The following is a 55552-nucleotide window of genomic DNA, read 5'->3' as shown; positions in this document are numbered from 1 at the left end:
CTGATCTGTGGCGCGGTGGTGCTGGGCCTGTGGTATCTGGGCGGGCTGGCCGCGCCCATGGCCATTGCCCCCGCTGCTCCGGTCGGCGCGGCGATTGCCGGCGCGCTGATCGCCGCCGCGGCTAATCTGCTGAAGTTCCGCCGCGCATGACCGACGAACCGAAAGCTGCAGGGTCCAAGTCGCATGGCGCGACGGCGATTGGCACGAAGTCGCATGGCCGCCTGTCGATCCGCGCCAGCCTGCAACCGCGCGAGCTGATGGCCGAGCCGCAGGTGCTTGGTGCGTGGACCGCCCAGATCGTGACCCTGTTCCCCGAGGCATTTCCGGGCATCCTTGGCCTGTCCCTGACCGGCAAGGCGCTGGCCGAAGGCTTGTGGAACCTGCGGACCACCGACCTGCGCCCCTTCGGCATCGGCAAGCATCGCAATGTCGACGACACGCCCGCAGGCGGCGGGGCGGGCATGGTGATCCGCGCCGATGTCATGGATGCGGCGCTGCGCGAGGCTGGGTCGGACCTGCCGGTGATCTATCTGTCGCCGCGCGGCAAGCCCTTTACCCAGGCCCGCGCCCGCGAATTGGCGAACGGTCCCGGCATGACCCTGATCTGCGGCCGCTTCGAGGGCGTCGACCAGCGCGTGCTGGATGCCCATAATGTTGAGGAAATCAGCATTGGCGACTATGTCCTGACCGGCGGAGAACTTGCCGCACAGGTCTTGATCGACGCGACGGTTCGCCTTATACCGCGCGTGCTGGGGAATCAGGAATCGCTGGCCGAGGAATCCTTTTCCGACGGTCTGCTTGAGCACCCTCAGTACACGAAGCCCGCCCTTTGGGAAGGCCGCGCGATCCCGGAAGTCCTGCTCTCGGGAAATCACGCGGCTATTGCCAATTGGCGGAGCGATATGGCCGAAAGGCTGACCAAGGAACGCCGCCCCGACCTGTGGCGGGCATATGAGGCAACTCATATGGACCCGGCAAAGGACCGACAGCTCTCGGGCGCATCAGACCAATCGCGGAGCTACCGCGAGCAACCAGAGGATCCCAAGCGATGAACCTGATCGCCCAACTCGAAGCCGAGCAGATCGCTGCGCTCGGCAAAGAAATTCCGGACTTCAAGGCTGGCGACACCATCCGCGTCGGCTACAAAGTCACCGAAGGCACGCGTTCGCGCGTCCAGATGTATGAAGGCGTTGTGATCTCGCGCAAGGGCGGCGGCATCAGCGCGTCCTTCACCGTGCGCAAGATTTCGTTCGGCGAGGGTGTCGAGCGCGTCTTCCCGCTGTACTCGACCAACGTCGACTCGATCACCGTTGTCCGCCGTGGCCGCGTTCGTCGCGCCAAGCTGTACTACCTGCGTGATCGTCGCGGTAAATCGGCACGTATCGCCGAGGTCACCAACTACAAGCCCAAAGCTGACGCCAAGGCCTGAGGAAACGCGCCATGAAAAAAGAAATTCACCCCGACTACCACGTCATCGACGTCAAGATGACCGACGGGACCGTCTATCAGGTCCGTTCGACCTGGGGCAAAGAAGGCGACGTGATGTCGCTGGACATCGACCCGACCGTTCACCCGGCATGGACCGGCGGTTCGGCCAAGCTGCTGGATGCTGGCGGCCGCGTGTCGAAGTTCAAGAACAAATACGCCGGCCTGGGCTTCTGAGCCTTACGCCAGTGCTGAATACGGAAACGCCGCCCCTTGGGGCGGCGTTTCTTATTCCGGGCTGCGTCGCGGCGGTGGGCGGGCCGCGATGAGAGGGAAGGCGCCCGGATATTCCAAGACCCCTGGGTGATCCGCGTCACATGCCAAGAAACAGCGGCGACCAGATCGGAGACACTGCCCGTCCCGCGCCCAGGGGCCTGCCGGTCAGCGCTCCGCGACCGGTATCGATGACCACGCGGCCGTCGCGATAGGTGCGCAGAACCGGGCCTTGCGCACTTTGGTATTTCGACAGCGCGATGGTGGCGAATGCTGGCGGCGCTTCGGGCAGGATGGTCGGAAGGCTGAAACGGATCATTGGAAGGCTCCCTTGCTGTCCATGCGCTCAATAAAGGTGTCCCAGCGCGAGGGGTCGCGGTTGCGCATCAGGTCAACCGAGGTCTCACGCGGGGTTGTGGTCAAAAGCACCAGCGGCACGCCGGAAATCATATGCGGCCTGCCCGAATTGCGGTCGATCAACGACACCGCATAGCGGGGCGAATGGGGCACCGTGGCCCGGATCGCGCGATCGGCAAAAGCCGACAGGTGGTTCAGCATCGACATGTCTGGCTCCTCTGGCGCTGCCTCGTGGCGTTTTCGACAGGTTTATTACGACATGTCTTGTCGTCTTTTGCAAGATAAATATCTACTAGACTTATCGTGTTAAATATTGCGGCCAGATCATCGCGTTAACCGGATGTGCCTGCCTGTCGGGGGTTGTTCCAGATATGCCGCAGTCGCGCCGATTCGTCCGTGCGGCACGCTTTCCAACGCGCACGGCGCTGCCTATTGTCCAAAGCGGAACGCCGTTTCTTGGGGGATGCATGGCGCATATCATCGTCGTCGGGAACGAGAAGGGTGGCTCGGGCAAATCCACCACCTCGATGCATGTGGCGACGGCATTGGCGCGGCTGGGCCATCGGGTAGGCGCGCTGGATCTGGACGTGCGCCAGCGCAGTTTTGGCCGCTATCTGGAAAACCGCAGCCACTTCACCCAAAGCGAGGGGCTGGATCTGCCGACCCCGCGACTGGGCCATCTTGAACCGGAAAGCGACGGGATCGACCCGCTGTCCCGCGCGATCGAGACGCTTGAGCCCGACTGCGATTTCATCCTGCTGGACTGCCCCGGCTCTCATACCAAGCTGAGCCAGATGGCGCATACGCTGGCCGATACGCTGATCACGCCGATGAACGACAGCTTCATCGATTTCGACCTGCTGGCGCGGCTGTCGCCCGATGGGCGCATCCTTGGCCCCTCGATCTATGCCGAGATGGTCTGGAGCGCGCGGCAGTTGCGGGGCCAAGCCGGGGCGGGGCCGATCGACTGGCTGGTGCTGAGGAACCGCCTTGGCACGCAGCAGATGCACAACAAGCGCAAGGTCGGCGGCGCGCTGGACACGCTGTCCAAGCGCATCGGATTTCGCGTCGCCCCCGGCTTTTCCGAACGGGTGATCTTCCGTGAGCTGTTTCCACGCGGTCTGACGCTGCTGGATCTCAAGGACATCGGCACCGAACAGCTGAGCATGTCCAATATCGCCGCCCGGCAGGAGTTGCGCGACCTGATCGCGGAATTGCGCCTGCCCGGAGTTTCCGTCACGTTCTAGGACGCGGGCGAGAGAACCCTATATAGAAGCAGGCGCGTCGATCCCCACCAGGCGCAAGAAGCTGGAGGACAGGCAAGATGACAGGGATTGGCCGGCAGATTGCCGCCATGATGATAGGTATTGGCCTTAGCCACATGCCGCTGCCTCTGGCTGCCGAGGCCAATGAGGCAGACGCCGCCGTGGTCAGCAAGGAAATCCCGGTGGTGACAGCCGCCAAGGCCAAACGTGAGACAATCGAGGCCCGCGTTCCCGTCACTGGATCGCTGGTGGCGCGTGAGCCGGTGCAGATCCATGCCAGCGTCTCGGGCTACGAAATCCGCGAGATCCATGCCGAGATCGGCGACCGGGTGAAGGCCGGCGATGTGCTGGTGGTGCTGGACGACGAATCCCTGACCGCACAGGTGGCGCAGGCCACCGCCGAATTCGAACGCGCGACCGCCAGTGTCAGTCAGGCCGAAAGCCAGATCGCCAGCAGCAAGGCGACGCTGGTGCAGGCCCAGTCGCAGCTTGAGCGGACCGTCGCCCTGCGCAAAAGCGGCAATACCGCGCAATCGGTGCTGGATGAGGTGATCGCGACCGAGGCCTCGGCGCGGGCCTCGGCGCAATCGTCGCTGGACGGGCTGGCGGTGGCCAAGGCGCAGCTGGCCCAATCCGCCGCCGCCCGCCGCATTGCCGAGCTGAACCTGCGCCATACCCGCATCCTTGCCCCGGTCGATGGCGTCATTGCCACCCGCAATGCGGAAATCGGCGCGCTGTCCGGTCAGGGCGGCGATCCCATGTTCATCATGATTGCGCGCGGAGAGGTCGAGCTGGCCGCCGACGTGATCGAAACCGCTCTGGTCCAGATCGAGCCCGGCGATGAGGTCGAGGTGCAACTGACCGGGCAGGGCATGATCAAGGGCAAGGTGCGGTTGGTTCCCGCAGTGATCGACCCGGTGACGCGGCTGGGTCGGGCGCGCATCTCATTGCCATCCGATCCGCGGCTGCGCATCGGGCTGTTCGCCAGCGGCTGGGTCATCACCGACCGGCGCGACGCGGTGACGGTTCCCGCGGGCGCGGTTCTGGCCGACGATCAGGGCGAACGCGTCCAGATCGTCAAGGATGGCGTGGTGCAGACGCGGGCGATCCGCGCCGGTCTGGTCTGGCAGGGCAAGCGCGAGATCCTCGAAGGGCTTCAGCCCGGCGATGAGGTGATCGCGCGGGCCGGGGCATTCTTCCGTGACGGCGACCCGGTTCGGGTCCTGCCCGCGAAGGACGCAGCGGAATGAACTTCTCGACCTGGTCCATCCGCCAGCCGGTCCCGTCGATCGCCGCCTTTCTGGTGCTCGTGCTGATCGGGCTTTACAGCTTCAGCCGCCTGCCGGTCACGGCCATGCCGAATATCGACCTGCCGGTGGTCAGTGTGTCCGTGGCGCAGCCCGGTGCCGCGCCCTCGGAACTGACGCGACAGGTGATCCAGCCGATCGAGGATTCCATCGCCTCGATCACCGGGGTGCGGCATATCTACTCGACCGCGACGGACAGTTCGGCCTCGATCACCGTCGAGTTTGAACTTGAGACCGACACCGACCGGGCGATGAACGACGTCAAGGACGCGGTGGCCAAGGTCCGTTCGGACTTGCCGGAATCGATTGTCGAGCCGGTGATCCAGCGCATCGATATCGCGGGCATGGCGATCCTGACCTATGCCGTCAGCGACCCGACCAAGACCATGGAGGCGCTGTCGGATTTCGTCGATGACGTGGTGGCGCGCGATCTGTCGACCGTGGCGGGCGTCGCCAGCATCACCCGGATCGGCGGGGCGGATCGCCAGATCAATGTCGAACTGGACGCGGGCCGGATGCAGGCATTCGGGCTGACCGCCGCCGAAATCTCGGACCAGTTGCGGGCCAAGAATATCGACATGGGCGGCGGTCGCGGTGATCTGGCCGGGACCGAATTCGCCATTCGCACGCTGGGTTCTGCCTCGGATGTGGGGCGGTTGGCGGCGACGCCGATCCTGATCGGGCAGGGGCGCACGATCCGTCTGGACCAGATCGGCACGGTCAGCGAAGGCCCCAGCGAGACGCGCAGCTTTGCCCTGTTGGAGGGGCAGCCCGTGGTCGCATTCGGGATCTTCCGCGCCAAGGGTGCGTCAGATCTGGTCGCGGGCGATGGGACCAAGGCGCGGGTCGCGCAGATCATGGAACGCAATCCCGGCGTCAGCATCGATCTGATCGACGATGCCACCACCCATACCGAGGCGAATTATCATTCGACCATGGACACGCTGTATGAGGGCGCGGCCCTTGCGGTGATCGTGGTCTTTCTGTTCCTGCGCAACTGGCGCGCCACGCTGATCGCGGCGGTGGCACTGCCGCTTTCGGTCATCCCGACCTTCTTTGTGATGCAGCAACTGGGCTTCACGCTGAACGGCATCAGCCTGCTGGCGATCACGCTGGTCACGGGCATCCTTGTCGACGATGCCATCGTCGAAATCGAAAACATCGTGCGCCATATCAACATGGGCATGCCCGCCTATGAGGCCAGCATGGAGGCCGCGAATGAAATCGGTCTGACCGTCATCGCGATCAGCTTCTCGATCGTCGCGGTCTTTGCCCCGGTCAGCTTCATGGGCGGCATTCCGGGTCAGTATTTCAAGCAGTTCGGGCTGACGGTGGCGGTCTCGGTGCTGTTCTCGCTGCTGGTCGCGCGGCTGATCACGCCGATGCTGGCTGCCTATTTCCTGCGCGATGTCGCCCATGTCGAAGAGGCCAAGGACGGCATCTTGATGCGGCTTCTGATGGGTATCCTGCGCTGGACGCTGCGCCACCGCTTCCTGACCCTGCTGATGGGGATCGGGGTCTTTGCCGCGTCGATCTTTTCGGCGACGCTTCTGCCCACCGAATTCGTTCCGGCGCAGGATGTCGGACGCAGCCAGATCTCGATCGAATTGCCGCCCGGCGCGACGGTCGAGGAAACCATCGACGCGGCGCGCACCATCTCGACCCGGATCGCCGAAGAGCCCGAGGTGCGTTCGGTCTTTGTCAGCGGTGGCGATCCGAACGTCTCGGATGCCAAGATCATGGTCAATTACGGCTCGAAGACCGAGCGCGAACGGTCGAGCTTCCAAATCGAGGAGGCGCTGAAGCACGATCTGGCGCAGATCCCCGACCTGCGGATGAACTTCCTGAACGAGAACGGCGCCAGCGATTTCGAGATCTCGGTTCTGGGCGATACCGAGGACGCGACCGCTGAGGCTGCCGAGCGCCTGATGGCCGCGATGAAGACCCTGCCCAGCCTTGAGGGGGTGACCTCATCGGCGGCATTGCAGCGCCCCGAATTGCAGATCCATCCGCGCGATGCGGTGGCGGCCGAGCTGGGCGTGACCGCCAGCGCCCTGGCCACCACCCTGCGGGTGGCGACTTTGGGCGACACGGAATCGAATCTGGCCAAGTTCAACACCGGTGATGAGCAGATCCCGATTGTGGTGCGCCTGGACGACAGCGCGCGGCGCGACCTGATGACGGTGCGCAATCTGCGCGTGCCAAGTTCGGCTGGACAGGTGCCGCTAGAGGCGGTGGCCGATGTCTCGATTTCCGCTGGGGCGACCGAGATCGGGCGCTATGACCGGCGCTACCGCACCGCTGTCACCGCCAATCTGGCCGAAGGCGCGCTGCTGGGTCCGGTGACCACGCAGGTCACCGATCTGCAAGCCAAGGTCGAATTGCCGCCCGGAACCGCGATCCAGCCCGCAGGCGATGCCGAGATCATGGGCGAGGTGTTTCAGGCCTTTGCCGTGGCGATGATCTCGGGCGTGATGCTGACCTATGTCGTGCTGGTGCTGCTGTTCCATAACTTCGTGACGCCGGTCTCCATCCTGATGTCGCTGCCGCTGGCGATTGGCGGAGCGATCCTTGCGCTGTTCCTGACCGGCAATTCGATCAGCATGGCGGTGGTCATCGGCTTCCTGATGCTGATGGGCATCGTGACCAAGAACGCCATCATGCTGGTCGAATTCGCGCTGTCCTCGATGGATCGGGGCACGGAAAAGCGGGTGGCGATCTTGGACGCGGTGCATAAACGCGCCCGTCCCATCGTGATGACCACGATCGCGATGACCGCGGGGATGGTTCCGTCCGCGTTGGGCACGGGCGAGGGCGCCGAGTTCAGCGCGCCGATGGCGATTGCGGTGATCGGAGGGCTGCTGCTGTCGACCCTGCTGTCGCTACTGTTCGTGCCTTCGCTTTTCTCGGTCATCCATGGCGGGCAGATCGGCGCAGGCGGTCTGCTCAGGCGCTGGATCGGGGTGAACAGCCCCGCAGCCAGCCCCGAAGTGCGTAAGCACTGAGATGAAAAAGGGGGCCTCGATGGCCCCCTTTTGCATTCCTTGGCTGATCTGGATCAGGCCAGCATGCCCATCGGGTTTTCCAGATGGCCGACGATCTTTGCCAGAAGCTGTGCACCCAGTGCGCCGTCGATGACACGGTGGTCGACCGACAGCGTCATCGACATGACGTTGCGGATGACCACTTCGCCATTTTCGACGACCGGGGTCTGGATGCCCGCGCCCACGGCCAAGATCGCGCCATGCGGCGGGTTGATGACCGCGTCGAAATTCTCGATCCCGAACATGCCAAGGTTCGAAATCGCGAAGCTGCCGCCCTGATATTCATGGGGTGCAAGCTTCTTCGACTTGGCGCGCGTGGCCAGATCCTTCATCTCGGCCGACAGGGCGGACAGCGTCTTTTGCTGCGCGTCCTTCAGGACCGGGGTGAAAAGCCCGCCTTCGATTGCGACGGCAACCGCCACATCCGAGGGCTTCAGCTTCAGGATGCGGTCGCCCGCCCAGACGGCATTGGCGTCCGGCACTTCCTGCAGCGCCAAAGCGCAGGCCTTGATGATGAAGTCGTTGACCGAAAGCTTCACGCCGCGGCTGTCCAGCTGCTTGTTCAGCATGGCGCGGAATTCCATCAGCGCATCCAGCTTGGCCGAGCGGCGCAGATAGAAATGCGGGATGGTCTGCTTGGCCTCGGTCAGGCGCGCTGCGATGGTGCGGCGCATCCCGTCCAGCGCGACCTCGATGGTCTCGCGGTCGGCATACATCTTGAGGATGGTTTCCGTCGAGGGACCAGCCGCAGCAACCGCTGCCGGGGCAGGGGCGGCTTTCGGGGCCTCGGCGGCGACGGCGGGTTTGGCCGCGCCGGGTTTCGCGCCTTCGACATCCGCCTTGACGATGCGACCGTAAGGGCCGGAACCCGTCACGCCAGCCAGATCGATGCCCTTGTCAGCCGCGATGCGGCGCGCCAGCGGCGAGGCAAAGATGCGGTTGCCGTCGGCGGCCTTGGGCGCTGCCGAGGCGGGGGCGCTGGCGGCTGCCGGGGCGGGCGCTGCCGCCTCGGCTTTCGGGGCGGCTGCGGCCTTTGCAGCGGGTGCCGCGCTGATCGCATCGGCGCTTTCGCCTTCTTCCAGCAGGACGGCGATGGCGGTGTTCACTTTCACCCCGGCCGTGCCCTCGGCGATCAGGATCTTGCCGATCTTGCCTTCGTCCACGGCCTCGAATTCCATCGTGGCCTTGTCGGTCTCGATCTCGGCGATGACATCGCCGGATTTGACCTCGTCGCCTTCCTTCACCAGCCATTTGGCCAGCGTGCCTTCCTCCATCGTGGGGGAGAGCGCGGGCATCAGGATTTCTGTCGGCATCTCGCGTTCCCCTTACTTGTAGGTGACTTTTTTCACCGCCGCGACGACCTCGTCCGAGGTGATCAGGGCGAGCTTTTCAAGGTTCGCGGCATAGGGCATGGGCACGTCCTTTCCGGTGCAGTTGATCACCGGCGCGTCGAGATAATCGAACGCGTTTTCCATGACATAGGCCGAGATATGGTTGCCGATCGAAGCGACCGGGAAACCTTCCTCGACGGTGACGAGGCGGTTGGTCTTCTGCACCGAGGCGATGATGCTGTCATAATCCAGCGGACGCAGGGTGCGCAGGTCGATGACCTCGGCGTCGATGCCTTCGGCGGCCAGTTTCTCGGCGGCGTCCAGCGCGTGACTCATGCCGATGCCGAAGCTGACAAGGGTCACGTCCTTGCCCTCGCGGGCGATGCGGGCCTTGCCGAAGGGGATGGTGAAGTCTTCAAGGTCCGGGACCTCGAAGCTGCGGCCATACATGATCTCGTTCTCAAGGAAGATGACCGGGTTCGGGTCGCGGATCGCCTGTTTCATCAGGCCTTTCGCATCCGCCGCCGAATAGGGCATCACCACCTTCAGGCCGGGGATCTGGGCATACCATGCCGCATAGTCCTGGCTGTGCTGCGCGCCGACGCGGGCAGCGGCACCGTTCGGGCCGCGGAACACAATCGAGCAGCCCATCTGGCCGCCGGACATGTAAAGCGTCTTCGCGGCCGAGTTGATGATGTGGTCCACCGCCTGCATGGCGAAGTTGAAGGTCATGAACTCGACGATCGGACGCAGGCCGGCCATGGCCGCACCCGTGCCGATACCGGCAAAGCCGATTTCGCTGATCGGGGTGTCGACGACGCGGCGCGGGCCGAACTTGTCCAGAAGCCCCTGCGAAATCTTGTAGGCGCCCTGATACTCGCCGACTTCCTCGCCCATGAGGAAGACGGTCTCGTCGCGGGTCATTTCCTCTTCCATGGCCTCGCGCAGGGCTTCCCGCACGGTCATGGTCTTCATCTTGGTGCCTTCCGGCCAGTCGGGCGAACGGTCAGCCTTGGCGGCGACCGGTGCGGCAGCAGCGGGGGCTTCGGCCTGTGCGGCGACGGGGGCTGCCGCCGGGGCGGCTGCGGGTTTCACGTCATCGACGCTTTCGCCCTCTTCGACGAGGATGGCGATGGGGGTGTTCACCTTCACGCCCTGCGCGCCTTCGGCGATCAGGATCTTGCCAAGGATGCCCTCATCCACGGCCTCGAATTCCATCGTGGCCTTGTCGGTCTCGATCTCGGCGATGACATCGCCCGACTTGACCGCATCGCCTTCCTTTTTCAGCCATTTCGCCAGCGTGCCTTCCTCCATGGTCGGCGACAGGGCGGGCATCAGAATCTCGGTTGCCATCTGTTTGTGTCCCCCGTCAGGCGTTCTTGGCGACTGCGGCTTGCGGCAGCTCGTCGGCATAAATATCGGTCCACAGCTCGGACAGCGCCGGTTCCGGGCTTTCCTTGGCGAACTCGGCGGATTCGTTCACGATGTCCTTGATTTCCTTGTCGATGGCCTTGAGGTCATCTTCGGTCGCGTGGTTGCCGGTCAGCAGCAGCTCGCGGACGTTCTCGATCGGATCGCGTTCGTCGCGCATCTTCTGCACTTCCTCGCGCGAGCGGTATTTCGCCGGGTCCGACATTGAGTGACCGCGATAGCGATAGGTCATCACTTCAAGAATGTAGGGGCCCTTGCCCGCGCGGCAGTGGGCCACGGCCTTTTCGCCGGCAGCCTTGACCGCCAGCACGTCCATGCCGTCGACCTGCTCGCCCTGGATGCCAAAGGCGGTGCCGCGGCCAAACAGCGTCGTCGATTTGGTCGAGCGCTTGACCGAGGTGCCCATGGCGTATTGGTTGTTCTCGATCACGAAGACGACCGGCAGGGACCACAGTTCGGCCATGTTGTAGGTCTCATAGACCTGGCCCTGGTTCGCCGCGCCGTCACCGAAATAGGTGAAGGTGACGTTGTCATTGCCCAGATACTTGTCGGCGAATGCCAGACCCGCGCCCAGCGGAACCTGCGCCGCGACGATGCCATGGCCACCGTAGAAATGCTTTTCGCGCGAGAACATGTGCATCGAGCCGCCCTTGCCGCGGGAGTAGCCCCCTTCGCGACCGGTCAGCTCGGCCATGACGCCGTTCGCGCTCATGCCGCAGGCCAGCATGTGCCCGTGGTCGCGATACGAGGTGATGCGCTTGTCGCCTTCCTTGGTCACGGATTCGAGGCCGACGACGACAGCTTCCTGCCCGATATACAGGTGGCAGAAGCCACCGATCAGGCCCATGCCATAAAGCTGGCCGGCCTTTTCCTCGAATCGGCGGATCAGCAGCATGTCGCGGTAATGTTTGAGAAGCTCGTCCTTGGAAACGTTGGACGGGACTTCCTTGGCTGCGGGCTTTCTGACCATAAAGGGTCCTCCTCCTGAGCGCAGGATAGTTCAGCGTTAAACTACTTCTAGAATGGACTTCCTGGAAAAGTAAACCTGCGATATGCGACGCCTGCGTAAAATGGCCGCAGCCATGCAGGGCCTGCCTGAAACCGGATCAGCGGATGATGATTTCGTCGGGGCGCAGAAAGCCAAGGACATCGCGGGCGCGTTCGTCCAGCAGGTCCAGATCCAGATAATCGTCCGACAAGCGACGCGTCAGGTTCTTCATCCGGTTGACCTCGGCCTGCAGCTTGTCGCGCTGTGCGACCAATTCGCGCGTATCGGCCTTAAGCTGTTCGCGCCGCAACACGCCCGATGGTCCCTGCACGGCGGCAAAGGCGAAATAGACAGCCAGAAGGGCCATGATGGCAAAGAAGACCAGGGCGCTGATCGACAGGCGTTCGGACATCGGGCGATTTTCCTTGGTTTTTGGGGATCATGCCACAGCATTTGCGATGGGGGAATCCCGAATGCAGGTCATTGACAGTTGGCGCGCCAACCCCTTCCATGGCGGCATGAGCCATCCCCAGTCCCTACGGGAAAGAACCTGACGATGTTGGCCTTGTTGCGGTTGATCGGGCTGGTGCTGGCGGTCGAGCTGATTTTCTATTTCCTGCTGACGGTCTATATCCGCAGCACGCGGCGCGAGGCGCTGGAAAAGGAATGGGACCGGCGTCACCCCGAAAAGGCGGGCAACTCGCCGGAACGACGCGAGTTCATAAGGCGTTCGATGATCGGCTTCAGCAAAAGCCTGCGGGCGCGGCTGGTCGCTTTGGTGCTGGTCCTGCCGGTGGTCGCCATCGTCGTGATCATCGTATTGGTGAATTACAACTGAGAGGGCGCCGATGCGCTGGTTCCTGACTGTCCTGGGTGTGCTGTTCGGCATCACCGTCTTTCTGTTTCTGGATTACGCCTTGCCCTCGCGGCAGACGGTCCGGATCACGAACACCTACAATCGTCTGACCGATATCGGGGCGAATGCGATTTTCTATGCCTCGGCCGATGCTGGCACGGTGCAGAACGCGGCGGGCCAGCGCGATGTGCGCTTTATCGACACGGTGCGTCCGAATGGCCGCCCCTATGTCTATCGCAATGAGGACACCGGCTGGATCTGGCCGCCTTACTTCAAATACGACAGCTCGAACCTGCATGCGCAGGCCACCGATCGTAAATCGACCTCGGCCAATCCGGAATGGGTCAGCGTCACGTCCTATGGCTGGCGGGTGTCGTGGCTGTCGATCTATCCCAATGCAATCTCGATCCGGTCGGTGGCGGGGCCGGATGTGCGGCCGTTCAACTGGCCGGCGGTGCTGATCCTGCTGGTGCTGGGCGTGCTGCTGTTCATGCTGTGGCGGATGTGGAACCAGTTCCATGAACGCAGCATCGAGCCCGCGATCCGCTCTGCCGATGAGGCCTGGGACCGCATCGACGCGCAGGCGGATGCGGCGCGTGACCGTGCCCGTGGCCGGGTCAGCCGCTGGTGGGATTGGGTCAGAGGACGCTGAGCATGGAAAACGGCAAACCTGTTGCCAGCCATACCCGCCGCAATCCGGGCGTGCCGCTGCGCATGGAGTGGTTCGACGGCATTCGCATCAATACCCCGGCCAGCGAAAGGCGGGCGGCCAGCTTGCCTGCGCGGCGCAGCCTGAAAAAGGATTGGCAGGCGGCGTGGCTGCTGAACGCGGTGCGTTGCATCGACCTGACCACCCTGTCCGGGGACGACACCCCAGACCGCGTGGCCCGGCTTTGCGCCAAGGCGCGCGCGCCGATCGAGGCGGGGCAGCTTGCCGCCCTTGGGGTCGAGGGGCTGACCACCGGCGCGGTCTGCGTCTATCCCACCATGGTGGCGGCGGCCAAACGCGCGCTTGAGGGCTCGGGCGTGCCGGTGGCCTCGGTCGCGACGGGCTTTCCGGCAGGCCTGATGCCCCTTGACCTGCGACTGGCCGAGATCCGCTATGCGCTGGATCAGGGCGCCGACGAGATCGATATCGTCATCAGCCGCGCCCATGTCCTGCAAGGAAACTGGTCCGCGCTTTACGATGAGCTTTGCGCCATGCGCGAGGCTTGCGGAGCTGCGTTGATGAAGTCGATCCTTGCCACGGGTGAGCTGAAGACGCTGGAAAACGTCGCCAAGGCCAGCCATGTCGCCATGCAGGCGGGTTCGGATTTCATCAAGACCTCGACCGGCAAGGAGCCGGTCAACGCGACCCTGCCGGTCAGCCTGACCATGCTGCGCACCATCCGCGACTATCGCGACCAGACCGGTTTTGCCGTGGGTTTCAAGCCCGCGGGCGGCTTGCGCACGGCCAAGGATGCGCTGAACTGGCAGGTGCTGATGCTTGAGGAACTGGGCCGCGACTGGCTGCGCCCCGATCTGTTCCGCATTGGCGCAAGTTCGCTGCTTGGCGATATCGAGCGGCAGATTTCCCATCATGTGACGGGGCGCTATGCCGCCGCGCACCGATTGGCAGCAGGATAAGATGACGATGCCAAGTGTAGGCGAGATCATGGAAAGCATGGAATACGGGCCCGCGACCGAGGATGCCTCGGCGGTGCGCGACTGGCTGGCAAGCCGTGGCAGCTTTGGGCATTTCATCGCGGGGCGGTTCACCAAACCGGGCGAGACCTTCGCCACCCGCGACCCCTCGACCGGCGCGGAACTGGCGCAGATCAGCCAAGGCACTGATCGCGACGTGGCCAAGGCCGTGCGCGCCGCGCGCCGGGCCGCGCGGGGCTGGGCCGCAATGGCGGGCCATGACCGGGCGCGCTTCCTTTACGCGATTGCCCGCACCATCCAGAAGCGCGAGCGCTTCCTGTCGGTGCTGGAAACCTTGGATAACGGCAAGCCGATCCGCGAAAGCCGCGACATCGACGTGCCTTTGGTGGTTCGGCATTTCTATCATCACGCGGGCTGGGCGGAACTTGCCGCCAGCGAATTCCCCGGCCATACCCCCTTGGGTGTCTGCGGCCAGATCATCCCGTGGAACTTCCCATTGCTGATGCTGGCGTGGAAGGTCGCGCCCGCCTTGGCCGCCGGGAATACGGTCGTGCTGAAGCCCGCCGAATATACGCCGTTGACCGCCTTGGCCTTTGCCGAGATCTGCGCCCATGTCGGTCTGCCCGCAGGCGTGGTGAACATCGTCACCGGCGACGGTGAAACCGGGGCCGCGCTGGTCGGCTCACCCGTGGACAAGATCGCCTTCACCGGCTCGACCGAGGTTGGGCGCGGTATCGCCCGCGCGCTGGCCGGAACCGGGCGCAAGCTGACGCTGGAACTGGGCGGCAAGTCGCCCTTTATCGTCATGCCCGACGCCGATCTGGACGCGGCGGTCGAAGGCGTTGTCGATTCCATCTGGTTCAATCAGGGGCAGGTCTGCTGCGCCGGGTCGCGCATTCTGGTCGCGGAATCTGTGGCGGAACGCTTCGAAACCCTGCTCCATCGCAGGATGGAAAGGCTGCGCGTCGGACCGCCCTTGGACAAGTCGACCGATATCGGCGCCATCGTCGATCCGGTGCAAAAGGAGCGCATCATGTCGATCCTTGGCGAGGCGACCCGCGAAGGCGCAGTGCTGGTCGGCGGGCAGCCTCAGCAGGGTTGCTTCATCGCACCGGGTTATCTGAAGAACATCGCCCCGGCCAATCCCGGCATGCGGCAGGAAATCTTTGGCCCCATCGCCACGCTTTCCACCTTCCGCACCCCGGATGAGGCCGTCGATCTGGCCAATAACACCGCTTACGGTCTGGCGGCCTCGGTCTGGTCGGAAAGCGCTACCGTGGCGACCGATCTGGCATCCAAGATCAAGGCGGGCGTGGTCTGGGTGAATTGCGCCAATATCTTTGACGCGGGCGCACCCTTTGGCGGGGTGCGCGATAGCGGCTATGGCCGCGAGGGCGGGCGCGAGGGGATGCTGGATTATCTGGCCGCTCCGGCCACCACCGTGGTCCGTGATCCCGCGCCCGGCGCGATCTCGGCCATGCCTAATGGCGCGGCTGGCGACGGCGAGGGCATCGACCGCACGGTGAAGCTGTATATCGGCGGCGCGCAGAAACGCCCCGATGGCGGGGCAAGCTATAGTGCGCAGGACGAACTGATCCCGCTGGGCGGTCGCAAGGATATCCGCAACGCCGTCGAGGCCGCGCAAGGCGCGCTTGGCAAATGGCAGGGGCTGGGCGGGCACGGCCGCGCGCAGGTCCTGTATTTCCTGGCCGAGAATCTGGGCCTGCGGCGTTCGGAATTCGCGGGTTTTGCCAGCGCCGATGAGGTCGAGGCGACGATCCGCCGCTGCTTCTTTTATGCCGCGCATGCCGACAAGTTCGACGGCGCGACGGTATCGGCCAAGCCGGGCCACCTGACCCATGTCCAGCCCGAGCCGCAGGGGGTGATGGGCATCATCGCTCCGAATGGCGCGCCGCTGGCCGGGCTGATGTCGCTGGTTCTGCCCGCCATCGCCATGGGCAATGCGGTCGTGGCGATCCCCTCGCAGGATCAGCCGATGGCGGCGCTGACACTGGCGCAGGTGCTGGCCTGTTCGGATGTGCCGGGGGGCGTGGTCAATATCGTCACCGGCCCGCGCGAGGAACTGGGCCGGGCCTTGGCCAGCCATGACGGCGTGAACGCGATCTGGCAGGTCGGGGATGGCGCTGGTCGCACCGCGATCGAACAGGCCGCTGCCCAGACGCTGATCCCGGTCTGGTCGCCCGATCATCGCGACTGGTCTGATGCCAACGCGCAGGGACGGGCCTTCCTGCGGGCGGCCAGCCGGACCAAGACGATCTGGCTGCCCTATGGCGCGTTGCCTGCGGGAACTGGCAGCTCGGCCTATTAGGCCGAGCGCAGCCAGTCTATTCCGGCGCTGGTCGAGGTGCTGGGCAGGTATTCCGCGCCGATCCAGCCGTCGTAATTGCTGGCCTCCAACGCGCGCAGGAAGCCGGTGAAATCGAAGCTGCCCGAGCTTGGCTCATGCCGGCCGGGGCAGCCGGCGATCTGCACATGACGGGCCAGCGGCGCCAGTTGCTCCCACAGGGGCATGACATGCCCGTGGATCATCTGGGCCTGATAGGCGTCGAATTGCAGGCCCAGATTGGGGGCGCCGACTTCGGCCACGATCTCGGCGGCAAGCTCGAAACTGTCGAGGTAGTAGCCCGGATTGTCGCGGGTGTTGATCGGCTCGATGGTCAGGCTTTGCTGGGGCGCACGGGCGGCGGCCCATTTCAGGTTCTCGATCAGGGTCTGACGCGCGGCCGGACCCTTGGCGCGCCCGGCCATCACATGCAGATGGCGCACCTTCATCACATTGGCAAAGCGCATGGCGCGGTCGAAGTCGCTGCGAAAGCGCGCCTCGCCGCCGGGCTTGGCGGCAAAGCCGCGCGGACCGCCCGCCCAGTTCGGCGGCGGCGTGTTCATCAGCACGAATTCCATGCCCTCGGTCTGTGCCGCCTTGACCAGGTCCTTGGAGGCAAGGTCATAGGGAAACAGGATCTCGACCCCGTCGAAACCGGCACGGCGTGCCGCCGCGAATCGCTGCAGCATGGGCAGTTCGGTGAACAGATAGGTCAGGTTGGCCGCCATGCGTGCCATGTCAGGGCTCCAGCGAGAATGTCATTCCGGCCGATTTCAGGCTCGCTTGCCCGTTCTGATCCGGCTCGGCGGCAAGGGCAAGTCGATAGAAGGTCTTGCGGTCGATCAGCGCATAAAGGCCGCTGCGCACATGCAGATAGGGGCGGGGGGCATCTGCGGTGCCGCGCATTTCGACAGCATGACCGGGACCGGCCACAATAGTCTCGCCCATATTGGTGGTGAAGGTGACATCCTGCCCGATCTCGGCATCGACGGCGATGAAGGGCGCGTCCTGCACGCGGATGCCCACCTTTTCTGCCGGGGTGACAAGGTAGTAGCTGTCGCCCTCGCGCTTCAGGATCGAGGCGAAGAGCCGCACCAGTTCCGGCCTGCCGATGGGCGTGCCAAGATAGAACCAACTGCCATCGGCACGGATCTCGATATCAAGATCGCCGCAAAAGGGTGGGTTCCACAGGTGCACCGGGGCCGGGCCTGTTTTTGAGGCAAGCCGCGCCGAGGCCACCAGCCCGGCCACATCCTTCACGGGATTGTCAGTCTTTCCACCCATTACCAGTGGAGCCTCGCCATTCCTCATCCTATGCTGTCCTAGATCAGAAAAGAGGCATTGTCATGACCGAGGATGAACAACTTGTCTCCGATGTCCAGACGCTGACCGCAAGGCTGCTTGAGGCCCGCCGCAGCGTCGAGCAGCGTTTCGTCGGCCAGCACGCCGTGGTTGAGCAGGTTCTGGCCGCGATCTTGTCGGGCGGACATGCGCTTCTGGTCGGTCAGCCCGGTCTGGGCAAGACCATGCTGGTCGATACGCTGTCGACCGTTCTGGGTCTGGGCAGTGCGCGGGTGCAGTTCACCCCCGACCTGATGCCCGCCGACATTCTTGGCTCGGAAGTGCTGGATATCCGCGCCGATGGCAGCCGGGCGTTTCGCTTCATCGAGGGGCCGGTTTTCACCCAGCTGTTGATGGCGGATGAGATCAACCGCGCCAGCCCCCGCACCCAATCCGCGCTATTGCAGGCCATGCAGGAAGGCGAGGTCACCATCGGCGGCGAGCATCGCCCGCTGGGCCGTCCGTTCCATGTCCTCGCCACTCAGAACCCAATCGAACAGGAAGGAACCTATCCGCTGCCCGAGGCGCAGCTGGACCGTTTCCTGCTGCAGATCGACGTGGACTACCCCGACCGCGAGACCGAGCGCGCGATCCTGCTGGCGACCACCGGGGTCGAGCAGGGTGCGGCGCATCCGGTTTTTGACGCGCAGGGGTTGATCGCGGCGCAGGCCCTGATCCGCCGGATGCCGGTGGGTGAAAGCGTGCTGAACGCCATCCTCGATCTGGTCCGCGCCGCCCGGCCCGGTGCGCCCGAGGCGCCCGGCTGGATGGGCGAAACGCTGGTCTGGGGGCCGGGGCCGCGTGCCGCGCAGGCGCTGACTTTGGTGACCCGCGCCCGCGCCGCGCTGAACGGTCGCTTCGCGCCGACGCTGGAAGATGTCGAGGAAATGGCCGCGCCGGTCCTGCGTCACCGCATGGCGCTTAGCTTTGCCGCCCGCGCCCGTGGCGAGACCGTCGAGGGCGTCATCGCGCGTCTGCTTGGCGACCGGATGCAGGAAGCGGCGTGACCGCGTCCCCCGCCGATCTGCGCGCAAGGGCCGAGGCTGCCTCGGCCGGGCTTCCGGCCCTGATGCTGTCGGCGGAGCGGCTGGCCGCCAGTCTGACCGCAGGCCTGCATGGCAAGCGCCGCGCCGGGATGGGCGAGGATTTCTGGCAATACCGTCCCGCTGCGCCCGGCGATACGGCGCGCAGCATCGACTGGCGGCGCTCGGCCCGCTCGGATGGGCAATTCGTGCGCGACCGCGAGGCCGAGATGGCGCAATCGGCGGTGATCTGGGTGTCCTCGGCGGCGGGGATGGAGTTCTCGGGCGGGCCGGACCGGCCCAGCAAGCGTGCGCGGGCCGATCTGCTGGCTTTGGCGCTGGGCATGGCGCTGCTGGAGGGGGGCGAACGTGTCGCCTTGGCCGGGCAGCCACCGCGTCCGGGCCGTTTGCAGGCTGAACGCATCGCCGATGCGCTGGTGCGGCGCGAAATACTGACCCGCGATGACGACGCTCCGGCGAGCGACATTCTGCGTCCCGGTCAGCGGCTGATCATGATCGACGATTTTCTGGGCGATCCCGCCCCGATGCTGGATTTTCTGGGCCGGGCGGCGGCTGCCGGGGTGCAGGGCGCGGCGCTGCAGGTGCTGGACCCCGACGAGGAAGGCTTTCCCTATGGCGGGGCGGTGCTGTTCCGGTCGGCCAGCGGCGCGCTGAGCCATGACACCCGCGATGCCAGCGGCCTGCGCGAGGCCTATCTGGCGCGGCTTGCGGATCGGCGCGCCAGCCTGTCCCGCGCCGCGTTGAATGCGGGTTGGCATTTCGGCACGCATGACACCGGCGCGCCGCCGGCGCAGGCGCTGCTCTGGCTGTGGTCCGTGCTGGAGGGGTGATGCTGGTCCTTGGTCCGCTTGGCTTCCTGACCCCTTGGCTGCTGGCCGCGTTGGCAGCGTTGCCGGTGATCTGGCTGATCCTGCGGGTCATGCCGCCTTCGCCCAAGGTGCTGCGCTTTCCCGGCACGCGGCTGCTGATCGGGTTGAAGGACCCGCAGCCGGTCGCGCGCCATACGCCGTGGTGGCTGCTGCTGTTGCGGGTGCTGGCAATTGCGGCGCTGATCCTTGGCTTTGCTGGCCCGATCTGGAAGCCCGCGCCGGAACAGGGCGGGCAGGGGCCGTTGCTGATCGTCATGGATGCGGGCTGGGCTGCGGCCCCGGACTGGCCGCAGCGTCAGGCCCGCGCGCTGCGGGCGCTGGACCGCACTTCGGCCAGCGGTCAGCCTGCGGCGCTGCTGCTGGCGGACGGACATTCCGAAGGCGCGCTGCCCTTTGCCCCCGCGACCGAGCTTGCCGCCCAGTTGCGCGCCTTCCAGCCCGCCGCATGGGAGACGACGTATCCCGAGGATCTGGACCGGCTGTTCGGCCAGACCCCACAATCGGGATTGCAGATCCTGTGGCTGAGCGACGGATTGGACCATCCCGGCCGCACCGCGCTGCTGACGGACCTGCGCGGACGCGGCACGGTGACAGTCGTGCCGCCTGAGGGTCCGCGGCAATCGCTGCAACTGGTGGCCGGGGATCAGCCGTCCCTGCGCCTGCGTTCGACCGCCAGCGGGGCTGCGCCGGACGTGCTGGCCATCGGCACCGATCCGCAGGGGGCCGCGCGCGAGTTGGCGCGCCTGACCGCTGAGGACGCGCAGATCGAAAACGGCATCTCGACCCGCGCCGTTGCGATCGACCTGCCCAGCGAATTGCGCAACCGCATCACCCGCTTTCAGCTGGACGGGCAGGACAGTGCCGGGGCGGTGGTGCTGGCCGATGACAGCGTGCGCCGCCGCAAGGTTGCCTTGGTCGGTGATGACCGCGCGAGCGAGGGGCAGAGCCTGCTTTCCCCGCTGCATTATCTGCGCCGGGCGCTGGCTCCGCGCACCGATCTGATCGAGGGAGGCTTGTCCGATGTGTTGCAAGCCGCGCCCGACGTGATCGTGCTGGCCGATCTGGTCGGGCTTCCCGAAAGCGATGCGCTGGCGGAATGGGTGGATCAGGGTGGGCTGCTGATCCGTTTCGCCGGTCCGCGCATGGCCGCATCCGAATTCCTGACCGAGGAGCCGTTGCTGCCGGTGCGGCTGCGTAGTGGCGGGCGCGATATCGGCGGCGCGCTCAGCTGGGGCGATCCGCGCACCATCGCGCCTTTCCCCGTCGATGGGCCGTTCGGTGGGCTGGCGATCCCCGCTGACGCCATGATCCGCGCCCAGCTTCTGGCCGAGCCCTCGCCGGAACTGGCGCAGCGGACACTGGCTCAGCTGAGCGACGGCACACCGCTGGTCACGCGCGAGGATCTGGGCGAAGGGCAGGTGGTCCTGTTCCATTCCTCGGCCAATGCGGAATGGTCGAACCTCGCGATTTCGGGGCTGTTCGTGCAAATGCTGGACCGGCTGGTCCAGACCGCCCGCGCCAGCGCTGCCCCGCCCGAGACCGAGGCCGAGGGCGATATCTTCTGGACGCCGGTCGAGGTGCTGGACGGGTTCGGCCGCCTGTCCACGTCGCAAGATCCGGTTCCGGTTCCGGCCGCCGAATTTGCCAAGGGCCCCGCTCCGGGCGCGCCTGCCGGGCTATACCGCTCGGGCGAAAGGGCGATTGCGCTGAATGCGGGCGGCCCAATGCGCGAGGCGACATGGCCCGGCGTCACCGTCGAGGCCGCGCGCCGCGCCCCCGGCATCGATCTGCGTGGCTGGCTGATCGGGCTGGCGGCGTTGCTGTTCGCGCTGGACGCGCTGGGCAGCGCTTGGCTGGCTGGCGGGCCCATCCGCCGTGGAAAGGTGGCGGCATGATCTGGTTCCTGCTGGCCCCCTTCCTGCTGATCGCATCGCTTGCGCAGGCGCAGGACCCCGATCCGCGCCTGATCCGCGCCGCGGATGAGGTCGCGCTGGCCTATGTCGTCACCGGCGATTCCGAGGTGGATGCGGCATCCGAGGCCGGATTGCGCGGGTTGTCGCAGGTCCTGACCGACCGCACCACGGTCGAGCCGGGCGAACCGATCGGCATCAATCTGGATCAGGACGACCTGTCGCTGCTGACATTCCTGTATTGGCCGGTCACCGAGGATCAGCCGCAGCCCTCGCCCTTGGCCTATGTCCGGATGAACCATTTCCTGCGCTCGGGCGGGATGATCCTGTTCGACACCCGCGACGGTGATATTGCCGGGCTGGGCGGTCCCGAGGGGGCGGGGGCGCTGCGCCGTCTGGCCGCGCCATTGGACATTCCGGCGCTGGCCCCGATTCCGGGCGATCACGTGCTGACCCGCAGCTTTTATCTGCTGCAGGATTTCCCCGGCCGCTACTATGGCCGCGATGTCTGGGCCGAGGCGCCACCCGCCGGAGCCGAGGCCAGCGAAGGCGTGCCCTTTCGCATTCTCAACGACGGGGTGTCGCCGGTCATCATCGGTGGCAATTCATGGGCCGAGGCTTGGGCCATCGGCGAAAACGGCCTGCCGCTGTTCACCGTGGGCTCGGGCCTTGATGGCGAGCGTCAGCGCGAGATGGCTTACCGCTTTGGCGTGAACCTGATCATGTATGTGCTGACAGGGAACTACAAATCCGATCAGGTCCATGTTCCGGCGTTGCTGGAACGCCTGCGCAGCGAAGAGGTGATGCAGTGACCGGTCTCAGCTTCGATCCGCTGCTGGGCTGGCCGCTGGTTGCGGCAATCGCCGGGCTGGCGGTGCTGGTCACCATTTGGTCGCTGTGGCGGGGATTGCGCGGCTGGGCGCTGCGCGGGCTGGCCGGGCTGGCGGTGGCTGCCGCACTGGCCGGGCCGGCGCTGGAATCGGGCATCCGCAACAAGCTGTCCGATATCGTGATCCTGCTGGACGACCGCAGCGCCAGCCAGTCCCTGCCGGGCCGGACCGAGCAGACCGACGCCGCGCTGGCCGGGTTGGAGCGCCAGCTTGCCACGCTGCCCGATACCGAGATCCGCCGCGTCACCGTCTCGGATGCCGAGGATGGCACGCTGATAGGCGCGGCCCTGACCCGTGCCTTGGCCGCCGAACCTCAGACCCGCGTCGCCGGGGTGATTGCGGTGACCGATGGCCAGTCCCATGACCCGGCCATGTTGCCAAAGACCGCCCCCGCGCCGGTTCATGTCCTGCTGACCGGTGCGCCGGGCGACTGGGACCGGCGGCTGGTCGTCGAGGAGTCCCCTGCCTATGGCTTGATCGACCAGCCCGTTACCATCCGGGTGCGGATCGAGGATCAGGGCGCGGTTCCCGCCGCCATTGCCGCATCGCCCGCAAGGCTGCGGGTGCTGATCGACGGCGAACAAAGCCGCAGCCTTGACCTGCCGCCCGGCATCCCGCTGGACCTGCCGGTGGTGCCGCAGCATGCCGGACAGAACGTGGTCTCGATCGGCTTCGATGCGCCGGTGGCCGATACTCCCGAACTGACCGACCGCAACAACTCGGCCGCGATCCAGATTCAGGGCGTGCGCGACCGGCTGCGGGTGCTCCTGATCTCGGGCGAGCCGCATGCAGGTGAACGCACATGGCGCAACCTGTTGAAGTCGGACACTAATGTCGACCTGATCCATTTCACCATCCTGCGCCCGCCGGATAAGATGGACGCGGTTCCCGTCGATGAAATGTCGCTGATCGCCTTTCCGACGCAGGAGCTGTTCCTTGAGCGCATCCGCGATTTCGACCTGATCATCTTTGACCGCTACAAGGTGCGCGGCATCCTGATGCCGCAATATTACGACAATATCCGCCGCTATGTCGAAGAGGGGGGGGCGGTTCTGGTTTCCGCCGGGCCGGAAATGTCGTCTGTCGAAAGCCTGAACCTGTCGCCCCTTGGGGCGATCCTGCCGGGGCGGCCGACGGGCCGGATATATGACCAGCCCTTCCTGCCCCGCCTGACCGAGGACGGCCAGCGCCACCCGGTCACGGCGGGCCTGCCGGGCGCGCCTCGCGAGGGGTCTGACAGCCATTGGGGTCGCTGGCTGCGCATGTCGCAGGTGATCCCCGATCCCCGCGCGCAGGTGGTGATGACCGGGGCCGAGGATCAGCCGCTGCTGATCATGAACCGGGTCGGCAAGGGCCGCGTCGCCATGCTGAACTCGGATCAAGTCTGGCTGTGGGGGCGCGGTTTCGAAGGCGGTGGGCCGCAATTGGAACTGCTGCGCCGCATCGCCCATTGGTCGATGAAGGAACCCGAGCTTGAGGAAGAAGCCCTGCTGGCCGATGTCTCGGGCGATCTATCGGTCACGATCACGCGACGGACCATGGCCGAGATCGCCAAGCCCGTCCGCATCACCCGTCCCGACGGCCAGACGGTGACGGTCGAGCTTGCGCCGACCGGGCCGGGTCGTTTCACCGCGCGCTGGACCGCGCCGGGGCCGGGCCTGTACCGGATGACCGACGGCGACATCACCCGCGTCATGGCGCTTGGCCCGGCCGCGCCCCGCGAATTTGAGGAAACCGTCGCCTCGGGCGAGAAACTGGGTTCACTGCCTGAGGTTACGCAAGGCGCGGTACTGCACCTGTCCGACGGCATCCCCAGCCTGCGCACCGTGCGCGAGGGGCGGCCCGCGCACGGGCAGGGCGTCTCGGGGGACTGGATCGCGATCACCCCGCGGGGGGCCAGTTCGACCACCGGCATCACCCATCGGCCCTTGCTCCCGGGCTGGGCGTGGCTGGCGATCATCTCGGGTCTGGCTCTGGCCGGTTGGCTGGCCGAGGGCAGGGGTTGGCGCCTGCGTCGGACCTGACGTGAATCGGCGCCAAACTTGCCAATTCGGCCGCTCATTGCTAGGCAAACCAAAACAGTTCAAGAGGAACGCCGCGATGGCCGCCGACGAGACCACCTACATCCCGCCGACCGAAGTCGATCTGGCCACGATCAAGCGCATCCTGCCGCATCGTTATCCCTTCCTGCTGGTCGACAAGGTTCGCGACATCGTCCCGAGCGAAAGCTGCGTCGGGATCAAGAACGTGACCTCGAATGAGCCGCATTTCGAGGGCCACTTCCCGCAAGAGCCGGTGATGCCGGGCGTGCTGATCATCGAGGCGATGGCGCAGGCCGCCGCCGTGCTGGTCGGCGTCAGCCTTGATCTGGCCGACAAGGGCATGGGCACCTACTTCATGTCGATCGACAAATGCCGCTTCCGCGCCAAGGTCGTGCCCGGCGACGTGCTGGAACTGCACATGAAGACCCTGCGCGGTGGCGGCAAGGTCTGGAAATTCGAGGGCCGCGCCATCGTCAACGGCGTTCTTGCCGCCGAGGCCGAGGTGATGGCGATGCTGAACCGTGGCGACAATGGCTGAGGCGCTGATCCACCCCTCGGCCGTCATCGACCCCGCCGCGAAGATCGGCGAGGACTGCGAGATCGGCCCCTTCTGCGTCGTCGGCCCCGAGGTCACACTAGGCCGGGGCGTGGTGCTGAAGTCCCATGTCGTCGTCACCGGCAACACGGAAATCGGGGATGAGACGCAGATCTTTTCCTTCGCCTCGATCGGGGAAGTGCCGCAGGACCGCAAGTTCAAGGGTGAAAGCACCCGGCTGGTCATCGGCGCCCGCAACCGTATCCGCGAACACGTCACGATGAACCCCGGCACCGAGGGCGGCGGTGGCATCACCCGCGTCGGCGATGACGGGCTGTTCCTTGCCGGCAGCCATGTCGCCCATGACTGTCAGGTCGGCAATCGCGTCACCATCGTGAACCATGCCGCGCTTGCGGGGCATTGCGTGGTCGAGGATGACGTGACCATCGGCGGCCTTGCCGGCGTCCATCAATTCGTCCGCATCGGTCGCGGCGCGATGATCGGCGCACTGACCATGGTGACGGCGGATGTCATTCCCTTCGGCCTCGTGCAGGGGCCGCGCGGCCAGCTGGACGGGCTGAATTTCGTCGGCCTCAAGCGCCGCGGCGCCTCGCGCGAGGAACTGCACGCGCTGCGGAACATGCTGTCGCGTCTGGGCGAGGGCAGCTTTCGCGATACCGCCCGCCAGATGGCCGACGAGGAAACCGGGCCGATGGTGCGCGAAGTGCTTGATTTCATCCTTGGTCCGTCGGACCGCAGCTTCCTGGCCCCCCATTCATGAGCCGCATTGCCTTGATCGCAGGCGAGGGGCATCTGGCCTCTGCCGTCGCCGCCGCGCTGGACGAGCCGCTTGTCTATGCGCTGGAGCATCTGACCCCGGAAGTCGCCGCCAAGCCGTTCCGGCTGGAACGCCTGATCCCCTTCCTTGACGAATTGACCGAACTCGGGGTGACGCAGGCCGTCTTTGCAGGTGCAATCCGCCGTCCCCGGATCGAACCCGGCTTGTTCGACCCGCGCACCATGGCCATCGTGCCGCGTATCCTGATGGGCATGCAATCGGGCGACGATGCTGCCCTGCGCGCCGTCCTTGATCTGTTCGAAGAGGCCGGGATCCATATCGTCTCGGTCGATGAGGTCCTGCCCGAACTGGTCCCCGGTGAGGGCGTCCTGACCGGCGAACCCAGTCCCCGCGACCAGAAGGATGCCGCCCGTGCGTCCGAGATCGTCCATGGCCTTGGGCCGCTGGATGTTGGCCAAGGCGCGGTCGTGGCGCAGGGTCTGTGCCTTGCGGTCGAGGCGCTGCCCGGCACGCAGGCCATGCTGGAATTTGCGCGTCTCCATGCCGGGCTGAAGCCCGACCCGAAAGGGGCCAAGGGTGTGTTGTACAAGGCCCCCAAGCCGGGCCAGGACCGTCGCATCGACCTGCCGACCATCGGTCCCGATACTGTCAGGCAGGCCGCAGATGCGGGACTGGGCGGCATTGTCTGGGAAGCGGGCAGCGTCATCCTGCTGGACCGGGAAGAATCGGTGCGCCTGGCCCATGACGCCGGTCTGTTCCTGTGGGCGCGGGCGTGAATTGGGTATTTAAGAAACGAAGAAAGCCCTTGGCGATTTCTTCGTTTCACAAATACCCAAACCGGGGCGGCGCAACCGGAGCAAGCTTATGAAATTCTTCCTGATCGCTGGCGAGCCTTCGGGCGATAATCTGGGCGGGCCGTTGATGGCCGGTCTGAAAAGCCTCGATCAGGATGCGGAATTCGTTGGCGTGGGTGGGCCGTCGATGGCCGCGCAGGGATTGGACAGCCTGTTCCCGATGGAAGAGCTGTCGGTCATGGGCATCGTCGAGGTGCTGCCGAAATACCGCCAGCTCAAGGCGCGGATCGCCCAGACGGCGCGGGCCGTGGCCGAGGCGCGTCCCGATGTGCTGATCACCATCGACAGCCCGGATTTCTGCCTGCGCGTGGCGCGGCAGGCGCGTGCACTGGTTCCCGACCTGAAGACCATCCATTATGTCGCCCCCTCGGTCTGGGCCTGGAGGTCCGGGCGCGCGACGAAAATGGCCAAGGTCATCGACCACGTGTTGGCGATCCTGCCCTTTGAGCCGCCCTATATGCAGGCCGCCGGCATGAGCTGCGATTTCGTCGGCCATCCGATCGCGGCGGAACCCGTCGCCACCCGCGAGCAGGGTGCGGCCTTTCGTGCCGCCCATGACATCGCGCCAGATGCCCCGCTGATCCTGTGCCTGCCCGGTTCGCGCCGTGGCGAGGTCGCCCGCCTTGGTCCCCGCTTTGACGAAGCCCTGATGCAGTTGCGCGACCGCGTTCCCGAGATCCGGGTCGTGATCCCGACGGTACGGGGCGTCGCCGGACTGGTGCGCGACATGACCAAACGCTGGCCGACCGCGCCGATCGTGGTCGACACTGACGATGAGAGGAAAGCGGCCTTTGCCGCGGCCGATCTGGCGCTGGCGGCCTCGGGGACGGTCAGTCTGGATCTGGCGGCGAATGACGTGCCGATGGTGATCGGCTATGACGTGGCCCCGCTTAGCCGGATGCTGATCGGGCTGCTGCTCAAGACCGATACGGTGACCTTGGTAAATCTGGTCAGCGAGACACGGGTCGTGCCCGAATTTCTAGGCCGCAAATGCCAGCCCGGCCCGATGTCCAAGGCGCTTTACGATCTGATCGAGGACCCGCAGGCGCAAGCCGCGCAGCATGAGGCCATGGCGCTGACCATGCAGCGGTTGGGGCGCGGCGGCGAGGCTCCGGGCCTGCGCGCCGCGCGTTCCGTCATGGATGCGCTTAGTTCTGCGCGGCAACCACGATGATCTCGACCTTGTAGTCGGGGGTAGCCAGTGCCGATTCGCCGGTGGCGCGGGCAGGGGCGTTGCCAGCCGGGACCCAGGCGTCCCAGACAGCGTTCATCTCGGCGAAGTTCGCCATGTCGGCCAGCCAGATCTGCGCGGTCAGGATACGGGTCTTGTCCGAACCGCATTCTGCCAGCAGACGGTCGATCTGGGCCAGAACTTCCTTGGTCTGGTCCGTGACGCTTTCGCCGGGCTTGCCGACCTGGCCTGCCAGATAGACGATGCCGTTATGGACGACGGCCTGGCTCATGCGGGCGCCGGTCTCGATGCGTTTGATGTCGGACATTGTAGTTCCTTTCGGTTTGGGCTGGCGTCAGAGAAGCCGCCAGAAGAACAGCGCCGTCATGCCAAAGCCGACGGCCGCAATCAATGCCCGCAGCAAGGGCATCGGGATGCGACGTGCCAAAGGCGGCCCCATATAGCCGCCAAGGATGGTGCCCACGCTCATCACCGCAGCGGGGGCCCAGGCGACCTGACCGCCGACGGCAAAGATACCCAGCGCAATCACCGACAGCGCAAAGGACAGCCAGGTCTTCAGCCCGTTCATGCGGTTCAGGTCGGTCATCCCCCACAGCGCGAACAGCGCCAGCAGGATGATGCCCAGCCCGCCGTTGAAATAGCCGCCATAGACCGCCACGGGAATCATCGTCCCGGCACTGAAGGGGGCGACGGCATTGCGATGTGCGCCGGCCCATTGCCGGACCTTGCCGCCCCACAGGAAGCTTAGCGTCGCCGCCAGCAGCAGGAACGGCACCAGGAATGCAAAGGCCGTATTCGACGATACCAGCAGCAGCGCCGAGCCGACGATCCCGCCCAGCAGCGTCTGCAGGGTCAGCCGCAGCACCAGTCTGCGGTCGATTTGCGCGATCTCGTGGCGAAAACCGATCGCCGAGGACAGATAGCCGGGCAATGCGGCAACGGTGCTGGTCGCATTGGCCATGACCACCGGCACGCCGCTGGCGACCAGGGCGGGAAATGTGATGAACGTGCCGCCTCCGGCGACGGCATTCAGCATGCCGCCCAGAAACCCGGCGGCAAGAATAAGCAAGCTGTCGGTCATGTCCTCCCCGGAGCATTCCTGAAAATCGGGAAGCGCCCGAACCTTCTCCTCCAGTCGGTCGGCGCAGTCGCATGCTTAGCCCCCCGATCCCGATAGGTCCAGTGCAGCGGACGGAAAACGCCCGGCAGGGGGACTGCCGGGCGCGACTTACGTTTGGGGGTCTACGGGTCCGGAGAATGCCTGCCGGATACAACAGGATCATGACGGCCAAAGGCGATATCGCGACGGGATCGGTCGAAACCTCGCGCGGGTCATCCGGAGGTGCGTGGGAAATGCGGTTCGGAGCGACGCAAGGCGCGGCACGTCTGAAAACCATTCAAAATCAAAGGGATTTTTCTGGTGCTGCGAGAGAGGATTGAACTCTCGACCTCTCCCTTACCAAGGGAGTGCTCTACCACTGAGCTACCGCAGCGCCGTTGGAGGGGCGTTTAGACCGAGCGTTCGGGGGGCGCAAGAGGGGAAAATCAAAAATTTGGAATTTTCGTCAAATCACCCGAATCCGCCGTGCTGGACGCAAGCCCGCGCAAAGGGTAACAGGGGCGCATGACCAAGGGACCCCGACCACCGCAAGCCGCCGACCCCCGCGAGGCACGGCTGAAAGCCGCCCTCCGGGCCAATCTGGCCCGCCGCAAGGCGCAAAGCCGGGCGCGCGCGTCGCATGAGGATCTCCCCGAGGATGACCAACGGGTGCAGGACGCGGCTCCGGCCGCCAAATCGTCCGAGAACGAGGAATAGATGGATCAGATCATCGTAAGGGGGAACGGGCCGCTCAAGGGCGAGATCCCGATCACAGGTGCCAAGAATGCCTGCCTGACGCTTATGCCGGCGACGCTGCTGACCGATCAGCCGTTGACGCTGACCAACGCGCCGCGGCTGTCCGACATCCGCACGATGACGGCGCTGCTGCAATCGCTGGGGGCCGAGGTCGCCAGCCTGCAGGAAGGTCAGGTGCTGACGCTGTCCAGCCATGACCTGAACAACCACACCGCCGATTACGAGATCGTGCGCAAGATGCGGGCCTCGATCTTGGTTCTGGGGCCGATGCTGGCCCGCGACGGCCATGCGATCGTGTCGCTGCCCGGCGGCTGCGCCATCGGTGCGCGTCCCGTCGACCTGCACCTGAAGGCCTTCGAGGCCATGGGCGCCCAGCTTGACCTGCGCGACGGTTACGTCCACGCGAAGGCCCCCGCAGGCGGGCTGAAGGGCGCGGTCATCGACTTCCCGATCGTCTCGGTCGGGGCCACGGAAAATGCGCTGCTGGCCGCCACGCTGGCCCGCGGCACCACCGTGATCAAGAATGCCGCGCGCGAACCCGAGATCGTCGATCTGGCGCAGTGCCTGCGTCGCATGGGCGCGCATATCGACGGCGAGGGCACCTCGACCATCAGCATCGAAGGCGTGCAGACGCTGGGCGGCGCGACGCATCCGGTCGTGACCGACCGGATCGAGCTGGGCACCTACATGCTGGCCCCGGCCATCTGCGGCGGCGAGGTGGAATGCCTTGGTGGTCGCATCGATCTGGTCGCCGCCTTCTGCGAAAAGCTGGACGAGGCCGGAATCGACGTCACCGAAACCGATCGCGGCCTGAAGGTCTCGCGCAAGAATGGCCGCGTGAGGGCTGTCGATGTCGTGACCGAGCCCTTCCCCGGCTTCCCGACCGACCTGCAAGCGCAGATGATGGCGCTGCTTTGCACCGCCGAGGGGACCTCGGTGCTTGAGGAAAAGATCTTCGAGAACCGCTTTATGCATGCCCCGGAACTGATCCGCATGGGTGCGCGCATCGACGTTCATGGCGGCCACGCCACCGTCCACGGCACCAGCAAGCTGCGCGGCGCCCGCGTGATGGCGACGGACCTGCGCGCCTCGGTCAGTCTGATCCTTGCCGGTCTGGCCGCCGAAGGTGAAACCGTGGTCAGTCGCGTCTATCACCTTGATCGCGGCTATGAAAAAGTCGTGCGCAAGCTGCGCGGCGTCGGAGCCGACATCGAACGCATCAAGGGGGTCACCGCTGATGAGTGATGCACGCTTCACCGATGCCGATCCCGCGCCGCTTGCATTGGCTGCAGCGGATACGGACGACCTGACGGTGATTTCGGCGCTGGTGCAGGATTCGATCCTGCCGGTGACCGAAATTTCCTATGACATGCGCCAGCGCCAGCTGGCCTTGCTGCTGAACCGCTTCCGCTGGGAGGATGCCGAACAGGCCAAGCGCGAGGATCGCCCGTATGAGCGGGTCCGCGCCGTCCTGCTGATCTCGGACGTGCAGCGCGTGCAAAGCGACGGCATCGACCGCGCCGACAGCGACCTGATTCTGGAACTGCTCGCACTCAAATGGGAAGCGGGACAGGACGGCACGGGGCGGCTGCATCTGGAATTCGCAGGCGACGGCACGCTGGTCATCGATGCGGAATGCCTGAATGTGGAACTGCGCGACGTGACCCGCCCCTATATCGCGCCCTCGCGCCGCGCCCCCGAACATCCGCAGGATTGAACCTGACCTTCGGGTTTCACCATTCCCAAATACCCAATTGCGGCGGCGCGTCCAAGTGTCGCGCCCGCCGCAAACCCACCGTGATCGCCGCTTGAGCCGTCTGGCTCCAGCCGCTAACAAGTTCCTATATCGCGAGCGTGACCATGCCCCTTCATCTCTCGACCGCCCAGCCCGATTTTGAACAGCGTTTCCTCGACATGCTGTCGATGAAGCGCGAGGACGCGGCCGACGTGAACGAGGCTGTCAGCGCGATCATCGCGGATGTCCGCGAAAGGGGTGACGAGGCGCTGCTTGATCTGACCGGTCGTTTCGACCGGTTGCAGCTTGCGCCGGGCGGGATCGCCTTTTCCAAGGCCGAGATCGCCGCGGAAACCGCCAAGGTCTCGCCCGAGGATCGCGCGGCGTTGGCGCTGGCCGCGGAACGCATCCGCGCCTATCACGCCCGCCAGATCCCCGAGGACATGGAATGGACCGACCCCGAGGGCGCGACCCTGGGCTGGCGCTGGACGCCGGTTTCCGCCGCCGGGCTCTATGTGCCGGGCGGGCAGGCGAGCTACCCTTCCTCGGTCCTGATGAATGCGATTCCTGCGCGCGTGGCGGGTGTTGAGCGTCTGGTGATCTGCGTGCCCACCCCGGATGGCATCGTCAATCCGCTGGTGCTGCTGGCCGCCGAACTCGCGGGCGTCGATGAAATCTACCGCATCGGCGGGGCGCAGGCGATTGCGGCCATGGCCTATGGCACCGAAACCATCCGTCCTGTCGACAAGATCACCGGCCCCGGCAATGCCTATGTCGCCGCCGCCAAGCGCCATGTCTTTGGTCGCGTCGGCATCGACATGATCGCAGGCCCGTCCGAGGTGCTGATCATTGCCGAAGGCGAACAGAACCCCGAATGGCTGGCGCTGGACCTGCTGGCACAGGCCGAACATGACGCCGACGCCCAGTCGATTCTGGTCACGCCCGACGAAGCGCTGGCCCGCGCCGTCGTGGCCGAGGTTGAGCGCATCCTGCCGACGCTGCCCCGCGCTGCCGTCGCCGGTGCCAGCTGGCGCGATTATGGCACCGTGATCGTGACGCGTGATCTGGATGAGGCGGCCAAGCTTTCCGATCGCGTCGCCCCCGAGCATCTTGAGCTTTGCGTCTCGGACCCCGATGCGCTGTCGCGCAAGACCCGCCATGCCGGGGCGATCTTTCTTGGCGGCTGGACCCCCGAGGCGGTCGGCGATTACGTCAGCGGTCCGAACCACGTCCTGCCGACGGCGCGTTCGGCGCGGTTCTCGTCGGGGCTGTCGGTGATGGATTTCCTCAAGCGCACGACGATGGCGCGGCTGACGCCCGAGGCGTTGGCGGCGATCGGCCCGGCTGCGGTGCGTCTGGCGGCTTCCGAGGGGCTTTCGGCCCACGGCCTTTCGGTCGCGGCCCGTATCCGGGCCCTGAACAGGGGCGGTGCATGAGACAGCCCCCCGCCCGGATCGTCCGCATCTCGATCGACGACAGCGCGCTGCCTCCGGCCTCGGCCGAGATGGAGCAGGACCGCCGCGTCGCCATTTTCGACCTGCTCGAAGAAAACAGCTTCAGCCTGCCCGGCCGCGAGGGGCAGCCCGCCCCCGCCGGTCCCTATGCGCTGATCCTTGCCTTGCGCGAAAAGCGGCTGGTCTTTGACATCTCGACCGATGGCGGCGAGCGCGTGGCCGAGTTCCATCTGGCGCTTGGCCCGTTCCGCCAGACCGTCAAGGACTACTTCCAGATCTGCGCCAGTTATTTCGATGCGGTAAAGCGCCTGCCGCCCGCCCAGATCGAGGCGATAGACATGGCCCGGCGCGGCATTCACAATGAAGGGGCCCGCACCCTGCAAGAGCGGCTGGAAGGTAAGGCGGTCATCGACATCGACACCTCCCGGCGACTTTTCACCCTGATCTGCGCCCTTATCCCGGAGTAAGCCGTGGCGGGACAGATCCCAGGTTCGATACTGTTCTGCTGCGATCACAACGCGATCCGCTCGCCCATGGCCGAAGGAATGATGAAGCATTTCTACGGTCGCGTGGCCTATGTGCAATCGGCCGGGGTCAAGAACGACATGGAGGTGGACGGCTTTGCCATCGCCGTCTGCAACGAAATTGGCGTCGAAATCTCCAAGCACCGGTCCCGTTCCTTCGACGAAATGAAGGAATGGGGCGATGATCTGGGCAGTTTCGATCTGGTGGTGGCGCTGTCCCCGGCCAGTCAGCGTCAGGCGCTGGAATTGACCCGCATCGCGCATCTGGAGGTCGAATACTGGCCGATCATGGATCCGACCGGTCTGGCCGAAGGGCGCGAAGCAAAGCTGGCGCTGTATCGCCAGATCCGCGACCAGATCCGCGACCGGCTGATCCAGCGCTTTGGCCCGCCGCTGTCGCAGGCTGCGGAAAACTCTGCCCGCTAACCGAATCTTAGGCGATCTGGCCTAGGGATAGGGTGAACCCGAACGGAGTTTGCCCATGTCTGATGATATTTCGCTGATATGTGGGACGGATGCCGTGCTGCCCGCGCTGCACAGCCATCCTGCGGTTCTTGTTCTGGATAGCGTGGGTCGGATCGTTGTGATCAACCACAGCTACCTGCGCCTGATCGGATATACGCGGGATGAGGTGATCGGCCGCCCGGTCTGGATGCTTCTCGATCTGGCCGAGCGCTGCGCCGGGCGTCTCAGCCATCTGCTGGACCTGCGTGCGGGCGTCGAAAGGCACCTGCCGGAACTGGCGCATGTCTCGCGCTCGGGGCGGCGGTTCCGGGTGGATGCGCGGGTGTTTGCAATCGCCGAGCCGAAGCAGGGGGACAACCTGCGGATGGTCTTTGTCCGACCCGAGGAAGGTGCCGAGGTGATCCGCGTGATCAGCTTTGCGCATCGCCGCGAATTTCCGGGGCAGGGCGGGCCAAGCCATCTGATCTCGTTCCGGGCGGCCCATTAGCCACCCGGATCAGGTGGCCCGTCAGACGACGATGGCCGCGCCTTCGGTCGCCGGGCTGACATGGGCGCGGAAGGCGCTGAACAGCTCGCGGCCCATGCCCTCGGCATTGGCGGCGGGGTCGTAGGTTGCGGGGGTACGCCCGGCGAAATCCGGGGCAAGGCATTCCAGCGTCCCCGCGACCGCATCCAGCCGGATGATGTCGCCATCCTGCACCCGCGCCAAGGGCCCGCCATTCGCGGCCTCGGGCGAGACATGGATCGCCGCCGGAACCTTGCCCGAGGCGCCGGACATCCGCCCGTCGGTGACCAGCGCCACGCGCAACCCGCGATCCTGCAGCACCGCCAGCGTCGGGGTCAGCGAATGCAGCTCGGGCATGCCATTGGCACGTGGGCCTTGGAAACGGACGACGACGATGGTGTCGGTGGTGAACTCGCCACGCTTGAAGGCGGCCTTGACCTCTTCCTGATCGGCAAAGACGCGGGCCGGGGCCTCGATGATGTGGCGCTCGGTGGCGACGGCAGAGACCTTGATGACACCCCGGCCCAGATTGCCCGAAAGCTGCTTCAACCCGCCAGTCGCGGCAAAGGGATCGGATGCCGGGCGCAGGATCTTGTCGTTCAACGATTCGCGCGCGCCATCGACCCAATGCACCTGATTGCCTTGCAGGCGGGGCTCTTGCGCATACAAATCCAGCCCGCCGCCTGCGATGGTGCGCACGTCCTGATGCAGCAGGCCCGCATCCAGCAGCCGCCCGATCATGAAGCCAAGGCCTCCGGCGGCGTGGAAGTGGTTCACGTCGGCCAGCCCGTTCGGATAGACCCGCGCCATCAGCGGCACGCATTCCGACAGGTCGTGGAAATCCTCAAGGTCCAGTAGCACCCCCGCCGCCCGCGCCATGGCGGGCAGATGCAGGATCAGGTTGGTCGAGCCGCCGGTGGACATCAGCCCGACGATGCCGTTGACGAAGGCGCGCTCGTCCAGCACCTCGCCCGCGGGCAGGAAGTCGTTGCCCAGCCGGGTGATGCTGGCGGCGCGGCTGACCGCTGCCGTGGTCAGCGCCTCGCGCAGTGGCGTGTTCGGGTTCACGAAGCTTGAACCCGGCAGGTGCAGGCCCATGAACTCCATCAGCATCTGGTTCGAATTCGCGGTGCCGTAGAAGGTGCAGGTTCCGGCGCTGTGATAGCTGGCCATCTCTGCGGCCATCAGGGCCTCGCGCCCGACCTCGCCAGTGGCGAACTGTTGGCGGACCTTGGATTTTTCGTCATTGGGCAGCCCCGAAGGCATCGGCCCGGCAGGCACAAAGACCGCAGGAATATGGCCGAAAGTCGCCGCGGCAATGACCAGACCCGGCACGATCTTGTCGCAGACGCCGAGATACAGCGCCGCGTCGAACGTGTCATGGGACAGCGCGACGCCAGCCGCCAGTGCAATGACATCGCGCGAGAACAGCGACAACTCCATCCCGGCGCGACCCTGCGTCACCCCGTCGCACATCGCGGGGACACCGCCTGCGACTTGTGCGGTGGCGCCTGCGGCATGGGCTGCGCGGCGGATGATCTCGGGGTAATGCTCATAAGGCTGGTGGGCGGACAGCATGTCGTTATAGGCTGTCACCACACCGATATTCGGTTTGCGCGTGGTGGCGAAATCCGCCTTATCGGGCATTGCGGCATAGGCATGTGCCTGATTTCCGCAGGAAAGATGCGCGCGGCGCGGGCCATCCTCGGCGGCGCGGGCGATCTTGGCCTCATAGGCGGCGCGGGTCTTGGCCGAGCGTTCGCGGATGCGGTCGGTCACTTTGTCGACGGTGGCGTGCAGGGTCATGGCTGGCGTCCTCCTGACGGCCTTATAGGACGTTAGCGGTAACGATACAACCGCACCACTCTTGCCCCGCGCGCGCCGCCGTGCCAATCCTGCCGCGATCCAAAGAGGCCCGAAATGACCCAAGAACTGCCCATTATCCGCCTGCGTCCGAAGTCGAAACCGCAGGCCATCCGCCACGGCTTCCCTTGGGTTTTCGCGGATGAACTGGTGGTCGACCGCCGCACCCGCGCCATTCCCGCCGGCAGCTTTGCCATCCTTGAGGATGCCGAGCGTCGCCCGATGGGCGTCGTCACCGTGAACACGAATTCCAAGATCACCGCCCGGATGATGGACCCCGACCCCGAGGTCCGCATCACCCGCGAGTGGATCGCCGCGAAACTGTCGCGGGCACTGGCCCTGCGCGAGCGGCTGTTCGATCGTCCCTTCTATCGCCTGATCCATGCCGAGGCCGACGGTCTGCCCGGCACCATCATCGACCGTTTCGGCGATGCTGCCGTGATCCAGCCGAACTCGGCCTGGGCGGATCGCATGATCGAGGATATTGCCGCCGCACTGCGCGATGTCACCGGCGTTTCGACCGTGATCCTGAACGGACAGGGTCGCGTGCGTGGCCTTGAGGGGCTGGATGAGCGGACCGAGATCCTGTCCGGCGCTGTCAACGGCCCTGTTGAAGTGTCGATGAATGGCGCGACCTATCTGGCCGACCTGACCCAAGGGCAAAAGACCGGGTTGTTCTATGACCAGCGCCCGAACCACGCCTTTGCGCAACGACTGGCCAAGGGCGCGCGGGTGCTGGACGTGTTCTCGCATGTCGGCGGCTTCGGTCTGGCGGCGCTGGCCGCGGGGGCCGAGCATACGACCTGCGTCGACGGCTCGGCTGCGGCGCTTGAACTGGCGCGGGGTGGCGCCAAGGCCATGGGGGCCGAGGACCGCCTGACCACGCGTCAGGGCGATGCCTTTGATCAGCTGGAAGCGCTGCAGGCCGAGGGCGCGCAATTCGACGTGGTCATTTGCGACCCGCCGGCCTTTGCGCCCTCGAAACAGGCGCTTGAAGCCGGTCTGCGCGCCTATGAGCGGGTGGCGAAGCTGGCCGCGCCCTTGGTCGCGCCGGGCGGCTATCTGGGCCTGTGCTCGTGCAGCCATGCGGCTGACCTGTCGGCCTTCCGCAATGCCAGCGCACGCGGCATCGGGCGGGGCGGACGGCGGATGCAGTTGCTGCATACCGGTCAGGCCGGTCCCGACCATCCGACCCTGCCGCAACTGGCCGAGTCGGGCTATCTCAAGGCACTGTTCTTCCGGCTTGACGGATGAAGGCGGTTCTGGACGCCTGCGTGCTTTACCCGACCGTGCTGAGGGAGATCCTCGCCGATGTCGCGGGCACGGGGCAGTTCCAGCCCTTCTGGTCGCAGCGCATTCTTGACGAATGGCGGCTGGCCGCCGACCGGCAGGGGGTCTCGGCCGGGGTCGAGATCGCCCTGCTGCAGGACCGCTTTCCCGCCGCGATGGTCGCGCCTTCGGGCGGGGCCGAGGGGCTGGATTTGCCCGACCCCGCCGACCGCCACGTGGTCGAGGCGGCACTGGCCGCAGGCGCCAGCCATATCGTCACCGCGAACCTGCGCGATTTCCCGCGCGGGACGTTGGCCGCCGTCGGGCTGCAGGCGATCCATCCCGACGAATTCCTGCGCGAGATCTATCTGTCCGCGCCGGAAGCCGTGACCGATGCCATTGCCGCGACCGAGGCCCGTGCCCGTCTGGCAGGCGGAGAAATCCCGCACAAGGAATTGATGCGGCGCGCCAGACTGCCCCGTCTTGCCAAGGCCATCACGCGACTGGCAGGGTCCGATGTTGCGCCGCCACGCGGTTAAGCACAGGATACGACAAAGATGAGGGCAGGGTTGATGTTACCGCTATCAAACGGTAGTCCCAAGCCGAACGATGAGGAGGGGCAGATGGTTTCACGCATCATTCCGGTGGACGAATTCGACCTTGTGATCTTTGGCGCGACGGGCGATCTGGCCCATCGCAAGATCCTGCCGGGCCTGTACCGGCGCTATGTCGCGGGCCAGATCCCGGCCTCGGCCCAGATCATCGGCGCGGCCCGCACCAAGCAGGACGACAAGGCCTTTCGCGAGGAAGCCCGCGCCGCCATCCGCGAATTCGCGGGCAAGGGCGATGACCTCTCGCAGATCGACGATTTCCTGAACCATCTGGGCTATGTCGCCATTGACGCGCGCGGCAGCGACGGCTGGGCCGAGCTGAAATCCCGTATCCGCCCCGGCGTGGTCCATGCCTTTTACTTCTCGGTCGCGCCGGCGCTGTTTGGTGACATCGCCCAGCGGCTGGCCGAAAACGGCATTGCCGATCAGCACAGCCGCATCGTGGTCGAAAAGCCCTTTGGCCGCGACCTTGCCACCGCGCGCGACCTGAACGCGACGCTGGCCCGGCATTTCGCGGAAAACCAGATCTACCGGATCGACCATTATCTGGGCAAGGAAACCGTCCAGAACCTGATGGCGGTGCGCTTCGCCAACATGCTGTTCGAGCCGCTGTGGAACGCGCAATACGTCGATCACGTCCAGATCACCGTGGCCGAGACGGTGGGCGTCGGCGGGCGCGGCGAATATTACGACCATTCCGGCGCGATCCGCGACATGGTCCAGAACCACATGATGCAGCTTCTGTGCCTGATCGCGATGGAGCCGCCCTATCACTTTGACCCCGACGCGGTGCGCGACGAAAAACTGAAGGTGATCCGCGCGCTGGAACCGCTGGAGCCGGGCGACATCGTGCGCGGCCAGTATCGCGGCAGCCCGGATGGCTCGGATTACCTCAAGGACGCGGAAAACCCCGATTCCCGCACCGAAAGCTATGTCGCGCTTAAGGTGAACATCGCCAATTGGCGCTGGACCGGCACGCCCTTCTATCTGCGCACCGGCAAGAAGCTGCGTGCCCGCACCAGCGAGATTGTGGTCACTTTCAAGGCACCGCCGCATTCGATCTTTGACGAATCCGACGGACCGCGCTCGAACCAGCTTGTCATCAAGCTGCAACCGAACGAGGGCATGGACTTGACCGTGATGATCAAGGAACCGGGGCCGGGGGGGATGCGTCTGGTGCAGGTGCCGCTGGACATGAGCTTTGCCGACGCGCTTGGCGCGAATGGCACCGACATGCCCGACGCTTACGAACGCCTGATCATGGACGTGATCCGCGGCAACCAGACCCTGTTCATGCGTGGCGACGAGGTCGAGGCGGCATGGGCATGGACCGATCCGATCATCGCCGAATGGGAGGCTGGATCGAAGCGGCCGGAACCCTATGATGCGGGCTCAAGCGGTCCCGAAGAGGCCCTGCGCCTGCTGCACCGCGACAACCGCCGCTGGAGGGAGATCAGGCCGTGACTCTGGAATTCGTCGAATATCCCGACCGCGAGATGCTGTCCCTGTCGCTGGCCAACCGCATCGCGGGCCAGCTTGCCCAGCATCTGCGCACCAATCCCACGGCCAGCCTGTGCGTGCCGGGCGGGACCACGCCGGGTCCGGTATTCGACACGCTCTCGGGCAGCGATCTGGACTGGTCGCAGGTCAGCGTCATCCTGAACGACGAACGCTGGGTCGATGGCGAACATGTCCGCTCGAACAGCCGCCTGCTGCATCGCCACCTGCTGACCGGCAATGCGGCGGCGGCCAGCTATATCGACCTTTACACCGGCGATGCACGTCCCGAGGACGCGTCCGAGCGCCTGTCCGCCGCGATCCGCCCGCTGCTGCCGCTGACCGTGCTTCTGCTGGGCATGGGGACCGATATGCATACGGCCAGCCTGTTCCCCGGTTCGGATGAAACCGCGCTGGCTTTGATGCCCGACGCGCCGCTGGTCATGGCCGTGCGTAGCGTCAAGGACGAGCCTCGGATCACCCTGACCGCGCCCGCGCTGCAAAAGGCGATCCACACCCATCTGATGATCACCGGGGCCGACAAGCGTGCCGCGCTGGAACGCGCGCAGGCGATGGACCCGAAAGACGCCCCGATCCGCGCCTTCCTTGGCGACATTACCGTCCATTGGGCAGAATGACCTGACATGACCACGATTTTCAGTGCGCTGATCCAGCATCGGCAAGCGCAGGGCGACCTGCATATCCTCGACCTCTTTGCCGCCGATCCCGACCGCGCCACGACATTCTCGACCGCGGCTGACGGGCTGGTGCTGGACTGGTCCAAGACCGCCATCGACGCTGGTGCCCGCGATCTGTTGCTGGATCTGGCCGCCCCCGTCGCCGCCCGGCGCGAGGCGATGTTCACCGGCCAGCGCATCAATGAAACCGAAGACCGCGCCGTCCTGCACACCGCGCTGCGCAACCTGCAAGGCAGCGTGACCGTGGACGGTCAGGACGTGATGCCCGCGATCCGCGCCACCCATGCTCGCATGTCCGATTTCGCCCGCGCCGTGCGCGATGGCAGTTTCACCGGACAGGGTGGTCGCATAACCGATGTGGTCAATATCGGCATCGGCGGCTCGGATCTGGGTCCGGCCATGGCCACCCGCGCGCTGTCGCCCTGGCATGACGGGCCGCGGGTGCATTTCGTCTCGAACGTGGACGGGGCGGATATTGCCGATGCGCTGGCGGGCCTTGATCCGGCGACGACGCTGGTCATCGTGGCCTCCAAGACATTTACCACCATCGAGACGATGACCAATGCCGAAACCGCCCGCGCCTGGATGGCGCAGGCTGTCAGCGATCCGGCGGCGCAATTCGCGGCGCTGAGTTCCGCCACCGACCGCACCGGCGCGTGGGACATCGACCCCACCCGTGTCTTCGGCTTCGAAGATTGGGTCGGCGGCCGTTATTCGATGTGGGGACCGATCGGCCTGTCGCTGATGATCGCCATCGGCCCCGAGGCATTCGACGACTTCCTGTCCGGTGCCGCCGCGATGGACGAGCATTTCCAGACCGCACCACTGGCGGACAACCTGCCGGTGATCCTCGCGCTGGTCGGGCTTTGGCACAATCAGGTCTGCGGCTACGGCTCGCGCGCCGTGCTGCCCTATGATAACCGCCTTGCCCGGTTGCCGGCCTATCTTCAGCAGCTGGAAATGGAATCGAACGGCAAGCGTGTGGCCATGGATGGCAGCGATCTGCCCTTTGCCTCGGGCCCGGTGATCTGGGGCGAGCCGGGGACCAACGGCCAGCACGCCTTCTATCAGCTGATCCATCAGGGCACGCAGGTCATCCCCTGCGAATTCATGCTGGCGGCGCGCGGCCATGAACCAGAACTCGCGCATCAGCACCTGCTTTTGGCCGCAAACTGCCTTGCGCAATCCGAGGCGCTGATGCGCGGCCGCTCGCTGGACGAGGCCCGCGACCTCATGCGCGCCAAGGGCCTTACGGGGGCCGAGCTGGAGCGTCAGGCCCGCCACCGCGTCTTCCCCGGCAACCGTCCCTCGACGACGCTGCTGTACCGCGAGCTTACCCCCCGGACCCTGGGCCAGATCGTCGCCCTTTACGAACATCGCGTATTTGTCGAAGGGGTGATCCTTGGCATCAACAGCTTCGATCAATGGGGTGTGGAGTTGGGCAAGGAACTGGCGCTGAAAGTCGCGCCGCTGCTGGAAGACCAACCCGCGCCCGGCCACGATCCTTCGACCGAACGCCTCGCCGCGCTGGTCCGCCAACTCGGCGCCTAAGCGGTTTCACCGTTTCACAAATACCCACAGCCGCCGTGCGACAAGCAGGGCGGCTGGGAATTTTCTTCCCCATTGCCACATGCCCTGACCCGCCCCTAGTCTCGCCCGAGGCTATAGGAGGATCGCCAATGTCCGAGAACTGGGGCTTTGATACGCTCGCCATCCATGCTGGGGCGGCGCCCGACCCGGCGACAGGGGCACGGCAGGTGCCGATCTACCAGACCACCGCCTATGTCTTCAAAGACGCCGCCCATGCCGCGCGGCTCTTTGGGCTGCAGGAGCTGGGCTATATCTATTCGCGCCTGACCAATCCGACGGTCGCGGCGCTGCAGAACCGTCTTGCGGCGATGGAAGGGGGCGCGGGCGCGGTCTGCTGTTCCTCGGGCCATGCGGCGCAGATCATGGCGCTGTTCCCGCTGATGGGGCCGGGGGCGAATGTCGTCGCCTCAACAAGGCTTTACGGCGGAACCATCACGCAATTCAGCCAGACCATCAAGCGCTTTGGCTGGGGGGCGAAATTTGTCGATCTGGACGATCTCGATGCGCTGCGTGCCGCCGTGGACGAAAACACCCGCGCCATTTTCTGTGAATCGATCAGCAATCCTGGCGGCTATGTCACCGATATTCCGGCGTTTGCGAAGCTTGCCGACGAACTCGGCCTGCCACTGATCGTCGACAATACTCTGGCCTCGCCGTGGCTGTGCAAACCGATCGAGATGGGGGCGACCATCGTCGTCCACAGCCTGACCAAATACCTTACCGGCAATGGCACGGTGACGGGCGGCGTGGTCATTGACAGTGGGCGCTTCGACTGGTCGGCCTCGGACAAGTTCCCCAGCCTGTCCCAACCCGAGCCCGCCTATCACGGCCTGACCTTCCACAAGGCCTTTGGCAATCTGGCCTATACCTTCCACTCCATCGCCATTGGCCTGCGCGATCTGGGCATGACCATGAATCCGCAGGGGGCGCATTACACGCTGATGGGGATCGAGACCCTTGGCCTGCGCATGGAAAAACATGTCGCAAACGCCCAGAAAGTCGCGGAATGGCTGGAGAAAGACCCGCGCGTGCTGTCGGTGACCTATGCGGGGCTGGCCTCGTCGCCGTGGAATACCACGGCAAAGCGGGTCTATCCCAAGGGGGCGGGGGCGCTTTTCACCTTCTCGATCAAGGGCGGCTATGACGCGGCGGTGAAGCTGGTGGACAGCCTGAAACTGTTCAGCCATGTCGCCAATCTGGGGGATGCTCGTTCACTGGTCATCCATTCGGCCTCGACCACCCATAGCCAGCTTTCCGACGAACAGAAGATTGCCGCAGGTGCGGGACCGGACGTGGTGCGCCTGTCCATCGGGATCGAGGACCCGGCCGACCTGATCGCCGATCTGGATCAAGCGCTGGCTGCAGCGACCGCCTGAAAAAGAAAGCCGGCGGAATGGTTTCCGCCGGCTTTCCCGAATTCAGTTGGCCGGTGCGGGCGGCGGAACCGGCGCATCTGGCGCGTCGATCGGCAACAGGTCGAACACCGCCGAAACACGGGCGTTGATCTCCAGTTCACCCGCCGCGATCGGAACCGAGCTGTCGGCCTTGGCCTCGGCGCGCATCGCCATGACCGGGCGCGGCCCCTCGCTGACCGGGTTGTCGGTCAGTGCGCGGATATTGCCTAGCTTCAGCCCGGCGGCCTCGGCCATCAGCTCGGCGCGGCGGCGGGCGTCCTTGACCGCGTCGGCGCGGGCCTGATCCTGCGCGGCTTCCAGATCCTCGCGGGCAAAGCTGATGCCGCTGATCTCATTGGCGCCGGTGGCGACCAGCTTGTCCAGAACCGCGCCCAGACCGGCGATGTCGCGCACGCGCACGGTGACGCTGTTCTGCGCGGTATAGCCGACCATCTTCGGCGGCTGGTTGTTGTCGTATTGCATGCGCGGCGACAGGTTCAGACCCGAGGTCTGGATGTCGCGCGCCTCGATCCCCTCGGCGGTCAGCGCGTCGATGACGGCCTTCTGGCGGGTCGAGTTCTCGGACATGGCGGCGGCGGCCGAGTCACCCTCGGTGCTGACGCCCAGCGTGATGATTGCCAGATCAGGCTCGGCGGTGGCGCTGGCCTCTCCGGTCACGGTCAGTTTGGCCATATGCGGCATCCCGTGGTGACCCATCATATGCGAAGGCGGCGGTGCGTCCGGAGCAGGGACGGGGGACTGGGCCAGTGCGGGCAGGCCGGCCAGCAGCGCGATCGTGGCCACCGTCAGGGTCGGACGTAGTCGGGTCATCATGTATTTCTCCTTGGAGCGCCGGAGGCATCCGGCGCGGCAGGTTTGGGTCGAGCCCAGTTAACGCGATTTTCCCGTTTCGGGTCCCTCACATATAGGTGTTTGGCTTTTCACGGATCGCGTTCTGCGGTAGTCCATAGGAATAATTCATAAACGCGCGAACGCGCCCGGGACTGCAAGGCAAAGCCGCGAAATGTCGCATGATTCCGCTACCGAATATGGCCTGTCATTTGGCGGCGACGCCGTGCACCTGCAGAAGCGGGAACGCCCGCTTGAAGCGACGGACCGCGCCCGGCAACCGGCATGGCGGCATCTGGGTTCCGTCGATTTCGACGAACCGGACTTCCGCGAGGTGCTGGTCAACCTGCGCATGATGGCGACGGGGCAGGGCGCGGATGTGCTGATGCCGGTCACGCTGATCATTCCCGACGACCAGATCCTGTACACGACGCTGACCGTGCCGCCCTCGGGGGATCGCGATTGGGCGGTGGCGCGTGCGCTGGACGGGCTGACCCCCTATGCCATCGATGAGCTGGCCTTTGACTGGCGCGGCGAAAGCGACAGCGTCCGCGTTGCCGCCGTCGCCCGCCAGACCCTGCGCGAGGCCCGCGAATTCGCGCTGCAATACGGCTTCGACGGCGAAGCCTATTGCGCCGATCCCGAGGGCGAGCTGTTCCCCGGCGAACCGGTCTTCGAACCCGATCCTGCCCCGCGTCACCGCCCGGTGGTCGATCCCGGCTCGGCCGGGGTGACGGCCTCGGAACTGATGATCGAGGAGGAGCCGAGCGAACCGACCCCCGTGGTCGTGGCCCCGCCGCCTGTCGTTGCAGCCGATCCCACCCCCGAGGCCGAGCCCGAGGTGCAGGCCGAGCCCCCCGTCGAAGCCGACACCATCGCCCCGGAAACGGTCGAGCCCACGCCCGCCGATCCCGAACATGAGGCCCGCGTGCTTGAGGCAGCCGCCGCGCTGGCCGCGACGCAGGATCACGCCCCGACCGAGGCCGAGATCAAGGTTCCGCCCGTCGTGCGCCATGCCCCCGCGCGTCCCGCACCGATCCCGCCCGCGCCGACGCCCGTTGCCGCGCCCTCGCCGATGCTCAATGCCCGCGCCCGCGCCGTCCATCGCCGCGCCGCCGAAGCGCGGCAGGCCAAGCCGACCGCCGCTGCCGCCCCTGCGCCTGCGCCTGCGGCTCCGACCCGCACCCCCGCGCCGCCGCAGCGCCGCCGCAGTGTTGGTATGCTGACCGCGATGCTGGCCACGCTGCTGGTCGGACTGGTGCTGATCTGGGCCTTTATCGTCCCCGAGGCCCGGCCCGCACAGATTGCGGCTACCCCCGATCCGCTGCCGATCGTGACGGTGAATGCGCCGACCCCGGAGCCTGAACCGGCACCGCCGCAGACCATGCCGGTCATCGAGGAAACCGTTACTCCGGCACCAGTCGCACCCGCCCCTCCGGCAGCCCCCGAAGCCCCGGCTCCGGTTGCCGCTGCGCCCAATCCGGTGAAACGGGAACCCCAGACGGCCCCCGTCGGAAAACAGGTGACGCTGGCCGACATGCCGCCCGAACGCGCGCGCCGGGTGCTGGTCGCGGCTTCGGCCACGGCTGCGGCGGTGGTGTCCTCGGGGTCGAGCGAGCCGTCGAAGGCCCAGCCCGCGCCGCAGCCCACCCCGCAGCCTGCCGCCGAACCTGCAGCGCAGCCGGAAACGCCCGCCGCCGTGGCCGAGGTTCCTGCGCCGCAGAAGCGGCCCGGCACCGCGCCCGCCCCGGCCGCGGCCCAGCCCGCGGCACCTGCGGCCACGCGTGTGACCAATTCGGCGCGTCCGCAACTGTCGCCCCGGCGCAGCACGCCCCAGACCACCGAGCCGCGCGTCGATACCGCGCCGCGGGTACCGGAAAGCCCGCTGCCCTATACGGCCACGCAGAAATCCGGCCAGCCGCTGAACAGCAGTCGCCCGCCGCAGCGCAAGCGCGTCGACCGTTCGGGCGCGACCCAGACCGCCCCGGCCACCCGCGAAAGCGCCAGCGCCGAAGGCGCAACCCGCAGCCTGCCTGCCGCTGGTCGCCCGCCGCAGCGTCCCGAAGGCTCGGCCCCCGACCTGATCGATGATGCCGACCTGCTTGACCCGGCCGAGCAGCGCCAGCTTGACGCGCTGATCCTTGACCTGCGCAGCCAGGGGCTGGTCGCGGCCAAACCCGTGCCGCGCGATTTTGGCCCGCGCTTTGCCGATGCCCGGCCCAAGCGCAAACCTGCCGGTGCGAAGCCGGTCAGCGACGCGGTTTCCCCCGCCGCCGTCGAAGAGGCCCTGCGTTCGGCCAGCAATGCATCGCCCGCCCGCAATTCCGGCGGGCTTTTGAATGGTTCCTCGCGTCCCTCGGCCCGTCCCGATGGTCGCCCCGGTGGCCGCGCCTCGACCGCGCCGATCTCGGATGAAGCGGTGGAAAAGGCCATTGCCGCTGCCGTCGATGCCTCGCCCGCCATTCCGAACGCGACCAAGCTGGCGTCATCGCCACTGCCGCCGCGCCGCAGCGGTGGGGCCAGCGCCCCCGCCGAGGCCGAGGATGACGACAAGCCCGAGGCCCCCGCCGCTGCAGCCGCTGCGGCAGTTGCCGCGCCCGCCGCAGGTCCCAGCGAGGCCGAACTGGCCGCCCGCCGCGCGTTGGACGAACAGCTGCAAGCCCAGGCCGAGGCCCGCATCCGCGCCCGCGCTCAGGCCGATGCTGCCGCCGAAGCCCAGGCCCGCGCCCAGGCTGAAGCCCGTGCCCGCGCCCAGGCCGAGGCCGAGGAACGCGCCGCCCGTGCCCAGAAGCAGGTCTACAAGCCGCAGGAAATCGACGACGAACCCGAGGTCGCGGCCAATGTGCCGCGCGGCGGTTCGACCTCGGCCAGCGTCGCGTCGAATGCCACGCAGCGCCGGGCGATGGATACCGGCCGCACCACGATCATCGGCATCATCGGGGCGGGCAATGCCAGCCGCGCGCTGATCCGGCTGCGCAATGGCAAGGTCGTCACCGTGCGTCTGGGCGACAAGATCGACGGCGGCACGATCAACTCGATCGGCAATGGCAAACTGACCTATGTCAAGGCAGGCCGTCAGCGCGAATTGCGGCTGCTGGACGGGCGGTAGATGGAGACATTCCTCCCGGTCGCCACGGTCTATCTGCTGACCATGGTTATCGCCGTGCCGCTCTCGGCGCGGCTGGGACTGGGATCGGTGCTGGGCTATCTGATCTCGGGGATCGTGATCGGCCCGGTGCTGGGACTGGCGGGTTCCGCGCGCGAGATGGCCGACCTTCAGCATTTCGCCGAATTCGGCGTGGTGATGATGATGTTCCTGATCGGGCTGGAACTGGACCCGCGCACGCTTTGGCAGATGCGGCACAAGCTGCTGGGGCTGGCGGGGATGCAGATCCTGGGCACGGTGGCGCTGCTGGCCACGGTCGCGATGGTGTTGGGCCAAAGCTGGCAGGTCTCGTTGGCGATGGGGATGATCCTGTCGCTCAGCTCGACGGCCATCGTGCTGCAGACCCTGTCAGAAAAATCGCTGATGCAGACGGCGGGCGGGCGCAGCGCATTCGCCGTGCTGTTGACGCAGGACATCGCCGTCATCCCGATGATCGCGCTGATGCCGCTGCTGGCGGTGCAGACCGCAGTCGGCACCGGAGAGCAGCATCCCGATGCCGCGATGCTGCACGGGCTTCCGGGCTGGGCCTTGGCGCTGGTCACCGTGGGCGCCGTGGCCGTCATCATCCTGATCGGGCAGTATCTGGTCCGCCCGGCATTCCGCTATGTCAACGCCTCGCGCGTGGGGGAACTGGACACGGCGCTGGCGCTGCTGATCGTGGTGGGCATTGCCTCGCTCATGCAATTCGTCGGGCTGTCGCATGCGCTGGGAACCTTCCTTGCCGGGGTGGTGCTGGCCGGGTCCGAGTTCCGCCATGATCTGGAAGGCCAGATCGCACCGTTCAAGGGGCTGCTGCTGGGTCTGTTCTTCATCACCGTCGGTGCGGGGATGGATGTGCAGACGCTGCTGGACCGACCCGTCACGATCCTTGGCATGACGGTCACGCTGATGGCGATCAAGTCGCTGGTGCTTTACGGCATCGCCCGCGTGACGCGGCTCAAGGGCAGGGACCGGAGCCTGTTCACCCTGTCACTGGCGCAGGCGGGCGAATTCGGTTTTGTCCTGATTTCCTTTGCGCTGTCGCTGTCGATCCTGCCGCGCCAGCTGGCACAGTCGATGCTGCTGGTCATTGCGCTGTCGATGCTGGCGACGCCGTTGCTGTTCATCCTGTCGGATTACATCTCGCGCCGCATCGCCGAGGAACGCGCCGTCGTGCCCCCCGATGAAATCGAGGAACAGCAGCCGATCATCATCGCCGGCATCGGCCGTTTCGGGCAGGTGGTGAACCGGCTGGTCACCATGTCGGGCTTTCAGACCACCGTGCTGGATCATGACCTTGAAGTCATTCAGGTCATGCGCCGCTTTGGCTTCAAGGGTTATTTCGGCGACCCGACCCGCCCGGAAATCCTGCGCGCCGCGGGCATCGGCAAGGCCCAGATCCTTGTCGCCGCCATGGACGACCCCGAGGCGAACATGCGCCTGATCCGCCACGCGCGCGAGATTAAGCCCGACATCGTCATCATTGCCCGCGCCTATGACCGGGTGAATGTCTATCGGCTTTATGACGCCAAGGTCGACCATATCGTGCGCGAGACCTTCGACAGCTCGCTGCGCGCCGGGCGCTATGTGCTGGAGCGTGCGGGGCTGTCCGAATACGAGGCCGCCGAGCTGGAGCGGATCTATTACCAGATGGACCGCGCCGGGCTGCGCCAGCTGGCCGAGGTCTGGAAACCCGGCGTCGCGCTGGAATCCAATGCCGAATATGTCGCGCGCAGTCGTGAACTGAACCGCCAATTGGAAAATGCCCTGATGGAGCGTTTCGCCCATGGTTCCGGTGCCGCTCAGGTCTCGGTCAACGAAGACGACCTGCCGCATTATGTCGAACGCGGTCGCCCCGGCGGGCGCTGAGAGGCCCCCGAACCCTTGCGACCCGCGCCCCAAGCGCCTAGAAGCGCTGCAACCTTGCCAAAGGAAGTGCCATGCTTGACCATTTGACCTATACCTCCCCCGAACCCAAAGTCATTCAGGGTGCGAAACAGGACTGGGAACTGGTCATCGGCCTTGAGGTCCATGCCCAGGTCGCCTCGAACGCCAAGCTGTTTTCGGGTGCCTCGACCGGCTTCGGCGCGGAACCGAACAGCCATGTCGCCTTTGTCGACGCGGCCATGCCGGGGATGCTGCCCGTCATCAATGAATTCTGCGTGGCCCAAGCGGTCAAGACCGGCCTTGGGATCAAGGCTGCGATCAACCTGCGCTCGGCCTTTGACCGCAAGAACTATTTCTATCCGGACCTGCCGCAGGGCTACCAGATCAGCCAGCTTTACCACCCCATCGTGGGCGAGGGCGAAGTGATCGTGGACATGGCCCCCGGCGTCGCCCGCCGCGTCCGCATCGAGCGCATCCACCTTGAACAGGATGCGGGCAAGTCGATCCACGACATGGACCCGAACATGTCCTTCGTCGACCTGAACCGCACCGGCGTCGCGCTGATGGAAATCGTCAGCCGCCCCGACATCCGTGGCCCCGAAGAGGCTGCTGCCTATGTCGCCAAGCTGCGCCAGATCATGCGCTATCTGGGCACCTGCGACGGCAACATGCAGAACGGGAACCTGCGCGCCGATGTGAACGTCTCGATCTGTGCGCCGGGCGCCTATGAGCGCTATCAGGAAACGCAGGATTTCAGCCATCTGGGCACGCGTTGCGAAATCAAGAACATGAACTCGCTGCGCTTCATCCAGGCCGCCATCGAATATGAGGCCCGCCGCCAGATCGCCATCATCGAGGATGGCGGCACGGTCACGCAGGAAACCCGCCTTTACGATCCCGACAAGGGTGAGACGCGTTCGATGCGCTCCAAGGAAGAGGCGCATGATTACCGCTACTTCCCCGATCCCGACCTGCTGCCGCTGGAAATCGAACAGTCGTGGATCGACGGCATTGCCGCCGACATGCCCGAGCTTCCGGACGAAAAGAAGGCGCGCTTCGTCAAGGATCTGGGTCTGTCGGAATATGACGCGGGTGTGCTGACCGCCGAGGTCGAGAACGCGAATTACTTCGAGGCGGTGGCGCAGGGTCGCGACGGCAAGCAAGCCGCCAACTGGGTTATCAACGAGCTGTTCGGCCGCCTGAACAAGGAAGGCCTGAGCGTCGAGACCTCGCCGGTTTCCGCCGCCCAGCTTGGCGGCGTGATCGACCTTATCGGCTCGGGCGCGATCTCGGGCAAGATCGCCAAGGACCTGTTCGAGATCCTGTGGACCGAGGGCGGCGATCCGGCGCAGATCGTGGAATCGCGCGGCATGAAGCAGGTCACCGACCTTGGTGCCATCGAGGCTGCCGTCGATGAGATCATTGCCGCAAACCCGGCTCAGGTCGAAAAGGCCAAGGCCAACCCGAAGCTCGCGGGCTGGTTCGTGGGTCAGGTCCTGAAAGCCACCGGCGGCAAGGCCAATCCGGCGGCGGTGCAGGATCTGGTCTCGCAGAAACTGGGCGTCTGACCTTTTCGTAGGGTGCGCAGAAGCGCACCCTACACATTCGCGCAATTCGCTTCGGTTGGGCTTTCGGCATCCTTTCATCGGCAGGACGCAGGGTTTTGGCGCGGTTCCTATGGGAACGCAAAACTTGCCTCCGAAAGCTCTGAAGGTGCCGGACCAATGGCCAGCACCGCAGCCTGTAGTTCAGTATTACCTGTTGCCCGCCGTCGTCGTGGCCCCTCAAGCCATTGATCTGGCGCAAGAAGCCTATGTCCTTGGCGCAATTCGCCAAGACCCGCCCCTGCGCGTGTCGCATCCTGCCATCCGGACGCAGGGGGTTCGAAGGAATTCCCGTAAGCGCCCGGAAATAAAACCGAATGCCGCAATGACGGCATCATCGCGCAACAGGGACGACACAGAATGAATTTCAAATCCGCCGCGCATCTGGCGGCCTTTTCGCTTGCCGTATTCCTTCCCGCGGCCGCCATGGCCGAGGGCGAAACCTATGTCGGGCTCAGCCTCGATTCCGACTACGTGATCTGGTCGCAGCGCCAGAACGATCACAGCCCCGCGCTTCAGGGCTATGTCGAACACAATTTTGCCAGCGGCCTCTATGCTGGCGTCTGGTTCTCTCAGGTCGACTATGAGGCCTTTGGTCTGGACGACAATGCCGAGATCGACCTCTATCTGGGCTATCGCGGCACGGCGGGCAAGCTGCGCTACGACCTGTCCTACTACATGTATTACTACGACGATTACGGCTACGACTCGAGCGACATCGTGGCCGAATTCGCCTATTCGCTGACCGACAAATTCGCACTGGGCGCCAAGATCAATGCCCGGCAGGACGGCGTCAACGGCGGTGCCTATTACTATGGCCCGACGGCCGAATATGTCGTGAACGAGACGACGGTGATCGACGCGGCCTTTGGCGACAATACGCTGGACCACCGCACCCACTGGAATGCGGGCATCGTCCACCGTCTGGGCGATACGGTCTCGGTCGAGGGGCGCTACTACGATTCCAGTTCCGAGAAGGGCTTCTTCACCCTCGGCATCGCCTTTGACACGACGCTCAGCAATCTGCTTGGCAAGAAGTGATGCAACCCGGCCCTGGCGCATCTCCGTCAGGGTCACCACCTTCCGCTGATAAAACAGTGTACCGCCTGTGGACACGCGGTACGCGCCACCCACAGCCAAAACACCCGCAAACGCGGCGCTTCGTGCGTCCGCGCTGCACCTTGGCATCCAGCGCAAGGCGTGCTGCTGTTGTGCGCCCCCGCTTCCCTTGTCCGCGCATCTCGCCTAACCTGCGCGGGGCAAAGGAAAGGCAGTCGCATGACCAGCTACGAATACACCGTCATCCCGGCTCCGGCCCGCGGCGAAAAGACCAAGGGTGCCCGGACAGGCATCGAACGCTTCGCCGCCGCCCTCGCATCCGCCCTGAACGAAATGGCGCTGGATGGCTGGGAATATGTCCGCGCCGAGACCCTCCCCTCGGAGGAGCGCGCAGGCCTGACCGGCCGCACCACGGTCTATCACAATGTCCTCGTCTTCCGCCGCGCCCTCGAAGGCGAAGAGGAAATCCAGCCCATCGCGACCGAGGACCCCATCGCGGACCAGCCCGAGGATGACGATATTCCGGCAGACGAGGCGGCGACCGATCCTCCGGTTCGCGCCCCGTTCAGCCAGCCGATGCGCGCCATGCCGCGCCCGGTCCAGCGCCCGACCGAGCCGCCCCTGACCGCGCCGGAACCGGCGACGCCCTCGGGCCCCCGCCTTGGCCCGGCCAGCCGCTAACGCTTCACCGTTTGCGAAATACCCCGGGGTGAGCCCCGCAAGGGGCGAGGGGCAGCGCCCCTCACCTTACCAATGCGGCGGGCGCTGATCGGCCAGGGGAATCGTTCCCCCCTCCGACTCGCGCTCGGCCTCGCGGGCCAGCAGCATGTCGATGCGTCGTGCCAGCCGGGTGATTTCGCCCTCCTGTCGGGCCACGATCCCTGAAAGATCGTCGGCAATCCGCGTCAGATGGGCGACAGCCTCTTCCAGCCGCTCGGTTCTCTCCAGCGCCTGCTTGTCCATGCATCCTCCATCCGTTAGACCCCCGCATGGAAAAGCCCGAGGCATACCATGGCGAAAGATCAGAAAAAGCAACCACGCCCCAAGGCAGAGACGCCAAAGGGGTTTCGTGACTATTTCGGCGCAGATGTGACCGAGCGCAAGCAGATGCTCGACCGCATTGCTGAAGTATACCATCGACATGGGTTCGAGCCTCTGGAAACCAGCGCCGTGGAAACCGTCGAGGCGCTGGGGAAATTCCTGCCCGATGTGGACCGCCCCAATGCCGGCGTCTTCGCTTGGCAAGAGGCCGAGGTTCCCGGCGGTGGTGCAGGCGACTGGCTGGCGCTGCGCTATGACCTGACCGCGCCGCTGGCGCGAGTCGCGGCGCAGTTCCGAAATGACCTGCCATCCCCTTATCGCCGCTATGCGATGGGTCCGGTCTGGCGCAACGAAAAGCCGGGGCCGGGTCGTTTCCGCCAGTTCTACCAATGCGATGCCGATACCGTGGGTTCGGCCAGCGTGGCGGCGGATGCGGAAATTTGCGGGATGCTGGCGGCGGCCTTGGAACATGCCGGCATACAGCGCGGCGATTACCTGATCCGCATCAACAACCGCAAGGTTCTGAACGGCATCCTTGAGGCCATGGGCGTCGAATCCGGCAAGCCTGCCGATGACGTGCTGCGCACCATCGACAAGTTCGACAAGGTCGGCGAGCAGGGCGTGCGCCAATTGCTCACCACCGGCCGCAAGGACGAATCCGGGGCCGAGATCGAAGGCGTGGGCCTGCGCCCCGAACAGGCCGATCCGGTCATCGCCTTCCTGACCTCGAAGGGCGCGGATAATGCCGCGACCTTGGAAAACCTGCGTGCGGCTGTCGGGGCATCCCCGACCGGGGCCGAGGGTGTCGAGGAATTGGCGCAGATCTCGGATATGCTGGCCGCGATGGGCGTGGGCGAGGATCGCGCGGTGATCGACCCCTCGATCGTGCGCGGCCTTGGCTATTACACCGGTCCGGTCTTCGAGGCCGAGCTGACCTTTGAAATCCTTGACGAAAAGGGCCGCAAGCGGCAGTTCGGCTCGGTCGCGGGCGGCGGGCGTTATGACGGTCTGGTCGAGCGCTTCACCGGCCAGAAGGTCCCGGCGACAGGCGTGTCCATCGGCGTTGATCGCCTGCTGGCCGCACTTCGTGCCAAGGGCCTGATGGGCGGCACCGAACAAGGCCCCGTTGTCGTCACCGTCATGGACCGCGACCGCATGGCGGATTACTACGCCATGGCATCCGAACTGCGCGCCGCAGGCATCCGCGCCGAGGTCTATCTGGGCAACCCGAAAAACTTCGGCAACCAGTTGAAATACGCGGATAAACGCCAATCCCCCGTCGCCATCATCCAGGGCGGAGACGAGGCCGAGCGCGGCGTCGTTCAGGTCAAGGACCTGATCCTGGGCGCGAAAATCGCCGCCGAGGCCACCCACGAGGAATGGAAGTCCCAGCCCGCGCAGACCGAGGTTCCGCGCGCCGATCTGGTCGCCGAAGTCCGGCGCATTCTGGGATGAGCAAGCGCGAGAAACAGGCGATCGGCCAGCAGATCCTGACGGCGTTCCGCGCCGCCGGGGCCGAGGAGGTCGCGCCCGACCTGTTGCTGCCCGCCGAGACGCTGCTGGACCTGTATGGCGAGGACATCCGTGCCCGCGCCTATGTGACGCAAGACCCGATCCGGGGCGAGATGATGCTGCGCCCCGACTTCACCGTGCCCGTCGTGCAGATGCATATGGAAAACGGTGCAGAACCGGCGCGCTACTGCTATCTGGGCGAGGTCTTTCGTAAGCAGGACCATGGCGAACGCCAGCCCGACCACCCGCGCGACAACGAATATCTGCAGGCCGGTTTCGAGCTTTTTGCCCGCGACCCCGATGCCGATGCCGAGGTCTTCGCGCTGTTCCACGACATCCTGTCGCCGCTGAAGCTGCAGGCCAGCATGGGCGACATGGATCTGCTGATGGATGCGGTCCGCGCGCTGCCGCTGTCGGGCGCGCGCCGCGCGGCGCTGTTGCACCATATCTGGCGACCCAAACGCTTTGCCCGCCAATTGGCGCGCTTTGCCGCCCCGCCCGCCCCGCGCAATTTCGCGGAAACTCCGGCGATCTGGACGGGCATGCGCTCGCAGGCCGAGATGCAGGCCCGCATCGACCGGCTTCAGGCGGATGCCGGCGAATTGCCCCTTGCGCCGCAATGGGTCGAGCGTCTGGAGCGGCTTTTCGCCATTGAGGCCCCGGCGCCGCAGGCGCTGGCGGAACTGCGCCAACTGGCTTCGGAAATCCCCGACATTCATGAGGCGGTGGACCGGCTGGAGCGCAATCTTGCGAACCTCGCGCGGCGCGGCATCGACGTGGATGCGGTGCATTTCGACGCGAGCCACGGTCGCCACACGATGGAATATTACGACGGCATGACCTTCAGCTTTGCCGCCCCCGGTCGCCTTGACTGGCCGCCGGTCGCCTCGGGCGGACGCTATGACGCGCTGGCTGCGGTACTGGGGCATGCGCAGGGCCGCTCGATCCCCGCTGTCGGTGGCATTATCCGCCCCGGCCTTGTCTACGAACTCGGGGGGCTCGCATGATCCGGCTGGGCGTGCCGTCCAAGGGGCGGCTGATGGAGCAGACCTTCGACTGGTTTGCCGAACGCGGGGTGCGCTTGTCGCGCGCCGGGTCAGAGCGCGAATATGCCGGGCGGGTCGAGGGGGCGGAAAACGTCTCGCTGGTGCTGCTTTCGGCGGGCGAGATCCCGCGCGAACTTCGCGCCGGGCGTATCCATCTGGGCGTGACCGGCACCGACCTGATCCGCGAGAAGCTGGCTGGCTGGCGCAGC

At 65.7% G+C, this 55552-nt stretch carries 54 protein-coding genes and 1 tRNA gene (2 of these 55 running past the window's edge); 41 read left to right on the top strand and 14 right to left on the bottom strand.

All coding sequences use genetic code 11. The features are described from left to right. The 4 genes in view from IB235_RS08865 to rpmE are tightly spaced (at most 11 nt apart) and all read left to right on the top strand, a layout consistent with a single transcriptional unit that may run on beyond the window. Nucleotides 1-150, top strand: partial view of a hypothetical protein gene (locus IB235_RS08865; protein WP_192336404.1) — the 3' end only. The gene continues 186 nt to the left of window position 1, outside the view; only the last 150 of its 336 coding nucleotides appear in the window; its start codon lies off the left edge, out of view; its stop codon occupies nucleotides 148-150. Beyond that, nucleotides 147-1052 (top strand): tRNA (guanosine(37)-N1)-methyltransferase TrmD, encoded by a 906-nt coding sequence (trmD, locus tag IB235_RS08860; RefSeq protein ID WP_192336403.1) that lies wholly within the window; start codon nucleotides 147-149, stop codon nucleotides 1050-1052. The genes IB235_RS08865 and trmD overlap by 4 nt, the downstream gene beginning before the upstream one ends. Next, complete coding sequence (rplS, locus tag IB235_RS08855) at nucleotides 1049-1429, top strand: 50S ribosomal protein L19 (protein ID WP_155039734.1); 381 nt, start codon at nucleotides 1049-1051, stop codon at nucleotides 1427-1429. The genes trmD and rplS overlap by 4 nt, the downstream gene beginning before the upstream one ends. Before the next feature lie 11 nt (nucleotides 1430-1440). Further along, on the top strand, nucleotides 1441-1662 hold the full coding sequence (rpmE, locus tag IB235_RS08850; RefSeq protein ID WP_155039733.1) for a 50S ribosomal protein L31: 222 nt from the start codon (nucleotides 1441-1443) through the stop codon (nucleotides 1660-1662). Nucleotides 1663-1798: 136 nt separating this feature from the next. On the opposite strand, the gene IB235_RS08845 is transcribed toward rpmE, so the two are convergent. Together IB235_RS08845 and IB235_RS08840 are read right to left on the bottom strand one after the other, a co-directional pair. After that, nucleotides 1799-2017, bottom strand: a complete 219-nt coding sequence (locus tag IB235_RS08845) for a hypothetical protein (RefSeq protein WP_192336402.1) — start codon at nucleotides 2015-2017, stop codon at nucleotides 1799-1801. Continuing rightward, on the bottom strand, nucleotides 2014-2262 hold the full coding sequence (locus IB235_RS08840; RefSeq protein WP_155039731.1) for a hypothetical protein: 249 nt from the start codon (nucleotides 2260-2262) through the stop codon (nucleotides 2014-2016). Before IB235_RS08840 ends, IB235_RS08845 begins: the two co-directional genes overlap by 4 nt. 260 nt (nucleotides 2263-2522) lie before the next feature. On the opposite strand from IB235_RS08840, the gene IB235_RS08835 reads away from it, so the two are divergent. The 3 genes from IB235_RS08835 (at nucleotide 2523) to IB235_RS08825 (ending at nucleotide 7632) form a co-directional block, all read left to right on the top strand. Beyond that, the gene (locus IB235_RS08835; RefSeq protein ID WP_155039730.1) at nucleotides 2523-3302 is read left to right on the top strand and encodes a division plane positioning ATPase MipZ; all 780 of its coding nucleotides are present in this window, start codon (nucleotides 2523-2525) and stop codon (nucleotides 3300-3302) included. A 77-nt stretch (nucleotides 3303-3379) separates the two neighbouring features. Further along, entirely contained in the window at nucleotides 3380-4570 is a 1191-nt protein-coding gene (locus tag IB235_RS08830; RefSeq protein WP_225612120.1) for an efflux RND transporter periplasmic adaptor subunit, read from the top strand. Beyond that, nucleotides 4567-7632 (top strand): efflux RND transporter permease subunit, encoded by a 3066-nt coding sequence (locus IB235_RS08825; protein WP_192336401.1) that lies wholly within the window; start codon nucleotides 4567-4569, stop codon nucleotides 7630-7632. The genes IB235_RS08830 and IB235_RS08825 overlap by 4 nt, the downstream gene beginning before the upstream one ends. 53 nt (nucleotides 7633-7685) lie before the next feature. Here IB235_RS08825 and IB235_RS08820 read toward each other — a convergent pair whose 3' ends face one another. The 4 genes from IB235_RS08820 to IB235_RS08805 all read right to left on the bottom strand — a co-directional run bounded on the left by IB235_RS08820 (nucleotide 7686) and on the right by IB235_RS08805 (nucleotide 11833). Then, nucleotides 7686-8984, bottom strand: coding sequence for a pyruvate dehydrogenase complex dihydrolipoamide acetyltransferase (locus tag IB235_RS08820; protein ID WP_192336400.1), 1299 nt, complete (start codon nucleotides 8982-8984; stop codon nucleotides 7686-7688). A gap of 12 nt (nucleotides 8985-8996) precedes the next feature. Next, on the bottom strand, nucleotides 8997-10355 hold the full coding sequence (locus IB235_RS08815; protein WP_192336399.1) for a pyruvate dehydrogenase complex E1 component subunit beta: 1359 nt from the start codon (nucleotides 10353-10355) through the stop codon (nucleotides 8997-8999). A gap of 16 nt (nucleotides 10356-10371) precedes the next feature. Beyond that, nucleotides 10372-11403, bottom strand: coding sequence for a pyruvate dehydrogenase (acetyl-transferring) E1 component subunit alpha (gene pdhA / locus IB235_RS08810; protein ID WP_155039726.1), 1032 nt, complete (start codon nucleotides 11401-11403; stop codon nucleotides 10372-10374). Nucleotides 11404-11539: 136 nt separating this feature from the next. Then, on the bottom strand, nucleotides 11540-11833 hold the full coding sequence (locus tag IB235_RS08805; RefSeq protein WP_155039725.1) for a septum formation initiator family protein: 294 nt from the start codon (nucleotides 11831-11833) through the stop codon (nucleotides 11540-11542). 144 nt (nucleotides 11834-11977) lie between these two features. Here IB235_RS08805 and IB235_RS08800 point away from each other — a divergent pair, with 144 nt between their 5' ends. Genes IB235_RS08800 through IB235_RS08785 form a run of 4 tightly spaced genes read left to right on the top strand, consistent with a single transcriptional unit; the run spans nucleotide 11978 to nucleotide 16250 of the window. Next, nucleotides 11978-12259 carry a hypothetical protein gene (locus tag IB235_RS08800; protein ID WP_155039724.1) on the top strand — a complete coding sequence of 94 codons (282 nt, stop codon included), beginning with the start codon at nucleotides 11978-11980 and terminating at the stop codon, nucleotides 12257-12259. A gap of 10 nt (nucleotides 12260-12269) precedes the next feature. Next, nucleotides 12270-12929: a DUF1523 family protein gene (locus tag IB235_RS08795; protein ID WP_155039723.1), complete on the top strand. Its 660-nt coding sequence runs from the start codon at nucleotides 12270-12272 to the stop codon at nucleotides 12927-12929. Nucleotides 12930-12931: 2 nt separating this feature from the next. Beyond that, entirely contained in the window at nucleotides 12932-13903 is a 972-nt protein-coding gene (gene deoC, locus IB235_RS08790; RefSeq protein WP_192336398.1) for a deoxyribose-phosphate aldolase, read from the top strand. A gap of 7 nt (nucleotides 13904-13910) precedes the next feature. Next, entirely contained in the window at nucleotides 13911-16250 is a 2340-nt protein-coding gene (locus IB235_RS08785; protein ID WP_192336434.1) for an aldehyde dehydrogenase family protein, read from the top strand. Here IB235_RS08785 and IB235_RS08780 read toward each other — a convergent pair. Both IB235_RS08780 and IB235_RS08775 read right to left on the bottom strand, forming a co-directional pair. Then, nucleotides 16247-17002: a hydroxypyruvate isomerase family protein gene (locus IB235_RS08780; RefSeq protein ID WP_155039721.1), complete on the bottom strand. Its 756-nt coding sequence runs from the start codon at nucleotides 17000-17002 to the stop codon at nucleotides 16247-16249. The two genes, IB235_RS08785 and IB235_RS08780, sit on opposite strands and share 4 nt — an antisense overlap. Nucleotide 17003: 1 nt before the next feature. After that, on the bottom strand, nucleotides 17004-17549 hold the full coding sequence (locus tag IB235_RS08775; RefSeq protein WP_155039720.1) for a DUF1285 domain-containing protein: 546 nt from the start codon (nucleotides 17547-17549) through the stop codon (nucleotides 17004-17006). A 62-nt stretch (nucleotides 17550-17611) separates the two neighbouring features. Here IB235_RS08775 and IB235_RS08770 point away from each other — a divergent pair, with 62 nt between their 5' ends. The 9 genes from IB235_RS08770 to lpxB all read left to right on the top strand — a co-directional run bounded on the left by IB235_RS08770 (nucleotide 17612) and on the right by lpxB (nucleotide 27722). After that, a complete protein-coding gene (locus tag IB235_RS08770; protein ID WP_155039719.1) occupies nucleotides 17612-18613 on the top strand; it encodes a MoxR family ATPase in 1002 nt (333 codons plus the stop codon). Beyond that, on the top strand, nucleotides 18610-19479 hold the full coding sequence (locus tag IB235_RS08765; protein ID WP_370576857.1) for a DUF58 domain-containing protein: 870 nt from the start codon (nucleotides 18610-18612) through the stop codon (nucleotides 19477-19479). The genes IB235_RS08770 and IB235_RS08765 overlap by 4 nt, the downstream gene beginning before the upstream one ends. Further along, nucleotides 19479-21413, top strand: a complete 1935-nt coding sequence (locus tag IB235_RS08760; protein ID WP_370576856.1) for a BatA domain-containing protein — start codon at nucleotides 19479-19481, stop codon at nucleotides 21411-21413. The genes IB235_RS08765 and IB235_RS08760 overlap by 1 nt, the downstream gene beginning before the upstream one ends. Further along, the gene (locus IB235_RS25825; RefSeq protein ID WP_343042999.1) at nucleotides 21410-22240 is read left to right on the top strand and encodes a DUF4159 domain-containing protein; all 831 of its coding nucleotides are present in this window, start codon (nucleotides 21410-21412) and stop codon (nucleotides 22238-22240) included. The genes IB235_RS08760 and IB235_RS25825 overlap by 4 nt, the downstream gene beginning before the upstream one ends. Beyond that, nucleotides 22237-24342, top strand: coding sequence for a hypothetical protein (locus IB235_RS08755; RefSeq protein WP_192336397.1), 2106 nt, complete (start codon nucleotides 22237-22239; stop codon nucleotides 24340-24342). Before IB235_RS25825 ends, IB235_RS08755 begins: the two co-directional genes overlap by 4 nt. 76 nt (nucleotides 24343-24418) lie before the next feature. Further along, nucleotides 24419-24898: a 3-hydroxyacyl-ACP dehydratase FabZ gene (gene fabZ, locus IB235_RS08750; protein WP_155039718.1), complete on the top strand. Its 480-nt coding sequence runs from the start codon at nucleotides 24419-24421 to the stop codon at nucleotides 24896-24898. Beyond that, nucleotides 24891-25676, top strand: a complete 786-nt coding sequence (gene lpxA / locus IB235_RS08745) for an acyl-ACP--UDP-N-acetylglucosamine O-acyltransferase (protein WP_192336432.1) — start codon at nucleotides 24891-24893, stop codon at nucleotides 25674-25676. The genes fabZ and lpxA overlap by 8 nt, the downstream gene beginning before the upstream one ends. Continuing rightward, on the top strand, nucleotides 25673-26470 hold the full coding sequence (locus IB235_RS08740) for an LpxI family protein (RefSeq protein ID WP_192336396.1): 798 nt from the start codon (nucleotides 25673-25675) through the stop codon (nucleotides 26468-26470). The genes lpxA and IB235_RS08740 overlap by 4 nt, the downstream gene beginning before the upstream one ends. Before the next feature lie 88 nt (nucleotides 26471-26558). Next, on the top strand, nucleotides 26559-27722 hold the full coding sequence (gene lpxB / locus IB235_RS08735; protein ID WP_192336395.1) for a lipid-A-disaccharide synthase: 1164 nt from the start codon (nucleotides 26559-26561) through the stop codon (nucleotides 27720-27722). Here the strand turns inward: lpxB and IB235_RS08730 are convergent. The 3 genes from IB235_RS08730 to IB235_RS08720 all read right to left on the bottom strand — a co-directional run bounded on the left by IB235_RS08730 (nucleotide 27697) and on the right by IB235_RS08720 (nucleotide 29233). Then, nucleotides 27697-28047, bottom strand: a complete 351-nt coding sequence (locus tag IB235_RS08730) for a RidA family protein (RefSeq protein WP_155039714.1) — start codon at nucleotides 28045-28047, stop codon at nucleotides 27697-27699. The two genes, lpxB and IB235_RS08730, sit on opposite strands and share 26 nt — an antisense overlap. Nucleotides 28048-28074: 27 nt before the next feature. Continuing rightward, nucleotides 28075-28821: a sulfite exporter TauE/SafE family protein gene (locus tag IB235_RS08725; RefSeq protein ID WP_192336394.1), complete on the bottom strand. Its 747-nt coding sequence runs from the start codon at nucleotides 28819-28821 to the stop codon at nucleotides 28075-28077. A gap of 337 nt (nucleotides 28822-29158) precedes the next feature. After that, nucleotides 29159-29233, bottom strand: a tRNA-Thr gene (locus IB235_RS08720). Nucleotides 29234-29364: 131 nt separating this feature from the next. Between IB235_RS08720 and IB235_RS08715 the strand changes: the two genes are divergently transcribed. The 7 genes from IB235_RS08715 to IB235_RS08685 all read left to right on the top strand — a co-directional run bounded on the left by IB235_RS08715 (nucleotide 29365) and on the right by IB235_RS08685 (nucleotide 34260). Further along, a complete protein-coding gene (locus tag IB235_RS08715; RefSeq protein WP_155039712.1) occupies nucleotides 29365-29556 on the top strand; it encodes a hypothetical protein in 192 nt (63 codons plus the stop codon). Beyond that, nucleotides 29557-30840: a UDP-N-acetylglucosamine 1-carboxyvinyltransferase gene (murA, locus tag IB235_RS08710; protein WP_192336393.1), complete on the top strand. Its 1284-nt coding sequence runs from the start codon at nucleotides 29557-29559 to the stop codon at nucleotides 30838-30840. It abuts the gene before it with no gap. After that, nucleotides 30833-31312: a DUF2948 family protein gene (locus IB235_RS08705; protein ID WP_192336392.1), complete on the top strand. Its 480-nt coding sequence runs from the start codon at nucleotides 30833-30835 to the stop codon at nucleotides 31310-31312. The genes murA and IB235_RS08705 overlap by 8 nt, the downstream gene beginning before the upstream one ends. Before the next feature lie 143 nt (nucleotides 31313-31455). Further along, entirely contained in the window at nucleotides 31456-32766 is a 1311-nt protein-coding gene (gene hisD, locus IB235_RS08700) for a histidinol dehydrogenase (RefSeq protein ID WP_192336391.1), read from the top strand. Beyond that, on the top strand, nucleotides 32763-33251 hold the full coding sequence (locus tag IB235_RS08695; protein ID WP_155039708.1) for a UPF0262 family protein: 489 nt from the start codon (nucleotides 32763-32765) through the stop codon (nucleotides 33249-33251). Before hisD ends, IB235_RS08695 begins: the two co-directional genes overlap by 4 nt. 3 nt (nucleotides 33252-33254) lie before the next feature. Further along, nucleotides 33255-33734: a low molecular weight phosphatase family protein gene (locus IB235_RS08690; protein WP_192336390.1), complete on the top strand. Its 480-nt coding sequence runs from the start codon at nucleotides 33255-33257 to the stop codon at nucleotides 33732-33734. Between the two features lie 55 nt (nucleotides 33735-33789). After that, on the top strand, nucleotides 33790-34260 hold the full coding sequence (locus tag IB235_RS08685) for a PAS domain S-box protein (protein ID WP_192336389.1): 471 nt from the start codon (nucleotides 33790-33792) through the stop codon (nucleotides 34258-34260). 21 nt (nucleotides 34261-34281) lie between these two features. On the opposite strand, the gene edd is transcribed toward IB235_RS08685, so the two are convergent. Continuing rightward, nucleotides 34282-36084 carry a phosphogluconate dehydratase gene (gene edd / locus IB235_RS08680; RefSeq protein ID WP_192336388.1) on the bottom strand — a complete coding sequence of 601 codons (1803 nt, stop codon included), beginning with the start codon at nucleotides 36082-36084 and terminating at the stop codon, nucleotides 34282-34284. Nucleotides 36085-36198: 114 nt separating this feature from the next. On the opposite strand from edd, the gene IB235_RS08675 reads away from it, so the two are divergent. The 6 genes from IB235_RS08675 to IB235_RS08650 all read left to right on the top strand — a co-directional run bounded on the left by IB235_RS08675 (nucleotide 36199) and on the right by IB235_RS08650 (nucleotide 43182). Then, on the top strand, nucleotides 36199-37395 hold the full coding sequence (locus tag IB235_RS08675) for an RSP_2647 family RNA methyltransferase (protein WP_192336387.1): 1197 nt from the start codon (nucleotides 36199-36201) through the stop codon (nucleotides 37393-37395). Then, nucleotides 37392-37949, top strand: coding sequence for an RSP_2648 family PIN domain-containing protein (locus IB235_RS08670; RefSeq protein ID WP_192336386.1), 558 nt, complete (start codon nucleotides 37392-37394; stop codon nucleotides 37947-37949). The genes IB235_RS08675 and IB235_RS08670 overlap by 4 nt, the downstream gene beginning before the upstream one ends. 84 nt (nucleotides 37950-38033) lie before the next feature. Beyond that, entirely contained in the window at nucleotides 38034-39485 is a 1452-nt protein-coding gene (zwf, locus tag IB235_RS08665) for a glucose-6-phosphate dehydrogenase (protein WP_155039703.1), read from the top strand. A gap of 2 nt (nucleotides 39486-39487) precedes the next feature. Next, on the top strand, nucleotides 39488-40156 hold the full coding sequence (gene pgl, locus IB235_RS08660; RefSeq protein ID WP_192336431.1) for a 6-phosphogluconolactonase: 669 nt from the start codon (nucleotides 39488-39490) through the stop codon (nucleotides 40154-40156). A gap of 6 nt (nucleotides 40157-40162) precedes the next feature. Continuing rightward, the gene (pgi, locus tag IB235_RS08655; RefSeq protein WP_192336385.1) at nucleotides 40163-41767 is read left to right on the top strand and encodes a glucose-6-phosphate isomerase; all 1605 of its coding nucleotides are present in this window, start codon (nucleotides 40163-40165) and stop codon (nucleotides 41765-41767) included. A gap of 128 nt (nucleotides 41768-41895) precedes the next feature. Further along, nucleotides 41896-43182 (top strand): O-acetylhomoserine aminocarboxypropyltransferase/cysteine synthase family protein, encoded by a 1287-nt coding sequence (locus IB235_RS08650; RefSeq protein WP_192336384.1) that lies wholly within the window; start codon nucleotides 41896-41898, stop codon nucleotides 43180-43182. A 42-nt stretch (nucleotides 43183-43224) separates the two neighbouring features. Here the strand turns inward: IB235_RS08650 and IB235_RS08645 are convergent, their stop codons facing one another. Next, complete coding sequence (locus tag IB235_RS08645; protein ID WP_192336383.1) at nucleotides 43225-44031, bottom strand: SIMPL domain-containing protein; 807 nt, start codon at nucleotides 44029-44031, stop codon at nucleotides 43225-43227. A 193-nt stretch (nucleotides 44032-44224) separates the two neighbouring features. On the opposite strand from IB235_RS08645, the gene IB235_RS08640 reads away from it, so the two are divergent. The 5 genes from IB235_RS08640 (at nucleotide 44225) to IB235_RS08620 (ending at nucleotide 52425) form a co-directional block, all read left to right on the top strand. Beyond that, a complete protein-coding gene (locus IB235_RS08640; protein WP_192336382.1) occupies nucleotides 44225-47158 on the top strand; it encodes a hypothetical protein in 2934 nt (977 codons plus the stop codon). Next, a complete protein-coding gene (locus tag IB235_RS08635; RefSeq protein WP_192336381.1) occupies nucleotides 47159-49063 on the top strand; it encodes a monovalent cation:proton antiporter-2 (CPA2) family protein in 1905 nt (634 codons plus the stop codon). It begins immediately after the preceding gene. A gap of 71 nt (nucleotides 49064-49134) precedes the next feature. Then, nucleotides 49135-50649 carry an Asp-tRNA(Asn)/Glu-tRNA(Gln) amidotransferase subunit GatB gene (gatB, locus tag IB235_RS08630; RefSeq protein WP_192336380.1) on the top strand — a complete coding sequence of 505 codons (1515 nt, stop codon included), beginning with the start codon at nucleotides 49135-49137 and terminating at the stop codon, nucleotides 50647-50649. A gap of 396 nt (nucleotides 50650-51045) precedes the next feature. Next, the gene (locus IB235_RS08625) at nucleotides 51046-51726 is read left to right on the top strand and encodes a TorF family putative porin (RefSeq protein WP_192336379.1); all 681 of its coding nucleotides are present in this window, start codon (nucleotides 51046-51048) and stop codon (nucleotides 51724-51726) included. A 237-nt stretch (nucleotides 51727-51963) separates the two neighbouring features. After that, complete coding sequence (locus tag IB235_RS08620; protein WP_192336378.1) at nucleotides 51964-52425, top strand: DUF4177 domain-containing protein; 462 nt, start codon at nucleotides 51964-51966, stop codon at nucleotides 52423-52425. 66 nt (nucleotides 52426-52491) lie between these two features. Here the strand turns inward: IB235_RS08620 and IB235_RS08615 are convergent, their stop codons facing one another. Then, nucleotides 52492-52707 (bottom strand): SlyX family protein, encoded by a 216-nt coding sequence (locus IB235_RS08615; protein WP_155039694.1) that lies wholly within the window; start codon nucleotides 52705-52707, stop codon nucleotides 52492-52494. A 48-nt stretch (nucleotides 52708-52755) separates the two neighbouring features. Between IB235_RS08615 and hisS the strand changes: the two genes are divergently transcribed. The 3 genes in view from hisS to hisG are tightly spaced (each overlapping or abutting the next) and all read left to right on the top strand, a layout consistent with a single transcriptional unit that may run on beyond the window. Next, nucleotides 52756-54240, top strand: coding sequence for a histidine--tRNA ligase (gene hisS / locus IB235_RS08610; protein WP_192336377.1), 1485 nt, complete (start codon nucleotides 52756-52758; stop codon nucleotides 54238-54240). Then, nucleotides 54237-55304 (top strand): ATP phosphoribosyltransferase regulatory subunit, encoded by a 1068-nt coding sequence (locus tag IB235_RS08605; protein ID WP_192336376.1) that lies wholly within the window; start codon nucleotides 54237-54239, stop codon nucleotides 55302-55304. Before hisS ends, IB235_RS08605 begins: the two co-directional genes overlap by 4 nt. Further along, a protein-coding gene (hisG, locus tag IB235_RS08600; RefSeq protein WP_155039691.1) for an ATP phosphoribosyltransferase crosses the window boundary here: on the top strand, nucleotides 55301-55552 show its start. Its footprint extends 426 nt past the window's final position; 252 of the gene's 678 nt are visible here — the first part of the coding sequence; the start codon lies at nucleotides 55301-55303; its stop codon lies off the right edge, out of view. Before IB235_RS08605 ends, hisG begins: the two co-directional genes overlap by 4 nt.

Origin of the sequence: Paracoccus sp. PAR01 (assembly GCF_014851995.1) — a bacterium.
Lineage (GTDB): Bacteria > Pseudomonadota > Alphaproteobacteria > Rhodobacterales > Rhodobacteraceae > Paracoccus > Paracoccus litorisediminis.
The sequence above is the reverse complement of the archived record's forward strand: the minus strand, read 5'-3'. Positions and strand labels throughout refer to the sequence as shown.

Bases quoted from the DNA above. Each gene is read 5' to 3' on its own strand.
- trmD (WP_192336403.1), top strand. From the start codon at position 147: ATGACCGACGAACCGAAAGCTGCAGGGTCCAAGTCGCATGGCGCGACG.
- rplS (WP_155039734.1), top strand. From the start codon at position 1,049: ATGAACCTGATCGCCCAACTCGAAGCCGAGCAGATCGCTGCGCTCGGC.
- rpmE (WP_155039733.1), top strand. From the start codon at position 1,441: ATGAAAAAAGAAATTCACCCCGACTACCACGTCATCGACGTCAAGATG.
- IB235_RS08845 (WP_192336402.1), bottom strand. From the start codon at position 2,017: ATGATCCGTTTCAGCCTTCCGACCATCCTGCCCGAAGCGCCGCCAGCA.
- IB235_RS08840 (WP_155039731.1), bottom strand. From the start codon at position 2,262: ATGTCGATGCTGAACCACCTGTCGGCTTTTGCCGATCGCGCGATCCGG.
- IB235_RS08835 (WP_155039730.1), top strand. From the start codon at position 2,523: ATGGCGCATATCATCGTCGTCGGGAACGAGAAGGGTGGCTCGGGCAAA.
- IB235_RS08830 (WP_225612120.1), top strand. From the start codon at position 3,380: ATGACAGGGATTGGCCGGCAGATTGCCGCCATGATGATAGGTATTGGC.
- IB235_RS08825 (WP_192336401.1), top strand. From the start codon at position 4,567: ATGAACTTCTCGACCTGGTCCATCCGCCAGCCGGTCCCGTCGATCGCC.
- IB235_RS08820 (WP_192336400.1), bottom strand. From the start codon at position 8,984: ATGCCGACAGAAATCCTGATGCCCGCGCTCTCCCCCACGATGGAGGAA.
- IB235_RS08815 (WP_192336399.1), bottom strand. From the start codon at position 10,355: ATGGCAACCGAGATTCTGATGCCCGCCCTGTCGCCGACCATGGAGGAA.
- pdhA (WP_155039726.1), bottom strand. From the start codon at position 11,403: ATGGTCAGAAAGCCCGCAGCCAAGGAAGTCCCGTCCAACGTTTCCAAG.
- IB235_RS08805 (WP_155039725.1), bottom strand. From the start codon at position 11,833: ATGTCCGAACGCCTGTCGATCAGCGCCCTGGTCTTCTTTGCCATCATG.
- IB235_RS08800 (WP_155039724.1), top strand. From the start codon at position 11,978: ATGTTGGCCTTGTTGCGGTTGATCGGGCTGGTGCTGGCGGTCGAGCTG.
- IB235_RS08795 (WP_155039723.1), top strand. From the start codon at position 12,270: ATGCGCTGGTTCCTGACTGTCCTGGGTGTGCTGTTCGGCATCACCGTC.
- deoC (WP_192336398.1), top strand. From the start codon at position 12,932: ATGGAAAACGGCAAACCTGTTGCCAGCCATACCCGCCGCAATCCGGGC.
- IB235_RS08785 (WP_192336434.1), top strand. From the start codon at position 13,911: ATGCCAAGTGTAGGCGAGATCATGGAAAGCATGGAATACGGGCCCGCG.
- IB235_RS08780 (WP_155039721.1), bottom strand. From the start codon at position 17,002: ATGGCACGCATGGCGGCCAACCTGACCTATCTGTTCACCGAACTGCCC.
- IB235_RS08775 (WP_155039720.1), bottom strand. From the start codon at position 17,549: ATGGGTGGAAAGACTGACAATCCCGTGAAGGATGTGGCCGGGCTGGTG.
- IB235_RS08770 (WP_155039719.1), top strand. From the start codon at position 17,612: ATGACCGAGGATGAACAACTTGTCTCCGATGTCCAGACGCTGACCGCA.
- IB235_RS08760 (WP_370576856.1), top strand. From the start codon at position 19,479: ATGCTGGTCCTTGGTCCGCTTGGCTTCCTGACCCCTTGGCTGCTGGCC.
- IB235_RS25825 (WP_343042999.1), top strand. From the start codon at position 21,410: ATGATCTGGTTCCTGCTGGCCCCCTTCCTGCTGATCGCATCGCTTGCG.
- fabZ (WP_155039718.1), top strand. From the start codon at position 24,419: ATGGCCGCCGACGAGACCACCTACATCCCGCCGACCGAAGTCGATCTG.
- lpxA (WP_192336432.1), top strand. From the start codon at position 24,891: ATGGCTGAGGCGCTGATCCACCCCTCGGCCGTCATCGACCCCGCCGCG.
- IB235_RS08740 (WP_192336396.1), top strand. From the start codon at position 25,673: ATGAGCCGCATTGCCTTGATCGCAGGCGAGGGGCATCTGGCCTCTGCC.
- lpxB (WP_192336395.1), top strand. From the start codon at position 26,559: ATGAAATTCTTCCTGATCGCTGGCGAGCCTTCGGGCGATAATCTGGGC.
- IB235_RS08730 (WP_155039714.1), bottom strand. From the start codon at position 28,047: ATGTCCGACATCAAACGCATCGAGACCGGCGCCCGCATGAGCCAGGCC.
- IB235_RS08725 (WP_192336394.1), bottom strand. From the start codon at position 28,821: ATGACCGACAGCTTGCTTATTCTTGCCGCCGGGTTTCTGGGCGGCATG.
- IB235_RS08715 (WP_155039712.1), top strand. From the start codon at position 29,365: ATGACCAAGGGACCCCGACCACCGCAAGCCGCCGACCCCCGCGAGGCA.
- murA (WP_192336393.1), top strand. From the start codon at position 29,557: ATGGATCAGATCATCGTAAGGGGGAACGGGCCGCTCAAGGGCGAGATC.
- IB235_RS08705 (WP_192336392.1), top strand. From the start codon at position 30,833: ATGAGTGATGCACGCTTCACCGATGCCGATCCCGCGCCGCTTGCATTG.
- hisD (WP_192336391.1), top strand. From the start codon at position 31,456: ATGCCCCTTCATCTCTCGACCGCCCAGCCCGATTTTGAACAGCGTTTC.
- IB235_RS08695 (WP_155039708.1), top strand. From the start codon at position 32,763: ATGAGACAGCCCCCCGCCCGGATCGTCCGCATCTCGATCGACGACAGC.
- IB235_RS08685 (WP_192336389.1), top strand. From the start codon at position 33,790: ATGTCTGATGATATTTCGCTGATATGTGGGACGGATGCCGTGCTGCCC.
- edd (WP_192336388.1), bottom strand. From the start codon at position 36,084: ATGACCCTGCACGCCACCGTCGACAAAGTGACCGACCGCATCCGCGAA.
- IB235_RS08675 (WP_192336387.1), top strand. From the start codon at position 36,199: ATGACCCAAGAACTGCCCATTATCCGCCTGCGTCCGAAGTCGAAACCG.
- IB235_RS08670 (WP_192336386.1), top strand. From the start codon at position 37,392: ATGAAGGCGGTTCTGGACGCCTGCGTGCTTTACCCGACCGTGCTGAGG.
- zwf (WP_155039703.1), top strand. From the start codon at position 38,034: ATGGTTTCACGCATCATTCCGGTGGACGAATTCGACCTTGTGATCTTT.
- pgi (WP_192336385.1), top strand. From the start codon at position 40,163: ATGACCACGATTTTCAGTGCGCTGATCCAGCATCGGCAAGCGCAGGGC.
- IB235_RS08650 (WP_192336384.1), top strand. From the start codon at position 41,896: ATGTCCGAGAACTGGGGCTTTGATACGCTCGCCATCCATGCTGGGGCG.
- IB235_RS08645 (WP_192336383.1), bottom strand. From the start codon at position 44,031: ATGACCCGACTACGTCCGACCCTGACGGTGGCCACGATCGCGCTGCTG.
- IB235_RS08640 (WP_192336382.1), top strand. From the start codon at position 44,225: ATGTCGCATGATTCCGCTACCGAATATGGCCTGTCATTTGGCGGCGAC.
- IB235_RS08635 (WP_192336381.1), top strand. From the start codon at position 47,159: ATGGAGACATTCCTCCCGGTCGCCACGGTCTATCTGCTGACCATGGTT.
- gatB (WP_192336380.1), top strand. From the start codon at position 49,135: ATGCTTGACCATTTGACCTATACCTCCCCCGAACCCAAAGTCATTCAG.
- IB235_RS08625 (WP_192336379.1), top strand. From the start codon at position 51,046: ATGAATTTCAAATCCGCCGCGCATCTGGCGGCCTTTTCGCTTGCCGTA.
- IB235_RS08620 (WP_192336378.1), top strand. From the start codon at position 51,964: ATGACCAGCTACGAATACACCGTCATCCCGGCTCCGGCCCGCGGCGAA.
- IB235_RS08615 (WP_155039694.1), bottom strand. From the start codon at position 52,707: ATGGACAAGCAGGCGCTGGAGAGAACCGAGCGGCTGGAAGAGGCTGTC.
- hisS (WP_192336377.1), top strand. From the start codon at position 52,756: ATGGCGAAAGATCAGAAAAAGCAACCACGCCCCAAGGCAGAGACGCCA.
- IB235_RS08605 (WP_192336376.1), top strand. From the start codon at position 54,237: ATGAGCAAGCGCGAGAAACAGGCGATCGGCCAGCAGATCCTGACGGCG.